This window comes from Methylotenera sp. (assembly GCF_029945535.1).
In the GTDB taxonomy this organism is placed as follows: domain Bacteria; phylum Pseudomonadota; class Gammaproteobacteria; order Burkholderiales; family Methylophilaceae; genus Methylotenera.
In genome coordinates this window covers 421,646-479,316 of the sequence record NZ_JAQSCU010000010.1, presented here as the reverse complement: position 1 = coordinate 479,316, position 57,671 = coordinate 421,646, and the positions used below count along the sequence as shown (strand labels likewise).

The following is a 57,671-nucleotide window of genomic DNA, read 5'->3' as shown; positions in this document are numbered from 1 at the left end:
CGATACGCTACACTTTGATGAAGCATGGCTGCCACACGCAACTTTCCATGACTTCTATGGTGACTACCACGCGATTGGCGAAGGTCGTCCACGTTGTAAAGAAAGCATGGTGTTCTCAACGCAATCTACACATAAATTGCTTGCTGGCTTAAGCCAAGCGAGTCAGATTTTGGTACAAGATGCCGAAAATAATAAGCTAGACCGTGATATTTTCAATGAAGCTTATTTGATGCACACTTCTACCAGTCCGCAATACTCTATTGTGGCGAGTATTGACGTGGCGGCAGCCATGATGGAAGCGCCTGGCGGTACCGCATTAGTTGAAGAAAGCTTAATGGAAGCGCTTGATTTCCGTCGTGCGATGCGTAAGGTCGACGAAGAATGGGGTACTGACTGGTGGTTTAAAGTTTGGGGCCCCGACGATTTATCAGAAGAAGGCTTGGAAGAACGTGATGCTTGGATGCTTAAAGCTAATGATGCTTGGCATGACTTTGGCAACCTTGCACCAGGCTTTAATATGCTGGATCCAATCAAAGCCACTATCATCACTCCGGGCTTGGACATTAAAGGTAACTTCTCAGATAAATTCGGTATTCCTGCCGCCATTGTTACCAAGTACTTAGCTGAGCATGGCGTCATTGTTGAAAAAACTGGTCTCTACTCATTCTTCATCATGTTTACCATTGGCATCACCAAAGGCCGTTGGAACACGATGGTAGCGTCTTTACAGCAGTTTAAAGATGATTACGACAAGAACCAGCCACTATGGAAAGTGTTACCTGAATTCGTACAAAAACAGCCACGCTACGAAAAAATAGGCTTACGTGATTTATGCGAGCAAATTCATGCTGTGTACAGAGCTAACGATGTAGCGCGCTTAACCACTGAAATGTACTTGTCTGACATGGTACCTGCGATGAAGCCAACTGATGCATTTGCAAAAATGGCGCATCGCAAAATGGATCGCGTGCCAATTGATGATTTAGAAGGTCGCATAACTGCCGTATTGTTAACGCCCTATCCACCAGGCATTCCATTACTCATTCCGGGCGAGCGCTTTAACAAGGTGATTGTAAATTACCTCAAATTCGCACGTGAATTTAATGAAAAATTCCCAGGCTTTGAAGCTGACAATCACGGCTTAGTAAAAGTAGTGGTAGATGGTAAAGCGACTTATTTTGTAGATTGTGTAGAACAATAAATCTATAAATATAGTTGGTAAATGCAGCGTTAATTAAGGCACAGTAAATTAATACTGTGCCTTAATTATTTTCGCATATAAGTAATATAACTAAACGGCAAACCTTGCGCCGATGTATGAGTTTCACGGGTGATTTCTTGCCATAAATTTAAATCAAATTCGGGGAAAAACGCATCCCCGTCAACAGTTAAATCCACATCAGTAATATAGAGCTTATCCGCCAATTTTAGGCCATCTTGATACAACTCAGCGCCACCAATCAAAAATACCTCACCATCGTTTTGGCATAAGGCTACTGCGGCCTCTAAGGAATGAGCGATTAACGCACCTTCTAGTTGGTAATCTTTATTACGTGTCACAATCACCGTAGTACGCCCTGGCAATAGACGCCCTAGCGACTCGTAAGTCTTACGCCCCATAATGATGTGATGCCCTGTCGTTAAGGCGCGAAAGCGCTTTAAATCCTCTGGCAAATGCCATGGCAAGGTGTTGTTGATACCGATGACTTGGTTGTTGGCGATAGCCACGATAATGGAAAGTTGTGTCATGTCTCTATTATACTAGATGTTTTAAAGGAAACCTTTTAGACTAGAAGCATGCGATTTCAATACCCGAGCTCTTTTTTAAAGCTGTTATTAATAGGATTTGCATTTGCAATTGTGCCATTGCTGTGGGTGTTTGCGAACGCCAATATTGCTTTTGATCACCTAGCAAAACAAAGTCAAATTACAATTTCAAACGCTGTGGTCACCACGCGCTCTGGACGTGTATTGCAAGAACAGTTAAGCCTCATGGAGCGTAGCAGTAAGCAATACTTTGTGCTTCAAGACAATGTGTTGTTCAACAATTACAATCAAGCTCATGCTAAATTTAACGAGGCTATTTCTCAACTAGAAGCTTTGGCTAATAACCCATCACAGCATAAAAATCTGCAACTATTGAGCGAAAAAACATCTCAATTACATGAGACTATTCTTAACAGCAAACTTATAAATGGTCCAGATTTAGGTTTTTTAAACAGCTTTAGTCAAATCACGCAATTGGTAGAAACCATCGTGCAAGAAAACAACCTAGCCATAGATGCGGCATCCAGCCAACTGACGCTCACCGTACAACATACCCAGAGAAAGTTATTTCTGCAAAGCTTGGTACTTATCCCGCTAGCTTTACTAGTGGCTGGCGCCATTACCTACCTACTCGCAAAACCCATAAGGCGCATGGATGCCGCCATTAGGCATTTAGGTAAAGGTGAGTATGATCAACCCATTGCCATTGACGGACCCGGTGACCTGCGCATTTTGGGGCAGCGCTTAGATTGGTTGAGAACTGAACTGAAAGAAGTGAACGAACAAAAACAACAGTTTTTAAGGCACGTATCGCACGAACTTAAAACACCTCTTACAGCAATAAGAGAAGCGACAGAACTATTATACGACGGCATCGGCGGTGTGCTTTCTGCACAGCAATCTGAGATTACCTTGATTCTGCGCGAAAACAGTATCCGCTTGCAGAAAATGATAGAAAATCTGCTTAATTACACGCGCATGGAATCTATTGAAGCCAAATTAACATTAGAAAAATTAGATTTATCTGTAGTTATTAATAGAGTGATTCATGCACATGCACTTAGCATTAGAAATAAAGAGTTGAATGTAAAAACCATCTATCAAGTTGAAACTGTGGTTGCAGATGAGGAGAAGTTAACAATAATTTTGGACAATCTTATTTCAAACGCGGTAAAGTACACACCGCAAAAAGGCTTAATTTTAGTACATACAAAAATTGAAAATGAAAACTTGTTGATTAATGTCAAAGATAATGGCCCCGGTCTATCTGAGCTAGACCAAGCACAGTTGTTCGACCATTTTTACCGAGGTAATACCCTGCATAAAAGCTTGATCGGCAGTAGCGGCTTAGGGCTCACCATCGCAAAAGATTTAGTCAATGCGCATCAAGGTATCATCAAACTCGCCGAGTCAAATCAAGGTGCGCATTTTATTGTTAGCATCCCTCAATTGGAGATTAAATGAGTATCAAGGTAATCATTAGTTTAAGTATTTTAGTACTATCGCTAGGCGCATGCGCAAGTAAAAGTATGACGAACAAACCTGCAGAGAAGGAATCAAACACGATTAAAACGTTAGATATTAAGAAAGCAGAAGCGCCAGCATCCAAACAAGATCGCGTGAATAGTTTATTGCTTTTTATTGACCGCTTTTCTAACGACACTTTGGATGCACAAAAAAAATCATTTAACGAAACGAATCGTGCGCTTACAGAAAATAAATTCGACCTTACAGAACGTATCAAACTGGCTATTATGCTTTCATTGCCGAGTAGCCGCATACGCGACACAGCAAAAGCTCAAAACCTGCTGCAAGATTTACTGCAAGAAAACAGCCTAAATCCTACAGAGTCGGCATTAACAAGCTTGTTTTATGAGTACGTATTAGATGATATTAAACAGTCCCAAAAAAATAGAGATGACTTGAAGAAGCTCGATTTAAGTCAGCAGAAGTTAGAAGCTTTACAACAAAAGTATGACGCTTTAGATAAAAAGCTGAATGATTTAAAGAATATCGAAAAAACTATTAGTGATCGTGATAGCAAAGTGATTAGCAAACCCATTACTAAACCTTAGACATGACAAGTCCATGCAAACACCAAACATTCTAATCGTTGACGATGACAAAGATATACTCAAGCTCATTAGCATGCGCTTGAATGCGGCTGGCTATGCTACAGTCACCGCAAACAATGGCGCTGAAGCCATGTCTGCCATCATGCTGCAGCGGCCTGATTTGGTGATTAGCGACTTGCGTATGCCCGCGATGGATGGCATGGCTTTGCTAGACGCCATTCAACAATCGCACCCTAGCCTACCGGTGATTATGTTAACGGCGCATGGTTCTATACCAGATGCCGTTAATGCGACACAGCGCGGTGTGTTCAGCTTTTTAACCAAACCTTTCGATAGCCAAGCACTGCTACAGCAAGTCGCCTCTGCGCTGCGTTTGAATGGCACGCAAACTCATATAGCCTCCAATGAGGATGATAGCTGGCGTGCGGATATTCTAACGCGCAGTTCAACAATGGAGAGTTTGCTAGGCCAAGCCAAGCTCGTTGCTAATACAGATGCTAGCGTATTTATTCAAGGTGAAAGCGGTTCAGGAAAAGAATTATTGGCACGTGCCATTCATCGCTACAGCGCACGAAGCGCTAAACCCTTTGTGGCCATTAATTGTGGCGCCATTCCTGAGAATCTACTTGAATCAGAATTATTTGGTCATAGCAAAGGCGCCTTTACTGGTGCTATCAATAACCATGTTGGACTATTCCAGAGCGCCGAAGGCGGCACACTGTTTTTAGATGAAATTGGCGATATGCCTCAAGCCTTGCAGGTTAAAGTCTTGCGCGCATTGCAAGAACGCGTGATACGTCCTGTAGGTAGTACGACCAACATACAGATAGATCTGCGTTTAATTTCAGCCACACACCGAAACTTAGTCAATGAGATGAAGGAAGGTCGGTTTCGTGAAGATTTATTTTATCGTATCAATGTTGTCAGCCTAGAAATCCCCTCCTTGGCTAATCGTCGCGAAGATGTAAGCCTTTTAGCGAACCATTTTCTGCAAGTGTTTAGTCAGAAATATAAAAAGAAATTACATAGCTTTGCTCCTGATGCGCTAGAAATACTCATTACAGCGCCATGGCCAGGCAATGTGCGTCAGCTACAAAATATTGTAGAGCAAACCGTGGTACTAGCGACCACCCAAGTCATTCCAGTGAATTTGGTACAAAAAGCATTACAAGAAGGCAGCAACTCAGTGGTCCCACTGGATGTTGCTCGCCAGCAATTTGAGTTTAATTATCTAATTAATATACTTAAAACAACAGAAGGCAATGTTACTCAAGCCGCAAGACTTGCTCAACGTAATCGCACTGAATTTTATAGACTATTAGACCGTCACAATATTCAAGCCAGTACATTCAAAAACTCCAGCGAAGACGAATCCTCCGATTAAGCAATCTGTCGTTTAAAAGCGACAAAAAAATCCAAGTTATTTCAATCACTTATCTAAATCATCACTTATGTGTCGTGCATAGGCGACATATTATTTTCTATAGAAACTCACAAAAAATCATAACATATTGATTTTATTGATAAATAAAAGTTGGCACGATAATCGCTAATGTAATAGGGCAATCCCTTTTAAATTAGCATTAGGAGCAACATCAATGAAATTAAATCCAAACTCTATCATCCGCCCTATTTCTGCAAGCGTCATGGCATTGTTATTAATGGCAGGACTTAATAATTTAGCGATGGCTGATAACGCAGCCGCATTTAAAGATTCTATTAAAACCGACAGTAAAGTAGCAGAAGCAAAGGTTGCTGCTACGAATGAAGCCGATTTATCAGCAAAAGCACCTGCAGATGAGGACTTTAAAAAACTAGATGCAAATAAAGATGGAAAAGTATCTTTGAAAGAAGCAGTAAAAGATAAAGCACTGGCTAGTCAGTTCGATGCAGCCGACCTCAATCATGATGGCATGGTATCAACAGATGAGTATTCCAGCTACAAGTTAGCTTCAGCAGCAAAAGTTACAGATACTGCACCTGCAACGACTACAAATTAAGGTTGCCTAATGTTAATTGTTAGTTAGCCGTGAGTGGCTAACTAACTCAGTAAATTAGTTCTTGAAAGAGTATTTCAGTCTTGAGTAAGCGTTTGAGCCCTTGTGACTCCCTCCCCTAGAGTCACAAGTTTTAATGGTTGCCCTTTCATTAGGGCAACCTTTTTTTGTTTAAACCTGATGAATGTTGATTAGCTTAAAGCGCAATTAGCTAAACTGCCACTAAGCCTTTAATAGCTGGGTGTGGATCATAATTTTCAAGCGTAAAATCTTCAAACTTGAAATCAAAAATGTTGTGCACTTCTGGATTGATATGCATCTGCGGCAGCGCACGAATACCACGTGAGAGCTGCTCGTGCACTTGCTCCATGTGATTGTTATAAATGTGTGCATCACCTAAGGTGTGCACAAAATCGCCCAACTTTAAGTCACACACTTGCGCCACCATCATCGTAAGCAAAGCATAGGAGGCAATATTAAAAGGCACCCCAAGGAATATGTCCGCGCTGCGTTGATAAAGCTGGCAGCTCAATTTACCGTCTGCTACGTAGAATTGAAAGAATGCATGACAAGGAGGCAGCTTCATCTGATCAACATCTGCGACATTCCAGGCAGAAACTATCAAGCGACGTGAGTCTGGATTATTTTTAATGGCGTTCACGACCTGTGTAATTTGGTCGATGTGTGTACCGTCAGGCTTAGGCCAATTGCGCCATTGGTAACCATAAACAGGACCTAAATTACCATTTTCATCCGCCCACTCATCCCAAATGCGTACGCCATTTTCTTTCAGGTAGGCAATGTTAGTGCTGCCTTGTAAAAACCAAAGTAGCTCATGAATGATAGATTTAAGATGTACTTTTTTAGTGGTAAGAAGTGGAAAGCCTTCTTGCAAATTAAAGCGCATTTGATAACCAAACACTGAAAGCGTACCAGTGCCTGTACGGTCTGTTTTTTGATTGCCGTGGGCTAAGACGTGATTAAGTAATTCGGTATATTGTTTCAAAGTAGCGCCTTTTTCTTTGTTTTCTGCACCAACAAAAATCGGTATCAAGTAACGTTTATAGACAAAAGTCACTGGACTCCGTGTCAGGCACGGAATAACGAGCTAGGTATTTTTAACGATAAAATCTTTAATCGCAGCATCACTTGCATCCATCACAATAAACTTCTGCGGTAAACTTTCTATGCCTTGCAAGCTTGCTGGGCGTTCAGGCGCTTTGCCTAAAGCTTCTACAATAGAATCTTCAAACTTAGCTGGCAAAGCTGTTTCCAGCACTACCATAGGCACATTTGTATCACGAAGCTCTAATGCCACTTTAATACCATCAGCCGTATGCGTATCAACAATTACTTGGTATTTATTAGCAGTTTCGCGTATCGTTTTCATACGATCTGCATGTGAACTGCTACCAGACTGAAAACCATAATCAGCTATTTTGGCAAAATATCCATCTGCATTTAAATTAAAGCTATTACCTGCATCTACTTTGCCCCAAAGTGCGCGCGTTTTTGCACCATCACGCCCGACTAAGTCATAGACAAAACGCTCAAAGTTAGAAGCCTTGCTGATATCCATTGAAGGGCTAGAGGTGTGGTAAGTGTTCGTTGAGCCACGTGGGCTATATACACCAGTTTTAAAAAACTCATCCAGCACATCGTTTTCATTGGTGGCAACCACCAATTTATCAATTGGCAAGCCCATCATGCGGGCAATATGTCCTGCACAAACATTACCGAAATTACCACTTGGTACAGCAAAGCTGACTTTTTGTGCATTGTTACTTGTTACGGCAAAGTAACCTTTAAAGTAATAAACCACTTGCGCAATGATGCGACCCCAGTTAATTGAATTCACCGCCCCGATTTTATGTTGTGCTTTAAACTCTGCATCATTTGAAACGGCTTTTACCATGTCTTGGCAATCATCAAACACACCATTCACGGCAATGTTGTAGATATTATCGTCTTGTAAACTAAACATTTGTGCAGCTTGAAAACGGCTCATCTTCTTATGCGGTGAAAGCATGAATACGCGTATACCTTTTTTACCACGCATCGCATATTCAGCCGCCGAGCCAGTGTCGCCGGAAGTTGCCCCTAAAATATTAGTGGTTTTGCCTTCTTTGGTAAGCACATACTCGAACAGATTACCCAGCAGCTGCATTGCCATGTCTTTGAATGCTAGCGTAGGGCCGTTTGAAAGGCTCAATAGATACAAGTTATCTTCAAGCTTCACTGTTGGTGTAATATCTGCCGCATTCTGCCCTGCGCGAGTGTACGCATAGACATCTGCACTATAAGTTTTATCAATAATCGCTTTTAAATCAGCGGCTGGAATGTCATCAACCAAGCGACTTAAAATAGCGAAGGCTAAGTCTGCGTAACTCAAGTCACGCATGACTGTTAAATCAGCATCCGTAAATTGTGGATAGGTTTCCGGGAGATACAAACCGCCATCTGGCGCTAAACCACCTAATAAAATTTCGCTAAAACTTAAAGCAGGCGATTGCCCGCGTGTAGAGATATATTTCATGATTTACTGACCTAAATTTACTTGCCTAATTCTTCCATGCGCAATTTAACTACTTTGCCCACAATTGCTGGTAAAGCTTCAATTTCAGCGATGCCTGCATCCATGTTTTTTTCTACGGTGATGTGCGTCAAAATCACAATGTCTGCTTCAGTTTCATTATCATCTGGTTCTTTTTGCAACATTGCGTCAATTGAAATATTACGATCTGCCAATATTTTAGTCACACCAGCTAATACGCCAGGTTTGTCAGAAACGCGTAAGCGCAAGTAATAAGCACTATTGACCTCACTGATTGGCAGAATTGGTAAGTCATTAAGCTGACCAGCTTGAAAGCCTAAATATGGCACGCGTTGCTCAACACTTGCGCTGCTCAAACGTGCAACATCCATTAAATCTGCTACTACTGAACTCGCCGTTGGCTCTGCACCAGCACCAGCACCGTAATAAAGCGTTGGACCTACTGCATCACCCTTCACAACTACGGCATTCATAGCGCCATTAACGTTAGCCACCAAACGTTTTTCTGGGATTAAAGTCGGGTGCACACGTAACTCAACACCAGCTTCAGTACACTTGGTGATCCCAAGCAACTTTACTCTGTAACCTAATTCTTCAGCGTACTTAATATCGGTTTGTTGAAGCTTCGTAATGCCTTCTGTATAAGCTTGATCAAATTTCATTGGCATGCCAAACGCAATGGCAGACATGATTGTTAGCTTATGCGCAGCATCAATACCTTCAACATCGAAAGTTGGATCAGCTTCTGCGTAACCTAAGCGTTGCGCTTCGCCTAACACATCAGCAAACGCCAAGCCTTTTTCACGCATTTCAGTCAGAATGAAATTAGTTGTGCCGTTAATAATGCCCGCTACCCATTCAATCTTGTTCGCGCCTAAACCTTCACGCAAGGCCTTGATAATAGGAATACCGCCAGCGACAGCCGCTTCATAAGCCACTATCACGCCTTTAGCTTGCGCAGCAGTAAAAATCTCATTACCGTGCGTTGCTAACAGCGCTTTATTAGCCGTCACAACATGTTTGCCATTTTCAATGGCTTTAAGCACCAACTCTTTACTGAGTGTATAGCCACCAATTAACTCAACTACAACATCTACGTCAGGATTGTTCACCACTGCAAAAGCGTCGTTGGTGACATCTACTTTGCCATCTGTAATGGCTTTAGCATGGTCAATATTTCTATCTGCCACTTGTACAACGTTAATCGCCACGCCAGTTCGACGCGTAATCTCTGTCGCGTTACGTGTTAAGACCGCATATGTGCCACCACCAACGGTGCCGATACCTAGTAAACCTACATTAAGTTGCTTCAAACTTTAGCTCCATGCTTTTTTCTATAATTTTCTAAAAATCTTGCGATACGGTGAATGGCTTCAGTTAAGTCATCTACATTCGGTAAAAATACTACACGGAAATGATCTGGAGTATGCCAATTAAAACCTGTACCTTGTACAAGCAACACTTTTTCTTCTAGCAGTAAATCTAAGATAAACTGCTGATCATCTTCAATTGGATAGATTTCTGGATCTAACCTTGGGAACAAATACATCGCAGCAGCAGGCTTAGTGCAAGTCACACCTGGAATTGCCGTCAGCAAATCATAGGCTACGTCACGCTGCTTGCATAAGCGACCCTCTGCCGCGACTAAATCCTCAATACTTTGGTAGCCACCTAACGCTGTTTGAATCGCTAATTGACCAGGCACATTTGCGCACAAGCGCATAGAGGCCAACATATTCAAGCCCTCAATATAGCCGCTTGCATATTTTTTCTCGCCACTCAGTATCATCCATCCAGCACGATAGCCGCAAGTGCGGTAGTTTTTTGAAAGGCCATTGAATGTCACGAATAGAACATCATCAGCTAGCGATGCAATCGATGTATGCGTGTTGCCATCATATAAAACTTTATCGTAAATCTCATCAGCAAAAATCACCAAGCCGTGGTGGCGCGCAATCTCAATAATGCCTTCTAAAATCTCACGAGGATACAACGCACCGGTTGGATTATTTGGGTTAATCACTACAATACCGCGAGTATTTGCAGTGATTTTAGCCTCAATATCCTTCAAATCAGGCATCCAACCGGTAGCTTCATCACATAAGTAATGGCGAGCTGTACCACCAGCCAAGGTCACTGCCGCAGTCCATAGTGGGTAATCTGGCATTGGTACTAACACTTGGTCACCATTATTAAGCAGACCTTGCATGGCCATGACAATCAGCTCAGACACGCCGTTACCAATGATGATGTCATCTACGGTCACATCTTTAATATGCTTACTTTGCGTATAATGCATAATGGCTTTACGCGGCTCAAATAAGCCTTTGCTGTCAGTATAGCCACCCGCTTTACTCATATTACGAATAACATCTTGCTGAATCTCTTCAGGCACTTCAAAACCAAATGCAGCTGGATTACCAATATTCAGCTTGATAATTCGCTGGCCTTCCTCTTCCATTTGACGGGCGCGTTGCAACACTGGGCCACGAATATCGTAGCAAACGTTACTGAGCTTATTTGATTTTTCTAGAATTTTCATACTATGGTTTCATGTGTGCGATTACGCGATTAATCATTTATATGCATCACGTAATTTTGACAAATTGACTAGTGATATAAAAATATAATTGCAAAGTATGTTAGTTTACCTTGCGGGGCCATTGCAGGCAATGCAACTAAGGAGTTTTAGTCATTTGTTAACGCTGCAAATAAAGACTTAATTAGGCGTAAGATTATTTGACTGTGACTATTCTGCCACCAAGGCGCTCTATCATGGTAGCCCTATCAGCCGCTGTAGCCAAACAAGCCACTTTGGTTAAGGCATCCGCACGCCAAGCGTAGTGCGCCATCACCGTCCAACTACCTAGAGCAGGTGACGTTGAGCTACCAACAATTTTCCCAGGGAACGTTTTATCGTAAACATCGGTGACAGTGGAAGTAGCAAGCGCAGCATTTTGTAAACCGCCTAAACTGACATACTCACCATTAATCTCTCGACGATGCACTGGCAACACTAAATCACCATAAACACGTAAATCTCCACCAGCATTCACCCAAGCGGCTTTAATGCCGAAGCGCTTGAGTTGGGCTATGGCGCAATCAACTGCATAGCCTTTAGCAATACCGTCTAATGTGATTTTTATTGAGTTGCTAAGTGTAATAGTATGAGCATTTATTTGAATGTCATTAGCAACACCGCTGGCTTTAGTCTCAGCTCCATCTTGATTTGGACTGTTATGATTTGGCAAGACACCATTTTCAACCATTGCGCCACCTAAGGTGCAATTGAATAGGCCCTTGCTAGCAAGGGTCATGGCTCGCGCGAGCTTCATTACGCGTAGGGTATGCTGATGTACCGCAACCGCTTTGCCTTCAGCCTGATTTAATCGGCTAAGATCACTTGCTTGCTCATGAAAACTGAGCAAATGATGTAGTTTCTCTACTACGCCAAATGCCGCTGCGACTGCATGTTCAGCACTTTTGTCAGACTGCTCACAACCAATCTCAACAAAAGTACCAAGTAAAGGCCGCATTCTTTTAAGGCTAGCCATTGAAGCCTAACAATTCAAATTCGACCATCTTAACTTAATTAAGGTAATGCTTATTCAACCAAATTTAAGACTTTTTGAATTGCGAGCACACGTTTTACGCCATCCATCACGTTGCGGCTAGACAAGGTACCGCCACTGATGTTCGGCACGTCTTCATCCAACTTAAAAGGATCAGCCAGCGTTTTACCTACAAGATGCTGACGCCAAATAGCATTACGCACACCACCGCCATAAGTTTCACGGTAAGTCATAATCTCTACGCCTAAAACGTGGCCATCCGGACTCAAACCGACACCATAGGTAATAAATTCATGCTTACCAATGACTTCATCCACCACAAACCATCCTAGCGTTTTACCGTTTTTAACTGCGCGCCAAATTTGCTGGGTATCCCAACGCTGACGTAAACCTGATAAAGATTTAATTTTATCTTGCTGATCTGAAGTCAACTTTGCTGGACGTGCCTCGAAAGACTGCGCGTCAGCAAAAATGGCCTTCTGTGCTTGCTCTACCGTTAAATAATCAGCCGCATAAACAGGTGAAACGATTGCTGCCACAGGCAGCAACCACAAACTATGAATATTTTTCATATTTCTCTATGAGTTATTTTAAAAATTAGAAATCAAAACCAACTTTCAATCTAACCTCATTTTTGGTGCGCTCAATTAATTGTAGGTTATCATCAAGCTGTGCAGAACCTGGGTGACCATAACCTTTTAATTGATGGAACGCCGTTAATGTTACCCAAAACTTTTCACCACCATAATGAATATTTGGTCCAGCAAACACTGACCAACGCTCTTGACCAACTTCAGTTTCATATTCAGCTTCGTACTGTGCTTCAGCACCTACAGACCAATTAGGTGCAAAACGATAACTCAAGCCCGTACCCGCACTTAATTCAACTTCCATCTCATTGTGATCTGGCCAGTCATAACCTACAGGTAAAGAAGCCTGTCTTTCAGCACTTAGTGACGCGCGTCTAGCATAAACAGATTCAATACCAAGATTTCCTACTAACACTAACTGGCCTTCCATAAAGTACTTTTGCGCCAAAAGCTTAGCTTCTACCGAGTAAATATCTTTATCTAAGCCAGAATGTGGATCTAACCAGCTATAACCTAAGTCTAAATAACCAGCCAAACCAAAATCATCTTTAGCTGGGCTTAAAAACATATACTTAAACTCTGTACCGACACCTGAAAATTTTGGGCCATATTGCTCATCACCTGGAATATAAGCATCTACTACAATGTTTTTAGTGTTAATAGCCTGCGCTTTAACATATACAGCCGCCTCAAATTTATCTGTTACACCGTACTCTAACTCAGTTTTACTATCCCATGCATGATACGTACCGACACCTTTATCACCGCGATAGGTAATCTGTTGATCTAGCTCATATGCGCCTTTGGGCATCACTTCAACACCTTTTATATACCCAAAAAGATTTTCATCAGCACTTGCTACATTTGCATAAAAGCCCAACCCCAATAACGCGACAACTACGTAACGATGGCTTGTTTTCATTTCTATTCCTAGGATTAATAAAAATGCAGATGATACTCGTTATCATTCTCAATATCAACAAAGTGACACTATAGATTTGATGAAAAAACCAACATTACTGATGTAATTTTTATATTTTTCAATATAAAGTTTAAGATGAATATTAATTCGTTAAAATACGCATATGAAACTTCATCTTACAAATTCTGATGGCAACTACCTCATCACGGGCTATGGTCAAGGCTGGGTAGATATCAATCGACAACGCTATAGCAATAATTTGATTCTGCTGCCGAATCAATTGATAGAAAACTGGCATGTATTGAGTTTCGACAACATTCAAGCGAATGACTTCGAAAAAATAGTTGAATTAAAACCTGACGTTGTGCTTCTCGGCACAGGAGCTAGCCATAAGTTCATACATCCAAAACTAACTACTGCCCTCACGAGGGTGGGCATTAGCCTAGAGTCTATGAGTACAGATGCGGCGTGCAGAACTTACAACATTTTGATGAGTGAAGGTCGTAACGTATTGGCGGCTTTGATTTTATAGAGCCTATACCTTACAACTCACCTGACGGGACTCAGTGTAATTTGCAAACCTTTGTCTGTAATTTGCATATCTTTAGGGCTATATTGCGTTGAACCAACCATTAAATCTTCTGGCTTGACCGTATACAAAGACAATCCGTTTAACATTTCACCGCCCAGTTTTTGGGCGATTAAATTAAAAAAATCGTTATATTTACTGCCCAAGCCATCTAAGTTAAGACTTTCCACTTTTGGGTCATCTAACACAATTGAGCTTGTCGCCGCATCAAAGCGTAACTTTCCAGAAATATCCATTTTTCCAGCGAGCACTTTATTACTTAAAACACTGGTCAAACTAGTATCTAAGCTGGTCACCATGCGTCCAGTTTTGCTGTCAAACCTCACGGTGGAATTGCTTAAATTAACATCAAAAATCTTCAGTAGCGAGATTGGAATTGATAAGCGTTCATTGAGCTTTTTCTGTAATTGCACCTCTGATATATTAACAGTGCGGTCGCCCATCATGGCGCAACCGCTCAGAAATATAGTAATCAAGGATGTAACCAACAACAAGAACAGCTTAAATTTCATTACTTACCTTTTGAACTGATTAGTATTGATTGAACAACGCAGACTAAAGGTTTTTTGTTGACAAGAGTAATGTTGCGTTCGTACCGCCAAAACCAAAGCTATTAGATAATGCGGTTTCAATTTTGACGTTATCAATACGATTACGCACAATATTCAAACCTTCGGCACCTGGGTCTAAATTATCGATATTCGCGGAGGCGGCAATAAAGTTGTTTTCCATCATCAACAAAGTATAAATCGCTTCATTTACACCCGCTGCACCAAGCGCATGACCGGAAAGTGATTTGGTTGAAGCAATCGCAACTGGATTATTTGCACCAAACACCTCACGAATAGCCTCAAGCTCTTTAGTGTCACCGACAGGCGTACTTGTACCATGCGTATTGATGTAATCCACTTTCGCAATCATATTGCCGTCATGGCCTTGCAATGCCAATTTCATACAACGCACAGCGCCTTCACCACTTGGTGCCACCATATCGTAGCCATCTGAAGTTGCGCCGTAACCAACAACTTCCGCATAGATTTTTGCGCCGCGTGCTTTAGCGTGTTCGTACTCTTCGAGCACGACAATACCGCCACCGCCAGAAATGACGAAACCATCACGGTCGGCGTCATAGGTACGAGAGGCTTTATCTGGCGTTTCGTTATATTTACTACTTAACGCGCCCATGCCATCGAACATAAACGATAAGGTCCAATGCTCTTCTTCAGCACCTCCAGCAAAAATAACATCTTGCTTACCTAGCTGAATTTGCTCAACACCTGCACCAATACAATGTGCACTGGTTGAACAAGCCGAGCTAATGCCATAGTTAATACCTTTGATTTTTGCACCAGTAGCTAAACAAGCAGACACGCCACTTGCCATGGCCTTAGTGACCATGTAAGGGCCTACGCGACGCACGCCTTTCTCACGTAAGGTATCAATACCTTCCATAATACTCTCATGCGAAGCTCCGCCTGCACCGACAATCAAGCCAGTACGGACATTAGAAACCATGTCATCAGCCAACTGAGAGTCGGCAATCGCTTCTTGCATAGCTAGCCAAGCATAAGCATGACCTTTAGCCATAAAGCGCATCAATTTACGGTCAATGAGCTCTTCAACTTTAAGGTTTTTAATTGATCCAGCCACATGAGAGCGCAAACCGCGCTCAGCATATTCAGGTTGATAAGTAATACCTGATTTACCAGCTTGTAAACTAGCCAGCACCTCAGCTTTGTTATTACCCAGACTGGATACAATTCCCATTCCAGTAATCACTACACGACGCATTTCGTGCTCCCTCAAATTATTTTTTTATTGTATTAAGATAATGCTTAAAAATTGTCTGTTCGCGTGAATAAACCTACACGCAAATCATTTGCCGCATATATTTCACGACCATCTAAACTCATAGTGGCGTCGGCCACACCCATCACTAATTTACGCATAATCACGCGTTTCAAATCAATAGTATAAGTTGCCATTTTAGCTGTTGGCAACACTTGCCCAGTAAATTTAACTTCACCAGCGCCAAGCGCACGACCACGACCAGGACCGCCTGCCCAACCTAAATAAAATCCAACCAGCTGCCACATTGCATCTAAGCCTAAGCAGCCTGGCATCACAGGGTCACCAGTAAAGTGACATTGAAAAAACCATAAGTCCGGGCTGATATCCAACTCAGCAATAACTTGGCCATTACCATATTTACCGCCATCTTCAGTAATAGAAACAATGCGATCAAACATTAACATTGGTGGCAATGGTAATTGCGCATTACCCTCACCAAACATTTCACCCCTGCCACACTTAAGTAACTCTTCCTTTGTAAAGCTGCTTTGTTTTTGCATGTTTTTTATTCTAAAAATAATTATCTAAGCCGCTATTTTCGCCGTAAATCCAATTTAACGAAAGCCTTATTCACGCTTTATCCGTATTTTTTGTCGCATGTCAAATTATAACATCAACAAAATATGGTGGTTATTTACAACCAACTCAACCAAATGTTGGTTATATACAGCCAAACATAATTCATCATCATTTATAACTCTTTGAATAAATGACAGTTTATTTTAGGTATGTGTATTGCTTAAGTAACTTGTAGCGAAGATCTCCAAATTATCGCCTCTTAACCCGCAACATACTTAAAAGCTGTGTTGCGGGATTTTTTATGGTGTTGAATTACTTTTTGGTTAACAAAGGTGGCAATGCCATTTGTATGGGGAAATTAAGCGGGGAATTCAGCCCAAGCTTAGTCAGTCGCTTCCATGATAATTGCCTAAATTCAATAAATTGTACTTAGGTGTATACAGATCTGTTTACACCTTTAAATAAAACAATTACACTAGCTACAATCTGTTACAAATTCTAACAAATCAATTACTACTAATCACTTACTTAGGGCACATTAAATGAGCGATATACAACTAGCCGATTGGCGCAATCACGCACTAACCTTAGAGTCTGAAGTCAACAAAGTGATTGTGGGTCAGCACATTCCCGTTCGTTTGATTACTACTTCAATTTTTGCACGTGGACATGTATTGCTTGAAGGTGACGTAGGCGTTGGTAAAACCACGCTGCTCCGTGCGTTCACACGTGGTATTGGTGGTGGCTATCAACGTATCGAAGGTACGATTGACTTGATGCCTAACGATTTGGTCTATCACACCTACCTTGGTGAAGATGGTAAGCCTCATGTAAGCCCTGGTCCTATTTTGATGTCTGGTGAGAATTTATCAGTATTCTTCTTTAACGAGATTAACCGTGCACGCCCACAGGTCCACTCTTTATTGCTACGTGTAATGGCAGAGCGCACACTGACCGCATTTAACAAAGAGCATCACTTCCCGCACATGTTGGTATTTGCTGACCGCAACCAAGTTGAAAAAGAAGAGACTTTTGATATTCCATCAGCTGCACGTGACCGTTTTATGATGGAAATTCCAATCGTTGTGCCAAATGACGACAGCATTATGGAATCACTCGTATTCGATACACGCTTCCACGATGCGGATGCGCTAGTTTCAAACGTGCCTGAAAATATCTTGCAGTTTGACCAGTTGAATAAGTTTGCCAGTATCTTACAAAACAGTATCTCTGCAAGCCCTACTCTACGCAGCTACGTACTTAATTTGTGGCGTGCAACCAAAACGCCAACGGATTTTGGTGTAAAAGTTTCTGGTGTAGATATGAACCGTTTGGTGTTATCTGGTGCAAGTCCGCGCGGTATGGCAATGGTATTGCGAGCCGCCCGTGTAAATGCTTGGTTGAATGAGCGTACCGCTGTATTACCAGAAGATATTCATGATGTGTTTCACGCAACTGTTGCGCACCGCTTGGTATTCAGCCCAGTGTATGAAATGCGCCGTACTGAGATTGCTCGTGATATGTTGAGCGGTATCATTCACGCGATTGCAGCGCCTTAACTTAAATATTACGAATGATAGCTAGCTGATGATCGCAATAACTCATAGCTTTTGTAGGTTAGATTTAAGTCCATCGTGTCGGATTAAAACCCGACTTACGGCTAATTAAGTAGGTGTAATTCAAATGTCACAAGTGCATATAAAAGAATTCAGCTACCACATCGCATGGCGCTCTCACTCGCGCAGACCTGGTAGACACAAAAGCAACCAGCGCGGTATGGGTATGGAGTTTCGCGGACATACCACGCTGCTAGCTTACCCTGACCCGCGCCGTATAGACATACGCCAAACCATACGCGACCCGCTTGAGCAGGTACATGTACGTATTTTTAACCAAAAAAGCGTTACGCCAGTATTTGTGTTGTGCGATATGTCTGGCTCTATGCAGTATGCCAGCACTATGCAAGATGGCAGCACACAGAAAAAAATTGAGACTGCGGCAGATATTGCACAATCCGTGGCGCAGTCTGCCACACGTAATCGCGATCTAGTCGGTTTTATCGGTTTTGATGATGTGGTGCGCGAAGATTGGTTATGCACACTCTCAGCAAGACCACATACCACTGTTGAAATGGCTGAGAATCTAAGAACCTACGAAGCAGAAGAAGTTGGCAGTCGTGGCGTAACGGAAATCGTCAGATTGCTACCACGCGAGCGCTCGCTAATTTTTATGGTGTCAGATTTTCACATGCCGATTGCCGATTTAGAAGAGTCGTTGGTGCTTATGCAACGTCACCATATTGTGCCTATTGTATTGTGGGACTCATCTGAATATAGCGATTTGCCAGAGTTTGGCATCACTAATGTCACAGACCCTGAAACAGGCGTCAAACGCACACTATTCTTACGCAAATCCTATCGTGATCGCATTTTAAAAAGCTTTATGGACAGGAAAACAGCCATTGAGAATTTGTTTTTACGCTACGACATGCAGCCGTTTTTTGTAGAAAACAGCTTCGATGCTGATCAGTTGTCCGAATACTTCCACCAATATGTGGCAGCTTAATTTATGAGTACATTTATGCGAACAAGTATACAAACAAAATTTTTATTAGCGACTAGCGTTCTTATATCACTCATAAGTCAGCCCGCTTTGGCTGATGTTGTGCTGCCAGAAATTAATGCCAAATATGTCACGATTAAAGAAGACAATCCTACACGCGATGCGGGCTATGTTGTCGGCGATATATTGGAAAGAACCATCACGCTCACAGTTAAAAAACCTTATGAGCTGGTCAAAGAATCGATTCCTATTGTTGGCTACGAACATCGCTGGAAAGGTCAAATTTCAGGCATTGAGCTTTCTAAAGTCAGTTCAGAAGAAATTAAACACAGCGATAGCGTAACGCACGTCATACATTTAACTTACCAAGTGTTTACTACTGGCAAGTTAGCGAAACCAGCCGCACTAAGAGCTGAAATTATTAAAATGAGGAACACCGAGAAAAAAGAAACATTGCAATACCGTGTGCCATCTTTTAATTTCCGCGTTTCGCCGCTTTCTGTATTTGGTTCTGTGAAACTAAAAGAAGAGCTAAGCCCATTTACGCCGCCCTTCCTTATCGACTCAAGTAAGCAAAAACTGACGTTAAAGCTGCTCATTGGTTTACTAGGCTTGTCATTGCTAGGACTACTGTATATATTCGGCATGCATGCTTGGTTACCGAGAATGGGCGCACCTTTTGCAAAAGCGTATCGTGATATTCGCAAGATGCCTGAAACTGCCTCAGGCTTGCAACAAGCTGCAGCGAGGATTCATGAATCACTTAACAAAACAGCTGGCACCAGCTTGTTTGGTAATAATATCGATAGTTTTATTCAAGACAAACCCGCTTTTTCACCAGTGAAACAAGATATTGAAAAGTTTTTTGCTTTGTCACGAAAAGTGTTTTTTGAGCCAGAGTCTGCACAAAACTTGAATGAACACTCAAAAGCTTGGTTAATGAAGTTTTGCCGTCACCTACGTGATTGTGAACGTGGCCTGCGACCAGAAGCGAGCGCATGATGGGGTTTATGCATCCTTTAGTGTTATGGCTGCTGCCACTTGCACTTCTGCCAATTTTATTAGAACGTTCAAATAGCCGTACCTACTCATGGGTAGATATGCTGCCAAGTGATCCACTTTCGAATTTAATTGGTTTACTACTTAAAATTCTAGCTACCGTCAGTTTAATTAGCATCATTATTGGTTTGGCTGGCCCACATAGCTTAGAACAAAAAGTAGAGCGTATCGGCATAGGTGCGCAAATCGGTATGGTGATTGATAGAAGTGCCAGTATGGATGATCCGTTTTCTGGTGGTACGGCTGAAGGTCGTGTTGGCGAGACTAAATCTGTAGCTGCTGCCAGGCTGATGAGCGAGTTCGTAAAATCCCGCCAAAACGACATGATAGGTGTGATTACCTTTAGTAACTCTGCAATGTATGTGCTGCCACTTACTGAAAGTCGCGAAGCTATTCAGGCCGCCATTAAAGCCACTGCAGGCAACTCACTGTTCCAAACGAATATTGGTGGCGGACTAACCAGTGCCGTGAGCTTGTTTGAAAATGTTCCAGATTCAGGCTCACGCGCCATCATTTTGCTTTCGGATGGCGGGGGTCGCATGGGCGGTGATGCGCAACAAAAACTGCGTGAATGGCTACAAAGATACAACATCACGCTGTATTGGATTGTATTAAGACAGCCCGGTGGCATTAGTATATTTAATGAATACATACAAAAGGAAGAAGGTCCTTTGCCTTCAGAAATTGAACTGTATGAATACTTTAAAACACTGCGTAGTCCATTTAGTGCTTATGAAGCGGAAGACCCTAAATCACTCGCTAATGCGATAGCTGATATTAATGAAAAAGAAAGAAAACCGATTAAGTATATGGAAAAAATTCCTGGTCACGACTTTACTCAACTCTGCTACATCATTGCAGCGCTGATGATTGCCTTGTTGCTTAGCGTTAAATACCTAGAGTTTAGAACATGGAAAGTAAATATATGAGCCTTAGCTTAAAATCAATCACGGTCAAGCATCTTACAATTACACTCGTTTTAATTGCCATAGCTTCAGCAGTAGGCATTGCCGCAGAGCTTAATCGCATACGTCAGATTAATGCTTTTAATCATGCGGTCAGCACCGGTAAAAACCCACAGACAGACAGACAGAGTTATGAGGCTAAATTTGCAACCGCTTATTGGCTTGCAAATAATGAGCGTCATAAAGAAGCTACGCTGCTATTTTCTCAGCTAACAGAAAAAGGCACGCCTAGCCAGCGAGCTGCGGTACATCACAATATAGGCAATATGTTTTTCTTAAAGAGCTTACAAGTTAGCGGCGGTAATGACCCTAAAGTGAGAGATGAAGTTGAGTATCTCTTAACTCAAGCCCATAGCTCATACAAACAGGCACTTAAGTTAGATAATAGCAACTGGGGTACACGCCGCAATTTAGACCGTGTGATTACTTTGTTACCTGAAACGCCTACACCAGGCGTGGGTGAATCAGACTCCCCTGGCCTGATTATGGGCAATATTCCTGTAGGCCTTCCTTAGAGATATATTGAATGAAAAAGCTTATCGCTTACTTTAAAACACATCGCGACTCTGCACTTTTAGGCGGCGCATTGCTCATGCTAATACTGGCAATGTGTCATATTACTGTGCCAGTTAAACATAATATCTACACCTACTTATTAGTTGCTGATATTACACAAAGTATGAATACCATCGACACGACTATAGATGGTAAACCTGCCTCACGTATGGCACATACACAAAAAATGTTGCATGAGGTTGTTTCTTCGCTGCCATGCGGTACAAAAGTCAGCGTGGGCTTATTTGCTGGTGTGAGCGTTGCTGCACTATACAACCCAATTGAGGTATGTGAAAACTTTGCAGCAATTCAAGACACCATCGACCATCTTGATTGGAGAACCGCTTGGTCAGGCAACAGCCGCATTCGTGAAGGTATGTTCAGCATCACTAGAGCCATTCGTAGCTTCCCAGAAACAGCTCAAGTCGTATTTTTTACCGATGGCGAAGAAGCGCCTAAACTGCATGCCTTCAACACTAAAGATCTGACTAACTTTCAAGGGGCTGACGGCTGGTTGCTAGTTGGTGTTGGCTCTGAAAAAGGTGCGTCAATTCCAAAGCTCAGTGATAAAAATCAACTGATTGGTTACTGGTCAAATGAAAGCTTTGCCTTGCAACCTGGTATTGCACAAATTTCTGAATCTAATCTGGGCGTCAGAGATGACAATGTGGCGGGTGGTGAGCAGGATCGCTTTATTTCAAAACTCAACTCAGAATATATGAAAAGTATCGCTAAAGAAGTCGGCTCTACTTATGTGGATGGTGGCAATGTACACACCATATTAGACGCTATGAAAAATCAAAAACCTGCACGTCGTGATGTTGCGCCATTTGATTTAAGTTGGGTAATGGCTTCTTTAGCTGGCTTATTACTATTAGCCGCCTACTTTAGCAAACACCCAATTAAGCAAATTGGCGAAGTGCTAAGGCTTTACAGAAAAAATGCGATTAGAAGACAACAGACTAAAAACGAACTAGCAATCGCGCACGATAACCACATCAATTAATAAAATAAAATTCTGTTAATCAGATAAATCAACATGATGATTGACAGAATTTTTATGCCAACGCAAATACACTCTTAGCTGACGAAATGACTCGGCATCGATATTATCCTGCAACAGCAAAATATAGCGATTTTGCCAAACCTTGAACCATCTATATTCTTCTGGAACAATATGTAAAACCGTTAAGTAAGCACTGACAAAGCTATCTGGCATGATATGCACCACAAAATTCTCGTCATTTTTTTGTTTTAAATGACACTCACCCGCCATATTTACCCGCAATAACTTCCAAGACCTCGGCAGGCTTAACAGCCCATCAAGCATGACAAAATAACTAGTCGACACCAGCATTAGCAACAGTAAGGTAACGCTTAAACTAAACGGAATTGGTGTCAATATAAGCATAAAACTAAAAAATAACCCTGCTAATATGAGTAATGCTGCTAACTTACTCGAGGGCTTGAATATAAGGGTGATAGGCTTCAAGATATAATATACTTAGTTCAATTTACAAAATTCATTAAATAAAAGAGTACCACATGGCAAACAATGACTGGCAAGAATATCAATTCATTCAAGGCGCAGTGTTTAATAACGAAACAATTACTTCATTCGGTAATATAGAAAATGAGCTGCAATGCACGCAGAATCAAAATGTTATTTGTGATTTATCACATCTAGGCTTGTTAGAAGTCAGCGGTGATGATGCTGTTACTTTCTTACAAGGCCAAGTCACCAATGATGTACGATTAATCGTTGACAATCATGCCCATTACACAGGTTACTGCAGCCCTAAAGGACGCTTACTCGCGCTATTTTTTGCTTTTTCACATAATCAAAAGCTACATTTAGAATTCAACCAAAAGCTGCTCGAACCTATCGCCAAGCGTCTGAAAATGCACGTGATGCGCGCAAAAGTAACAATCAATGATGTATCAGACAGTACAGTCAAAATCGGCTTGAGCGGCAATAACATTGCAGATTTACTTGCCCCGTTTTTTGCTACAGTTCCCAAGCTTGCCTATGAAAGTGCTAGTACTGAAAATGGCACCATCATTTGCATGCCTAATGCAGGCATACCGCGCTACCAAATTATTGGCAATACAGAACAAGCAAAAGCTATATGGCAAGCCTTGAAGAAGGACTGCAAACCAGTTGGCAAAGCTTGCTGGGAGTGGCTGGAAATTCAAGCTGGCATTCCAGATGTTTATCCGAGTACCCAAGAAGAATTCGTACCGCAGATGCTGAATCTAGATGCACTAAGCGCCATTAACTACAAAAAAGGCTGCTACACAGGGCAAGAAATTGTGGCACGTACGCATTATTTAGGTAAAGTAAAACGTCGCACCCAGCTAGCACATATTGCTAGTGATGGCGGCCCCGCCATAGGTGATGATGTCATGGATACTAATCAACAAGCCATTGGTAAGATTGTGCGCTGCGCGCCAGCCCTTGAAGCAGGGTTTGTTGTGTTAGTGGAGTGTAGATTAGAGAATTTAACGCTTGGCGATATTTATTGGAACAACATCGCTTTGAGCATCAAGCAACTACCATACTCATTAGATTCAGCCGATTAGGCAATGCTGGCAGCTGATTCAAGCTGCCAGCTTTATCAACTAGCCAGCACTACCTGATTACGGCCTGCACCTTTTGCTTGGTATAAGGCTTTATCTGCACGACCGATTAGATGCTCAAGTTCTTCACCATAGGATCTTAAAGCTACACCTAAGCTGGCTGTCACGTTAATGCTTAGCTTATTATGCATGTCACCCTTAAGTTCAATTGCGCTGCGAATACTCTCAGCCAGCGACAATAAATTTCCTGTACCGCAATCACGTACTACAATCAAAAACTCCTCGCCACCCCAGCGACTAATAAAGTCTGCGGCACGCACTGTGGATTTTAATGTAGTTGCCACGTTTTTAAGTACCTGATCACCAGCAATGTGTCCATACTGATCATTGATACTTTTAAAATGATCTAAATCGAGCAAAATAATACCTACATCGGTTTTATTACGTTCGCTTTCCTGCAATATGACGCTCATACCAATATCAAACGCTTTTCGATTAGGTAAACTAGTCAGCTTATCAATCGCGGCGGCGCTTTCCACCTCTAAGTGATAGCGCTTAAGCGCCACATTGGTGAGCGCAACCACCAAACCCGTCACCGCCAAACACAATAATAAATTGCGATACAATGAGTTGGTAATATTTTCCGTCGCTTCAGTTTCGTTCTTCTCGACAAACAAATACCAATTTAGCTCCGGAATGTAACGCACGTTCACCAAATGGTGCGTATCTTTTAGGTCGTAAGCATAGCTGTGTGTGGCTTGATCGCGTGCATTAAAGTTAATCTGCGCTATCCCCAGGGTATCTTTTACATTGCTACCCAACGGCCTTTCTACATCGCTGGCAAGCACGATTTTTCCCGTATCACTCACGAAGTAAACTTTCCGCTTAAAACGCACTTCGTAGTTTTCTAAAAGTTTACGTGCACTATCGTAATTAATACCTACGCCTATCATGCCTAAATATCGCTTACTACTGTCCAGCACACGGTAATTGACAAAAATTGTAAGCTGATTTCCTAATCTAGCATCCTCATCCACGTTCAACTCATAAGGCTCGCTTATTGTTCTAGCGTGAAAATACCAAGCGTCTGCTGGCACAGCTTCTTGCACTTTTTTGGTTTCTGCACTTGCCGAATAGTAATTACGCGTTGCCTCAGAGACGAAAAAACTAGTGAATGCATGGCTATTCTGCTTCACTTCTTGCAGATATTTTTTAACTATTTGATCATCTTTTTCACCTTGTAGCAGCCAATCTATCAAAAAAGTGTTGGTTGCCATCATGGCAGAAATGTTAATACTCTTAATGAGGTCTTTTTGTATTTCCGAGTAAATGCTGTCGGTTGTCAGTGGTAGCTCATTGACAGTGATGGCTTCATGGATAGATTGCTTAGAAACCTGATACATCAAAAATGAGACTAATGAGAAGCCAGAAAGTAATATCAGCGTGATGAGAAGAATAAGTTTGTGTCTGTTTTGCATTAGGTCACATCACTTATCATTAAAGATTAGTTATGGTAAGGCTTTGGCACTGGTGGTGCGTTGCATTACGGTATCTTTGCTAGGTGTTGCTTTTTGACTTGGAACTTGTCCAAGATTGGATGTTTGACTAGGCGGTTGAGCTGATTGAGCGGAAGCTGAACTATCAAGCACTTGATAAAAAACCTCATCTTGCTTAATCATACCTAGCTCGCTTCTAGCGCGCTCTTCAATGGCTGAACGGCCACTTTTTAAGTCACGCACTTCAGCATCTAATGTTTCATTACGTGCTTTTAAAGCACTATTTTTTTCTTGCTGAGTGGCAAGCTGACGACTTAAATCCCATACCCGCAACCAACTCCCTTTACCTAGCCACAGCGGATACTGCAGCAAGGCAATGAGGATAACGAATATGAGCGTTAAGGCTTTCACTTATTACTTTAAAATTACAATGGCATTCAAGCAGAGATTACTTGAATAATTGGTAAAAAGCACCGATACCCGCATAGCTAGATGCATCGCCCAACTCTTCTTCAATGCGCAACAATTGATTGTATTTAGCGATACGTTCAGAGCGGCACAATGAACCTGTTTTAATTTGCAGTGCATTGGTTGCCACTGAAATATCAGCAATTGTAGTATCTTCTGTCTCACCTGAACGATGTGACACAACGGCAGTGTAACCAGCTCGTTTAGCCATCTCGATCGTTTGGAAAGTCTCAGTCAAAGTACCAATTTGGTTTACTTTAATCAACACTGAGTTAGCAACACCACGCTGTATGCCTTCACGCAAGATTTTAGTATTAGTCACAAACAAATCATCGCCCACCAATTGCGTAGTTTTACCTAAACGGTCAGTTAATATTTTCCAACCATCCCAGTCAAACTCACCCATACCATCTTCAATACTGATGATTGGGTATTTATCAACCCAAGTCGCTAAATAATCAGTAAATTGTGCTGAAGTTAGTGATAAACCTTCTGACTCTAAATGATATTTACCATCTTTATAGAACTCAGTACTTGCGCAATCTAGACCTAAATACACATCTTTACCTGGCTCGTAACCTGCAGCCGAAATCGCTTCTAGAATCAATTGGATAGCAGCTTCGTTAGATGGTAGATTTGGTGCAAAACCACCTTCATCACCGACAGTTGTTGCTAAACCTTTTTTATGTAGCGTTTTTTTCAATTGATGGAATACTTCAGCACCGCAACGCATCGCTTCACGGAATGAAGGCAAGCCAGCTGGAATAATCATAAACTCTTGCATATCCACACTGTTATCAGCATGCGCACCACCATTGATGATGTTCATCATTGGTGTAGGCAATTGCATCGCACCAGAGCCGCCTAAGTAGCGATACAAAGGTAAACCGCTTTCTTCAGCCGCAGCACGCGCACAAGCCATAGAAACTGCGAGTATAGAGTTAGCGCCTAAACGGTCTTTGTTTTCCGTGCCATCAAGCTCAATCAACGTTTTATCGATAAAGCTTTGCTCCTCAGCATCCAATCCAATAATAGCTTCTGTGATTTCGGTATTTACGTTCTCAACTGCTTGAAGAACGCCTTTACCTAAATAGCGGCTTTTGTCACCATCACGTAACTCCATCGCTTCTTTAGCGCCTGTAGAAGCGCCTGACGGCACTGCAGCACGGCCAATGACACCGCTTTCTAACAATACATCACACTCTACAGTTGGGTTACCACGAGAATCTAAAATTTCGCGGGCGATAATATCTACAATTGCGCTCATGACTACTCCTAAATATACAAATTAGTTTTTAACTTAGTGATTCTAAATAGAGAATCTGTAATGATTTATACGTGTTATCTACTGTGTTACTTATAAAACTTACTTAACGCCTTTGTGAGCTAATGCTGCATTCACATAAGCGGTAAATAGCGGATGGCCTGACCGTGGGTTAGAAGTAAATTCTGGGTGAAATTGCACTGCCACAAACCAAGGGTGAGTAGCTTTTGGTAGTTCTATCATCTCACACAATTCTTCAGTCGGTGTTCTGGCAGAAATCACCAAACCAGCTGTTTTTAGTTGCTCTACGTAATTGTTATTCACTTCATAACGATGGCGATGGCGCTCATTCACTTGCGCACCATAAATGCCTGCAGCCATGGTATTTGGTACGATTGGGCAAGCTTGTGCGCCTAAACGCATAGTGCCACCAAGGTCTGAATTTTCATCACGTTTTTCAATTTTGCCGCTGGCATCTTTCCACTCGTCAATCAAGCCAATCAACTTGTATGGCGCTTCTGCATTAAACTCAGTGCTATTAGCACCTTTTAAACCAGCCACGTTACGGGCGAATTCAATAACAGCTAATTGCATACCTAAACAAATGCCAAGGTATGGCAGTTTATTTTCGCGAGCATATTGAATTGCAGCGATCTTACCTTCTGTACCGCGCACACCAAAACCGCCCGGAATCAAAATCGCATCCATCGTTTTTAATATATCCGTGCCCGATTTCTCTATTTCTTCACTATCAATATAGTTGATTTTAACTTTAGATTCGGTATGAATACCCGCATGAATCAAAGCTTCTGTGAGCGATTTATAGCTCTCAGTTAAATCGACATATTTACCTACAAAGGCAATATTGACCGTATTTTTTGGATTCTCTATGCGTGTGACAATATTTTTCCACACAGTCAAATCAGCTGCTTTAGCCAAAATGTTTAGCTTGTGGCAAACTATTTCATCCATCATTTGCTCATGCAAAAGCCCTGGAATTTTATAAATAGAATCTGAGTCAATCGCGCTGATTACCGCTTCAAAAGCCACATTGGTAAATAAGGCAATTTTACGTTTTTCATCTTCTGGAATTTCGCGTTCAGCACGGCACAACAGAATATCCGGCTGTATACCGATTTGACGCAACTCTTTTACTGAGTGTTGTGTAGGCTTAGTTTTAAGCTCACCTGCGGTTGGAATCCACGGCAATAAAGTCAAATGCACGTAACATGCATTGTTACGGCCCTCTTCAAAACCCATTTGACGAATAGCTTCTAAGAACGGCAATGATTCAATATCGCCCACTGTGCCACCGACTTCAATAATCGCAACATCAGCACCTTCAGCGCCACGTTTGATGTGATTTTTAATCTCATCAGTGATGTGCGGAATCACCTGTACGGTTTTTCCGAGGTATTCGCCACGTCGCTCTTTTTTAATCACTGTTTCGTAGATTTGGCCGGTGGTAAAACTGTTACGTTTAGCCATGCGCTGTGAAATAAAACGCTCGTAATGGCCTAAGTCCAGATCGGTTTCAGCGCCATCATCAGTGACGAACACCTCACCGTGCTGAAATGGCGACATTGTGCCAGGGTCAACGTTAATATATGGATCAAGTTTGAGCATGGTCACTTTAATGCCACGCGATTCAAGGATAGCGCCAAGGCTAGCGGCAGCGATGCCTTTACCAAGAGAAGAAACTACACCGCCGGTTACGAATACATATTTGGTCATGGAAAGGCACTTATTATTTGTTTCAGACGGGATAAGATTTTACCGCAAAACAGATGCCTCACAAAACGTTATCCAAAATAAAAATGCATTAATTTACTTGTAATTTTATATATTTTATTTTTTAACTACTTTCCACCAGACCGAGTCACATTTGAAGCCTCAGCCGAATTATCAGACCAAGCCCCATAAGTCTTGAATTTCTCAAGTACATCCAACATTTCTTGCCGACTTAAAATGTGCGGCTCGCCGACTTGCAAGGCGAGTAAATATTGCTCACATAAAGTTTCTACTTCTTGAGTAATGTCGAGCGCCTTTTCTAAAGTTTCGCCCACTGCAATCATGCCATGATTCGCTAGCAAACAGGCTTTGCGATCTTTTAGTGCTTCAATAGCATTATCTGAAAGCTGCTGACTGCCGAACAATGCATAAGGCGCACAACGTATACTATCGCCGCCAGCAAGCGCAATCATGTAGTGAAATGATGGCATATCTTTGCGAAAAGTGCTGAATGTACTGGCATAGATACTGTGCGTATGAATCACAGCATTCACCTGCGGCTTCTGGTACAAAATATCTTGATGAAATCGCCACTCACTTGATGGCGGGTGAACGCCAGTCGCATTACCTGAAAAATCCATCCACACCATGTCTGATGACGACATCTTATCGACTGCCAAACCTGAAGGCGTGATCAAAAAACCTGCTTGTCCATCGGCACTATCTGCACGCACACTGACATTGCCAGCAGTACCGCGGTTCAAGCCCAAGGTTACCAGTTGCTGGCTAATGTGTAAGAGCTGTTCACGTTTGTTTTGCATAGTTTGTATTATGCTTTATTTATTTCAGAATATTTCTTAGCAGGCTAGGCGCAAATACGCCGTGCTCCGTAATAATACCAGTCACCAAGCGCGCTGGCGTAACATCAAACGCAGGATTAGCCACTTTAGTGTTTGCTGGTAAAATATTCACCTCTGCCACTTCACCAGAGGCTAGCATACCCGTCATCCAAGCCACTTCACGACCATCGCGCACTTCTATTTCTATCTCTTGCACGCCATTTAGCATAGTCCAATCAATCGTTGGCGATGGCACCGCAGCATAAAATGGCACATGATTATCAAATGCCGCAAGTGCTTTTAAATAAGTCCCTATTTTATTGCAGACATCGCCCGCACTTGTCACCCGATCAGCGCCGACGATCACCATATCGACTTGACCATGCTGCATTAAATGACCGCCTGCATTATCACTAATCACCGTGTGCGGAACGCCATGCTGCGCTAATTCCCAAGCCGTTAAGCTTGCACCTTGGTTGCGTGGGCGCGTTTCATCAACCCACACATGCACATTAAGCCCCGCATCGTGAGCCGCGTAGATAGGCGCAAGTGCAGTGCCGAAATCCACAGTGGCTAGCCAACCAGCGTTGCAATGCGTAAGGATATTCAATTGACGACTATGCTGTTTATTTAAGTTATGGCTATGCAGACTCTGGATTAATTTCAAGCCGTGCTGACCAATAGCCTGATTAAGCAAAACGTCCTCATCGCAAATTTTTGCGGCCTCCGTCCAAGCTGCATCCAAACGCAGCTCTGTAGCCATTGGTAATAGAAATTGCGTAATACGCTCTACTGCCCAGCGCAAATTCACTGCTGTTGGCCGGCTTTGTATTAGCTGCTTAGCGGAAAGCTGTAAATACTCGTCACTGTAATCATTCTGCATCGCTAACGCCATACCATAGGCGGCAGCCGCACCGATTAACGGCGCACCGCGAACCTGCATAGTTTTAATCGCAACAATCATTTGCGGCATGTTGATAATTTCAACAATCTTAAACGCATGAGGTAATTTTGTTTGGTCAATAATTGATACAGATCGGCTACCAGCAGCCATACCATCATTAGGCCAAATTGTGCGAAATTTTTGATTATTTATTATCATAAATTATGAATTCAAAAGTTGACTTTTAAAAAGTTCCCTGAAAGAAAAAATACTCTCCACATTATCTGTGGATAACTTTGTGAATAACTGTGACTTGAAAATGTAACATACCAATTTATAAGGCTTTTTTCAAATCGCTTAAATTTTAACCTATTATTAATCCCATACAAATCAAACACTTAAATTAATCACATTGTTTTATAAGGGTTTTTACAAATACTTAAAGTAGCACATTAGGTGGTGTGTATAAGTCAGCTAGTTTTGGCAAAACTTTTAGGGCGTTGGCGCTAGTTATATCAAGCACTTGCGCCATATTTACCTGCCTTAAATCAGCTAAAACCTGTGCGATTTTACTGAGTTCTAGCGGGGTATTTCTCCCCTCTGCGCCTACCCATGCAGGAGGGATATCTGGAGAGTCCGTTTCTAAAACGATAGACTCTAATGGCAACTTGCTTGCAAGCTCTCGAATCTTTAAAGCGCGGCTATAAGTCATCGCCCCGCCAAAACCTAATTTAAAACCAAGTGCAATAAACTGCTCAGCTTGTTGAAAGCTACCATTAAACGCATGCGCAATACCACCGTTGATTTGGTATCGGCGTAAATACTTTAAAATATCGTCAATCGCATTTCTAACATGCAAAATCACAGGTAAATTTTGTTGTTTGGCGATTTTAAGCTGCTCGGTAAAAAAGTGGATTTGCTTTTCAATGTGATCTGGGTTGTTTTTAGCATTAGTCACAAAGTAATCGAGACCAATTTCACCTATCGCCACTGGGTTATTTTCTACGATGTAAGTCTTTAGTGTTTCAATATCTTCTAAAGTAGCATCATTCACATACATAGGATGAATACCAAGCGCATAGACGCAATGTTTGTGTTTTTGACATACCTGAATAACAGTATCAAAATTATCTCGTGCCACAGCGGGGATAACGATGCTTGAAACGCCTTGTTGCAAAGCCTGCAAGGCAATATCGTTTCGGTCAGCATTAAATTCGGCTGCATCAAGATGACAATGAGTATCTATAAGCATGCTGGTTGAAATAAGCCTCTAAAGTTTGCTTTTGACTGGTTTTGTACGCACACGAATATCTTGGCCGATCTGACGCACATCAAAAATCTGTAAGTCAGTAGCTTGCTGCATTTCGATTAGCACTGGAATTGCAAACATGCCCTTGGCATCAGCGCCCATCAGTTTAGGTGCATAGTAAAAAATAAACTCATCCACCAAACCAGCATGCAGAAACGCACCATTCAACCCCTGCCCTGCCTCTAGCAACACGTCATTGACACCACGTGAAGCTAGATTGGCAAGCAAAGCCTGCAAATCTACACGCCCACGTCCATCAGGTAAATGTAATAACTGCGCGCCAGTTGCAGTTAATGCCGCAGCTTTATCATTTGCATCTTGCGCATAAGCTATTAGTAAAGGGCTGATTGAAAGCAATTCGGAATTAAGCATTTTACAATCTGTAGGCGTTTGCAGGCTGCTATCCACAATCACTCGTAACGGCTGGCGACTTGTATTTTCCAAGCGCACATTCATGCTTGGGTTGTCTGTAAGCACAGTACCAATTCCAGTCACGATTGCACATGACTGCGCGCGCCAATGTTGCACATCCAGCCTTGCTGGCTCGCCAGTAATCCACAGACTTTTACCATTATTAAGTGCCGTGCGACCATCCAAACTCGCTGCGACTTTACAACGCACATAAGGTAAGGCAGAAGTCATCCGCGAAATAAAACCAAGGTTTAATGACTTAGATTCAGCCTCCATTAAGCCTACTTCAACCTCTATGCCATGTGCTTGGAGACGTTTTATACCATTACCCGCTACTAGAGGATTTGGATCTTGCATCGCTACGATTACGCGTTTCACACTGGCATTAATCAAGGCGTCGACACAAGGCGGTGTACGGCCATGGTGATTACATGGCTCTAAAGTGACATACGCATCAGCACCTACAGCATTCGTGCCAGCTTCACGCAAAGCAAATACTTCTGCATGTGGCTCACCTGCTTTAAGATGGGCACCTTGACCTATGATTTGATGGTTTTTAACAATGACACAGCCAACACGCGGATTGGGTTGAGTGGTATACAAGCCCTGCTCTGCTAGGCGCAGTGCGAGGCTCATGTAAGTGTGATCGGCTATTGAGAACAAGATCTTTTGATTAACCAAATAGCGATGTAGTTAATTTAGTGTGATGAAATACGGCTATTAATTAAACGATTATTTTCATCAAAGAAAAGCAGTAAGCCATGATAAACGTGCATGCACTTGCCTAGATCATACTCTACTGCATTGCCGTCTTCGTAGCTTGGGCGACCAAGCAACACGCCCACGGCGTCTTTGCTGGTACCTTTTGATAATATATGCTGCTGCAAGTCATAAGCCATATCACCGCGCTTACAATCTGTTTCTATTGTAGCCGCGCTTTGCATCCATTTCACTTGGTCGAATTTTTCATCGCCAAAAACGATGCTATCTTTCATCATCCACCAACCGAAAAACACAATCGTTAACAACACAGTAAATGCGGTAAAAAGAATGGTAGCCCAGTTAATAAATTTCATGTTTTACATCCTAATCATTAGCATTATGCAAATCAAATGGCTTACAAATCGCGAATGGCATCGTTAAAGTCATCAACATCAGAAAAGCTACGATACACAGATGCAAAGCGAATATAGGCGACTTTATCCATCAACTTAAGCTCATGCATCACGCTTTCACCTAAATCTCTGGCTGGAATTTCACGTTCACCTAAACTTAGTAATTTTTGTGAGATTCTATCTAATGCGCGGTCTACGTATTCCGTAGGCACTGGGCGTTTGTGCAATGCGCGTGTGAAGGATAGGCGCAATTTTTCGCGATTAAATTCCTCACGCGTACCATTGGTTTTCACCACTTGCGGCATGTGCAGCTCTGCCGTTTCATAAGTAGTAAAACGCTTATCGCAAGCACCACATTTGCGGCGACGGCGTATAGAGTCGCCTTCGTCATTGACGCGCGAATCGATTACCTGTGTATCTGCATCACCGCAAAAAGGACATTTCATATTGGTTTAATTTCCATTATTGGCAGGTAATTGCCTAGTGCCAACCAACCAAATTATTTTTGCTCCCGCAAAAGTAATAGCCAAGCTTACAAAGAGCCAAAAAACACCGCTAATCCAGAATATCACTGGATTTAGTGAGTAACTAACATTACCTTTAGGGTATGCAAAAAGCACATTAGACTTATTGATAAGGCCATAAACGTCATAAGTTAAAAGTCCAAAACCCAAAATAAAGAAAAACAGGCCACCAATAAATACCTTCTTATTAGAAAAGTTAGACTGTTTTACTTTATTTAACCGCATTCAATATGGCCAATATTTAAGCTGCGTAAACAGGGAAACGAGCAGTTAAAGCATGTACTTTAGCTTTAGTCGCCGCAATCACTGCTTCATCCGCCGGATTATCCAACACGTCCGCAATCAAGTTCGCCACTTGACGCGCTTCATCTTCTTTAAAACCGCGTGTAGTAATCGCTGGTGCGCCGATACGAATACCAGAAGTCACAAATGGGCTTTCTGGGTCGTTAGGAATCGCATTTTTGTTCACAGTGATATGTGCTAAACCAAGTGCAGCATCTGCAGCTTTGCCTGTTAAGCCTTTTGTACGCAAATCTACCAAGAACATATGTGATTCTGTGCGGCCTGAAATAATACGTAAACCACGCGCAGCTAAGGCCTCAGCCATTGCTTGAGCATTTTTAATTACTTGCGCTTGATAAGTTTTGAATTCCGGCTGAGAGGCTTCTAAGAATGCTGTCGCTTTAGCCGCAATCACGTGCATTAATGGACCACCTTGCAAAGCTGGGAATACGCTTGAATTCAATGATTTTTCAAACTCAGCTTTAGCCAAAATAATCCCGCCGCGTGGGCCACGTAAAGTTTTGTGTGTTGTTGAAGTCACAAAATCTGCATGTGGCACTGGGTTTGGATATACGCCAGCAGCAATCAAACCTGAATAATGCGCCATATCTACCATAAAATAAGCGCCCACTTTTTTAGCGATTTCAGCCATGCGTGTCCAGTCAAAACGCAACGCGTAAGCAGATGCGCCACCGATTAACAATTTTGGTTTGCATTCAATTGCAATGCGCTCCATTTCATCGTAATCAATTTCCTCTTTATCATTTAAGCCGTAAGGCACAATGTTAAAAAGTTTGCCTGATAAGTTAGCCGGTGAACCATGGGTTAAGTGACCGCCATGGCCAAGGTTCATACCCATCACGGTATCGCCTGGTTTTAGAATAGAGAAATAAACCGCTTGGTTAGCTTGTGAGCCTGAATGTGGCTGCACGTTGGCATATTCTGCGCCGTACAGAGCTTTCAAGCGGTCAATAGCCAATTGTTCAACTTGGTCTACATACTCGCAACCACCATAAAAACGTTTGCCTGGGTAACCTTCTGCGTACTTGTTAGTTAACTGTGAACCTTGCGCCTGCATCACTGCTGGGCTGGTGTAGTTTTCAGAAGCAATCAACTCGATATGCTCATGTTGGCGAACAACTTCGCTATTAATCATGGCATCTAAGGCTGGATCAGCTTTGTTTAGGGTATTTGTATAGTTAAATGGTGCTTGCGACATGGTTTTAGTTTTCCAAATGCTAGATTATTTTAATGAAAAAAATGTTTGCGCATTTTAACACGCGCAAGCAATAAGATTAAAGGCAAAAGATTTAGTTGCTTACTTGTAGCAAGCTATAATATAAATAAGCTATAAATTAACTTAATCATCTTTGGAATAACGCACATGAAATGGACCGACAGCTTAAGAATCGCCGAGTCGCTTTACGATACACATCCAGATATTGATCCGAAAACAGTACGTTTTACCGATTTAATGGAATGGGTAATGGCGCTTGATGGCTTTAATGACTTACCAGAGCATTGCGGTGAAAAAATATTAGAAGCCATACAACTGGCTTGGATTGACGAAGCTGAATAATTTTCAGCTTAATTCATATGCTCGAGGCCTTAATATTCTTGTTTGTAAAACACTTTATCTGCGACTTTCCATTGCAAGCTAACCCGTGGATGTATCGCAATAAAGGCACTTACGGTCATGCTGGCGGCTTAGCGCATGCAGCATTGCATGGTGCTGGTACATTCATCATCTTTGCCTTTTGGCTAGGCGCAGGTGCGTGGGTATACGCACTAGCAGATGCCGCAATTCATTACCATATTGATTGGGCAAAAATGAATGCGGGTAAACGCTACGACCTTAAGCCTGATAATAGCGAGTGGTTTTGGATTTTATTGGGTTTCGATCAACTTCTGCACCATCTTACTTACTTTGCATTAGTCGCGATTGCATTTAAGCCTATTGCAACGGCTTAATTAGCCCCAATAAGAATAGTATGTCTAAAAATACTATTCTTATAGCCGCCATTTGGATAGCGCTAGCAAGCACTATCTATTACTTGTCGGATAACATTCAAAATCCTAATAAAATTAACCGCTTAGGTGAGAATAGCACGGTCGTATTAAAGCGTGGTCTAGATGGCCATTATCGAGCGGAAGCACTTATCAACGGTGAAAAAGTCAATGTGCTGGTTGATACTGGCGCCACTGGTGTTGCAATTTCACAGAATATTGCAGACAAACTTAAATTGAGCAGCATAGACGCCATCCGCACCAATACGGCTAATGGCGATAGCGTTGGCTATATGGTGCGTTTGCATTCCGTCAAACTAGGCGGCGTGGACGCCAAGGATGTATCAGCAATGATTGCACCTGGGCTTGATGGCGACGTGCTACTCGGCATGTCGTTTCTAAACCGTATGGATGTTAGGCTTTATAAAGGCGAGATGACGATTAAGCAGGTAGATTAACTTTTTAGGAGCGACGCATCGCCGCTCCTAGAGTAAAATTAGGTAATCACTGTAGGCGTATCGCGACCAGTTCGTTCTTTCAACTCAGAAATCTTCAACGCGATTTGTATCATTTCAGCCAATGCCACTTGTGCATCTAAATGATGATTTTTCACATCGGGGTCAAAAGCTTCTAAATAAATACGTATCGTCGCGCCTTCTGTGCCTGTACCAGACAATCTAAACACTATACGCGAGCCATCTTCAAACAATATACGAATACCTTGATTGTTACTGATAGAGCCATCGATGGAATCATGATAGCTAAAATCATCACAGGTTTTCACTTTGTATCCGCCAAATGACTGGCCAGGCAAGCTAGTAAATTGCGATTTAACATGTGCGATGACGCTATTGGCAGCATCGGTTGGGATGGCCTCGTAGTCATGACGTGAATACACATTGCGACCAAATTCTGCCCAATGCGACATCAGAATTTGCTCAACTGACATGCCTTTTTTCGCCAATACATTCAGCCAAAACAATACTGCCCATAAACCATCTTTTTCGCGTACATGACTAGAGCTGGTGCCAAAGCTTTCTTCACCACATAAAGTGACTTTGCCTGCATCCATCAGATTGCCAAAGAATTTCCAGCCTGTTGGTGTTTCATAACAAGGGATATTTAGTTTAGCTGCCACGCGGTCAACTGCGCCGCTAGTAGGCATTGAGCGCGCCACGCCAGCAATGCCGTTAGCATATGCTGGCACTAGGGTTGCATTTGCAGCAAGAACAGCGAGACTATCAGAAGGTGTAACAAAGAAGTTTTTACCTAGAATCATATTGCGGTCGCCATCGCCATCTGAGGCCGCACCAAAGTCTGGTGAGCTTTCACCTGCAAACATGATTTTCACTAAATCTTCAGCGTAGGTTAAATTTGGGTCTGGGTGACCACCACCAAAGTCTTCTGAAGGAATGCAATTCATTAAGCTAGACTCTGAAGCACCTAAACGATTAGCAAAAATCTCTTGCGCATAAGGACCAGTCACAGCGTGCATGGCGTCAAACTGCATTTTAAAGCCACTTGAAAGTAACTTTTTGATAGCTGAAAAATCAAATAGCTCTTGCATCAGATCTGCGTAGTCTTGAACCGCATCAATGACTTCTACAGTAAATTTTCCATCGTTGAATATCGATTGACCTAATGTATCGACGTCAACTTCAGGCAAATCAGCGATTTTATATTCTATGATTTTTTTACTTAAATCATAGATAGAATCAGTGATTTTTTCAGGTGCAGGGCCGCCATTGCTGATGTTATATTTAATGCCAAAGTCACCATTGATACCACCTTGGTTATGACTGGCTGACAAGACGATGCCACCAAATGTTTTGTATTTACGAATAATGTGTGAGCAAGCTGGCGTAGATAAAATACCCGCTTGACCAACAAGCACTCGAGCAAAGCCATTAGCTGCTGCCATTCGAACAATAATCTGAATTGCTTGACGATTAAAATAACGACCATCGCCACCGAGCGCTAATGTGGCATTATTTGGCACATTAAGCGTATCAAAAATACTTTGTACAAAATTCTCTAAATAACCAGTTTGCTGAAAGACTTTTACTTTTTTGCGTAAGCCTGAAGTACCAGGTTTTTGATCGTTAAAAGCAGTGGTTTTAATGGTTTGGATTTGCATATGAGAAGCCTAGAATACTTTAGTAAAAGTTAATACGGTAAAAATTAACTCAGTAAAAATTGACGCTGATTTGAATTCTATTATAGCGAGTACGTTGCTTCTTTGGAGTAGCGTACCCACTAATTCACAGAATTAGCTTGCTGAAATCAAGCTTTAGCCAATGCTCTATCAATAATATCAAGCGCCTCATCAAATATTTCGTCTTGAATTGTCAATGGATACAGAAAGCGAATGGCATTACCATAAACGCCGCAAGTCAGCAGTATCAAGCCTTCAGCTAACGCCGCTTGCTGCACACGTTTTACTGCATCCATAGACGGCTCATTGGTAATTGGATCAAAAAACTCAGCGGCAATCATAGAGCCCAAGCCGCGTACATCTTTAATTGCAGGCACTTTAGCTTGCGCGGCTTTAAGACGTGCAGTGAGTTTCGAGCCCAACACATTCGCACGCTCAACTAACTTTTCTTCTTCAATAATATCCAGTACTGCGTGAGAGGCTGCAATGGCTAATGGGTTGCCTGCGTAAGTTCCACCTAAACCACCCGGTGCAGGACCATCCATCACTTCAGCTTTACCGCAAACCGCAGATAAAGTAGTACCACCGGCTAAGCTTTTTGCCATCGTAATGATGTCTGGTATCACGTCATAATGTTCTGCCGCAAATAACTTACCAGTACGACCAAAACCAGTTTGCACTTCATCATAAATCAGCAAAATGCCATGCTCATCGCACTCTTTGCGTAACGCTTGCATTAAAGCTGGTGGCGCGGCATAAAAGCCACCCTCACCTTGCACGGGCTCAATCACAATTGCGGCAACGCGCTTAGGATCAATATCAGCCTTGAATAGCAAGTGCAACGCATTGATAGAATCTTCAACGCTGACACCATGCAAATCAATTGGAAATGGTATGTGATATATCTCAGCGGGGAATGGCCCAAAACCGATTTTATAAGGTGAAACCTTGCCTGTCATCGCGCTGGTCATAATCGTGCGGCCATGAAATGCGCCAGCAAAGGCAACAATGCCTGGGCGTCCAGTACTTGCACGTGCAATTTTAATAGCGTTTTCTAGGGCTTCTGCACCACTTGAGAAAAAACAGGTTTTCTTAGCGTGTTTGCCTGGTGTTAACGCATTAATACGCTCAGCCAATGTGACATAGCTTTCATACGGCAGCACTTGGTAGCAAGTATGGGTAAACTGTTTTAGTTGCGCTTCAATAGCAGCCACTATCTTTGGGTGTCTGTGCCCAGTATTTAATACAGCAATACCACCTGCAAAGTCGATATAACGCTTACCTTCAACATCCCATACCTCAGAGTTAAGCGCACGCTCAATAAAGAAGTTGGCCATCACGCCTATGCCGCGTGGCGTGGCGACCAAACGTCTGTTGTGTAGATCTTGATTGGTGATTGTTGTGTTGCTCATGTTCTCGTCCTTACATCTAGTTTTTTGTAACTGTAGGTTTTTATAACTATAGTTTTATCGTATTAAATTAATCGTATCCAAGTCGTTTTAAGCTCAGTATATTTTTCCAATGCATGTAGAGATTTATCACGACCATTACCAGATTGTTTATAACCACCAAAAGGCACAGTAATATCGTCTTCGTCATAACTATTCACATGCACCGTACCTGCGCGCAGGGCGCGTGACACCATGTGCGCGCGCGTCAGGTCTTGTGTCCAAACAGCTGCAGCAAGACCATATTCTGTGTCATTGGCGATAGCAATCGCCTCTTCTTCTGTATCAAAAACAATGATTGAAAGCACTGGGCCAAAAATCTCTTCAGCGGCGATTTTCATGTCATTAGTCACATCATCAAACACGGTCGGGCTAATGTAAAAACCACCCGTTTCACTTAATACACGTTCACCGCCAGCGCGAAGCTTGGCACCTTGGGCTTTACCACTTTCTATGTATTTCAGTACATTTTCCATTTGTCCACAATCCACGATCGCACCCATGGTGGTATTGGCATCTAACGGATCACCTGGTTGATAATCAGGCAAATTATTCAGTAGCTTTTTAACAAACTCATCTTTAATTGAACGCTCAATCAGCAAACGCGAAGGCGCATTACAGCTTTCGCCCTGATTGTAAAAAATAGAACCTATGGAAGCCGCAGCAGCTTTATCCAAATCCTTGCAATCTGCAAATACGATATTGGGTGATTTACCACCTAGTTCGCACCATGCACGCTTGAGGTTGCTTTGCCCTGCCATGATTTGGATTTTCTTACCCACGCCTGTTGAGCCTGTAAAGGCGATGCAGTCAACATCCATATGCATCGCTAACGGCGTTCCTGCCTCTGGGCCAAAGCCTGGTACTACATTCAGCACTCCTTTGGGTATACCAGCTTCTATCGCCAAATCACCAAGTCTTAGCGCCGTAAGTGGCGACTTTTCAGAAGGCTTAAGCACGATGCTATTGCCTGAAGCCAAGGCGGGTGCAATCTTCCAGCAAGCCATTAAAATCGGGTAATTCCATGGCACGATTGCGCCAACTACGCCAATTGGCTCGCGCGTAATCATGGCTAGTGTATGGTCTGCCGTTGGTGCAATTTCATCGTAGACTTTGTCAATCGCCTCACCAAACCAGCGCAAACTATTTGCAGCGGAATTAACATCTACACTCAAGCTTGCAGAAATAGGTTTGCCCATGTCCAGCGTTTCTAATAAGGCCAACTCCGCTTTGTGTGCTAATACCAAGTCAGCAAAGCGTATCATCGTTTGCTTGCGTTCGCGAGGAGATAAGCCAGCCCAACGTCTATCTTTAAAAGCAGCACGTGCTGCAACAACGGCACGATCTACATCTGTCGCTTTACTGCTGGCAACATCGGCTAATTTGCGACCGTCAATCGGTGAGAAACATTCAAAGGTACTGCCATCAAGTGCATCCACACGTTCGCCATCAATGAAAGCACGTCCGTCAATTCTTAAATCTTTCGCTCTTTCATGCCAATCAATTTTAATCTCTGTCATGTTATAGCCCCGCCATACATACATATTTCAGTTCTAGATATTCATCAATGCCGTGATGCGAACCTTCGCGACCCAGACCTGATTGCTTAATGCCCCCAAAAGGTGCAACTTCATTGGAAATCATGCCAGTGTTTACGCCTACCATGCCATATTCAAGCGCCTCTGCTACGCGCCAGATTCGGCCAATATCTCGGCTGTAGAAATAAGAGGCTAAACCAAACTCAGTGCGATTTGCTAATTCAATGACTTCTGCATCTGTCTTAAAGCGGAATAATGGCGCCACAGGACCAAAGGTTTCTTCGCTAAAAATTAGAGCATCATCGCTTACATTTGCTAGCACGGTAGGCTCAAAGAATGTACCGCCTAAAGTATGGCGCTTGCCACCTTGTATCACCGTTGCGCCTTTGGCAACGGCATCTGCCACATGGCTTTCGACTTTCTCAATAGCTGCATCATCAATCAATGGGCCTTGGGTTACGTCCTCTTCAGTACCCGCACCCACTTTGAGCTGAGCCACTTTGACTGCAAGTTTTTTGGCGAACGCATCGTACACGCCCTCTTGCACAAACAAGCGGTTTGAACAAACACAAGTCTGCCCAGCATTGCGGTATTTACTAATCATGGCACCTTCAACTGCCGCATCTAAATCAGCATCGTTAAACACGATGAATGGCGCATTACCACCCAATTCAAGAGATAGCTTTTTAATGGTATCAGCGCATTGACGCATTAAGATACGTCCGACTTCCGTTGACCCTGTGAACGAAAGCTTGGCGACTACTGGGCTTTCACAAAAGGCTGCGCCGATTTGGCGTGCATCGCCTGTAATCACTTGCAACACGCCGCTAGGCACGCCAGCCTCTTCAGCCAATACGGCTAAAGCAATGGCGCATAAAGGTGTCTGTTCAGCAGGTTTAATTATCATGCTGCAACCAGCAGCAAGCGCAGGTCCCGCTTTACGGGTAATCATTGCAATGGGGAAATTCCATGGCGTAATGGCGGCTGTTACACCAATTGGTTGTTTTAGTACCAATAAACGACGGTCGCCCATAGGCGCAGGGATTGTCTCACCATAGACACGTTTAGCTTCTTCGGCAAACCATTCAATAAAGCTTGCGCCGTAATTCACCTCTCCGCGCGCTTCGGCTAGCGGCTTACCTTGCTCAGCAGTTAGTAATTGCGCCAAATCTTCTTTGTGCAGAATAATCAAATCAAACCAGCGCTTGAGTATGGCAGCACGTGCGGCCGCTGTGAGCGTTTTCCATGACTTTTGAGCAGCTTCAGCAGCCACAATCGCGCGCTCAGCTTCGGCGCGACCCATAAGCGGCACTTTAGCCACCTCTAAGCCTGTAGCAGGATTAGTGACACTTATCGTTTCACCTGAATCTGCACTCTCCCATTGCCCAGCGAGCAAGGTAAGATTATTTTTGAGTAATACGGAATGCTTTAATTGAATTGACATGATTTTCTGCTTAGCTTGGCTTGGTTTGATTTTTTGTTTGGTTTCGTTTGGTAGGAGCGGTCTGTGACCGCGAAAACGATGGCAATAATTGCACCATAGTTTCGGGGTTACAAGCCCCTCCTAGAGGTTTTATTTATTGCTATCACTGTAGGCTTCCGCCTCTTCACGTTTACGTTTGCGCTCTTGGTGCGAGGTATAAAAGCTTGAGGCAATCACCGCAATAGTGACCACGACAATCGTCACAGTTGCAACGGCGTTAATGGTTGGGTTCAAGCCTAATCTGGCGCGTGAGAAAATCACCATCGGCATAGTTGAATAGCCAGGGCCAGACAAGAATGAAGACAACACCACATCATCAAACGACAGTGTAAATGTCAGTAAAAATGCAGAAACTAACGCAGGTACTAACAAAGGGAAAGTGACTAAAGTAAACACCTGCAAAGGCTTACAACCTAAGTCCATTGCTGCTTCATCTAATTTACTGTCCATTTCACGTAAACGTGAGGTGACTACTACCGCGGCATAAGCCGTGCCTAATAATGCATGACCTAGCAAAATGGTGAACAATCCACGTTCTGGAAAACCCAGCCAATTTTGCACAGAAACAATCATTAATAACAAGGACAAACCCACAATCACATCTGGCATGACCAAAGGCATGCTGGACATAGAAGTCAGCAGTGTACGTCCTTGAAAACGCTTATAACGATTTAAAGAAAACGCGGTAAACGTACCGAAAAACACTGACATTAACGCAGACAAGCCTGCAATTTCTAGCGATAGCAGCACTGCTGAAATCAAGTCAGAATCTTGTGCAAGCGCCTCATACCAGCGAAAGCTCGCGTGCGACCAAACGGTCACAAGTTTTGAATCATTAAATGAAAATACGACCAGCGTGATGATGGGTAAATATAAGAACAAATAGACCGCAATCATCCAACCTTTAGCAAATACTTTATTAGATGCCTGGCTCATTATTTACCCTCCATTTGCTCAGCTTGCGCTTTATTGTAAATACCCATTGGCACTAATATTAGCAATATCATCACTACCGCCACGGCTGATGCCATTGGCCAGTCATTATTACTAAAGAACTCATCCCATAGCACGCGACCTATCATTAAGGTGCTTGAGCCGCCTAGTAATTCAGGAATCACATATTCACCCACTGCCGGAATAAATACCAACATTGAACCTGCAATAATGCCCGCTTTTGAAAGCGGTACGGTAATCAGCCAAAACGCTTTAAATGGGCTGGTGCCAAGGTCAGACGCGGCTTCTAGATAGCGCATATCCATCTTAGATAAATTAGCGTATAGCGGCAAAATCATAAACGGTAAGTACGAATACACCATACCTAACAACAAGGAAAATGAGTTGTTCATCATCTCAATTGGAGTGTCAATAATATGCATGCTGATAAGTATGTTATTGATGACGCCGTTACTCACCAATAAAGTTTTCCAAGCATAGATACGGAGTAAAAATGATGTCCAAAACGGCAACATAATCAGCATCAACAAGGTCGGTTGCATATGTTTAGGTGAGCGCGCCATGTAGTAGGCAAATGGATAGCCAATGGCTAAACATAACAAAGTGGTAATCAGGGCATATTTAATGGAGGATATATATGTTTTGATGTAAAGCGAGTCAGTAGCAAGAAACTGATAACTGGCAAAATTTAAAGTCAGCCTAGGCCAACCATGGCTCCAATCTATCATGTTTGAAATGCTAGTTGACTCCATTTCAGACAGGCTAATTTTAAGCACAATGAGTAGTGGGATAGCCGCAAGCAATAAAAACCAGAAATACGGAACACCAATAACCGCAAGGCGCCCAGCTGAAAGACTGGTAAAGAAACTCGATGTTTTAGCCATAGCAATTTTCCTTAATAAACTCTTAATGAAATTAAAGTTTTTGGCATCTCTATTTATTCAAGTTTCTAAGTTAGACAAGGCGCGAATAAAAAATTATGACGCAGTATATATTTGATATATAAGGAATAATTTTTTTTGAGCAACACTGCATAACGACGAAAATTTAATTAATAGAGGTGCCATTTAGTTAACCTTTTATTGCGTTAACACTACCATTGCTAAATTATTCCAGCTTGCATAAGCACGATCGCCCCAAGTTAAACCACAACTTAAGTCACGCGTATTGTTAAGCTCTTGCGCCTTGATTACTTTGCCACTATCAAGTTTAAGGTGATAAGTGGTGTGGGCACCAAAGTAAACAATCTCGATGACTTCACCAGCACACCAGTTGTAGTCGCCATTCGGTTTATCTTTAGACAACATAATTTTTTCAGGCCGTAAAGCCACACCTACATCCATACCTGGATGCCCGCTAACACCATGCCCGACATAATGCACGCACTCTGGGCAACGCACAGTCACATGGTCAGGTTCATCTTCTTCAATCTTACCTTCGAATATATTCACATTACCAATGAAGTCAGCTACTTTGCGACTGTTTGGCATTTCATACACGGCATCAGGCGCGCCCACTTGCAAGAAGTAACCTTCGCTCATCACGGCAATACGTGATGCCATAGTCATGGCTTCCTCTTGATCATGCGTCACTAGCACACAAGTTACGCCAACTTCTTCAATAATATTCACCAGTTCAAGCTGCGTGGTTTCTCGTAACTTTTTATCTAAAGCACCAAGAGGTTCATCTAATAACAATAATTGAGGACGTTTTGCCAAGCTACGCACTAATGCTACACGCTGTTGCTGACCACCTGAGAGTTGATGCGGTTTACGTTTTGCATATTTATTCAGTTGCGCCAAACTCAGCATTTTTTCAACGCGGTCGGCAATTTCATCTTTAGGCATACCATCACGTTTCAAACCAAAAGCTACATTCTCCCAAACGCTTAAATGCGGAAATAAGGCATACGATTGAAACATCATGTTAATTGGACGTTGAAACGGTGGCAGATTAGTAATATCTTGATTTGCTAGAAAAATCTTGCCTTTTGTGGGAGTTTCAAAGCCAGCCATCATGCGCAGTAGCGTAGACTTTCCGCACCCTGAACCGCCAAGTAGCGCGAAGATTTCACCTTTCATCACTGTGAGCGAAACATCATCGACGGCTTTGACCGTACCATCGTAAATTTTGGTGACATTTTCAACACGCAGTAACACTTCTTGCGCAGCTTTGTTCGTTTCTTTAGGTGCGGTTGCCATAAAAACCCTTATCTAAGAGATATTGAAAAACTTGATAGATTAATGATTGTCGGTGCGCATTAAACTACGCACCTATTAATCAATCACCAATTAACCACACTAAACACCAGATTTAAACTTAGTATACAAACGTGTCATGTTGCGTTTAGTTTTTGCATCTTCAACACCTGGTGGCACTAACTTAGCAATATCTTCATCAGATAAGAAAATCGATTTGTTGTTTTTAATGTCTTCATCAACAAACTCAGTTGCGGCTTTGTTAGGGTTAGCATAGGTCACTGTGTTCGTAATTGCTGCAGTCACTTTTGGCTGCATGATGTAGTTCATCCAGAGGTGTGCATTGTTAGGATGTTTTGCATCAGCAGGAATCGCCATTGTGTCCATAAACATTAAGCCACCTGTTTTTGGCACTAGCGCTTCGATATGTTGCTCAGCTTTATTTTCAATTGAGCGTTTATGCGCTAAGTTAAAATCACCTGCCCAACCGTAAGCTACGCAGGTATTTCCACTAGCTAAATCATCTATCTGACCACCAGAGTTAAATTTCTTAATGTCTGGGCGCACTTTCATCAACATATCAAAAGCGGCTTGGTAATCTTCTGGCGTACCCGTGTAAACTGGTTTACCTAAGTAATGCAAGGCGGCTTGAAACACATCGGCTGGTGTATCTAAAAATGTGATGCCACATGATTTTAGTTTGCTGGTGTAAGTTGGGTTAAACACTAAATCCCAAGCGTTGTCTGGCATAGGCGTATCGCCAAGGGCAGCTTTAACCTTATCTACGTTAATACCAACTGTGTTATAGCTCCACATCCAGTCAATTAAATAAGTGTTACCTGGGTCTAACTCTGCCATCTGTTTCAAGATGCCTGGATCTAGGTTTTTCCAATTAGGTAATTTAGATTTATCTAACTTTTGAAATAAACCGCCATCTATTTGCAGTTTTGCCCAGTTTGAACCTGGCACCACGATATCGTAACCGGTATTTTTAGCAATCAGTTTTGCATGCAGAATTTCGTTACTGTCAAACACATCATAACGTACTTTAATGCCTGTTTCTTTCTCGAAGTTGGCTATCGTATCTGGTGCAATATAGTCTGACCAGTTGTAAATATTGAGGATTTTTTCTTCTGGCTCGCTAGCCGCTGCAACTGCTGGTTTGGCTGCTTCAGTAGTAGCGGTATTGTTGTCCGATTTGCTACAAGAAACCGTAGCTAGACCGGTAATTATCGCCATACCTAGCAAGTATTTACTATAAGATAAATTCATATTCATTAACCCCTTTAAATTAGTGAGTGACTGAGAAAGTTTTGCTAAAAATTGGTACCATCTTTTGCGCTATATAACCCCTTATGCTGACCAAATAGATTCAAAGTAATCTTACAATATGTATTCAATTACAACCACATTTAAAACCATATTTAATTGTGGCTTAATTACATCATTCCCTGCTTTTTCAAATCAGCCAATGTCGCATCTAGACATTTCAGAATCAACGCGACCATTTCATCAATTTGCGCTTTAGTAATCACTAGCGGTGGCGCAATAATCATGCGGTCACCTACCGCTCGCATAATCAAGCCATTGGCAAAACAATGGCCTCGGCAAATCATGCCTACACCGACCTCTTCATCAAAATGTACGTGGTTTGCTTTGTCTTTCATCAGCACGAAGCCTGCGACTAATCCTAATGTTTCCGCACCACCAACCAATGGGTGTTTGGCTAGCTCGGCATATTTCTGCGCTAAATATGGGCCTGTTTCATTAAGCACTTTGTCGGGTAAACCTTCGCGCTCCATAATTTCAATATTGGCTAATGCCACAGCGCAGGCGGTTGGGTGTCCTGAATAAGTATAGCCATGATTGAATTCACCACCTTGTTCAATCAATACTTTAGCTACACGTTTGCCCACAACAACGCCTCCTAAAGGAATGTAGCCAGAAGTCACGCCTTTAGCAAACGTCATTAAGTCGGGTTTGCAACCTAATAGTTGCGAGCCAAACCATTTACCAAGACGGCCAAAGCCGCAAATCACTTCGTCGCAAATCAGCAAAATGCCGTATTTATCGCAGATACGTTGAATCTCTGGCCAGTAAGTTTTAGGTGGAATAATCACACCGCCAGCGCCTTGCACAGGTTCCCCTATAAATGCAGCGACTTTATCTGCGCCAACTTCCAGAATCTTTTTCTCTAACCAACCCGCCGCTTCAATGCCAAAGGCATCACTATCCTGATTTGGCGCCATGCCGTAATGGTATGGCTGCTCTATGTGTTCTATGCCTGAAATCATGCCGCCTTGCGCATGCATACCTTCCATGCCACCTAAAGATGAACCCACTAGCGTTGAGCCGTGATAGGCGTTATTACGGCTGATAATCACCGTGCGTTCTGGCTGACCAAGCGTTGCCCAATAATGGCGCACCATACGTACGTTGGTATCATTCGACTCAGAACCAGAGCTACTAAAAAATACATGGCTATAATCATCACCTGCCAGCTTGATGATTTTTTCTGCCAGCTTCACTGCCGGAACGTTGGTCGTTTGAAAAAAACTATTGTAGTAAGGCAGTTCTAGCATCTGTTTAGCGGCTGCATCTACCAGCTCTTTACGCCCATAGCCGACATTCACACACCATAAACCAGACATCGCATCTAAGATTTTTTCACCAGTGGAATCCCAAATATAGATGCCACCTGCCTTAGCAATAATACGTGAGCCTTTATCCGACAAGCTTTTATGATCGGTAAAAGGATGCATGTAATGCGCTGAATCTATTGCTTGGATTTCTTTAGTATTGATCATGACTTTCTCAATTCAGATATTTAGATTTTTCAATCACAGCACATGTAGGCCGGGTTTTAACCCGACTTACTTTTTAACTACTAAATGCTTTTAAACATGCATTAAAAGATGCTCACGCTCCCATGGGCTAATCACGCGCATAAACTCGTCATGCTCGGCATCCTTCACTGCCAAATACACATCGACAAAATCTTTGCCTAACACCTCATGTAAAGCTTGTGAGTTTTCTAGCTCGCGAATCGCTTCAGACAAACCGCGTGGCAATTGATAGTCAGAGGCGTAAGCACTGCCTGTAGTAACCTCAGTTGGTTTAAGTTTTTCTTTGATGCCCAAGTAACCACAAGCCAAGGTAACAGCCATGGCTAGGTAAGGGTTCGCATCGGCGCCCACCACACGGTTTTCTATGCGGCGACCTGCTGGCTCAGAAATCGGCACACGAATGCCCACCGTGCGGTTATCGTAGCCCCATTCAATGTTAATCGGCGCGGCACCATTTCGTACGATTCGGCGATATGAATTTACATAAGGCGCTAGCAGTACCATGGCGGCAGGTAAGTATTTTTGCAAACCTGCAATGTAATGGAAAAATATTGGTGAAGCGGTGCCATCAGCGTTACTAAAGATATTTTTTTGAGTTTGAGTATCAATCACGCTTTGGTGAATATGCATCGCCGAACCCGGCTCATGTTGCATAGGCTTAGCCATAAAAGTAGCGTACATGCCGTGACGCATTGCCGCTTCACGCAATAAACGTTTAAAGAAGAATGATTTATCCGCCAGAATCATTGGCTCATCATGCAAAAAGTTAATCTCCATTTGCCCTGCACCAAACTCATGAATCAGCGTATCAAGCTCCAAACCCATCAAAGCTGAATAGTCGTAAATATCTTCGAATAATGGATCGAACTCATTCACCGCATCAATACTGTATAACTGGCGGCTGGTTTCTTTACGACCACTACGACCTACTGGTGGGCTTAATGCAATATCAGGATCCGGATTACGCTCTAGCAAATAAAACTCCAGCTCTGGCGCCACAATTGGCGTCCAGCCTAAGTCTTTGTATAAATTAGTCACGCGGCGAAGTACGTTTCTAGGCGCAAAATCAATTGATTTACCGTTATGGTCTACGCAATCCATAATCACCTGTGCCGTCGGGTCTACCGCCCAAGGCACCAATCTAAGGGTGGTTGGGTCTGGAATAAGCACCATGTCCTTATCGGTCACACCAAACACGCGGTCATAGCCTTCATTACCATCAGGCGATTCGCCCGTCACCGTCATACCAAACACCGCTTCTGGCAGGCGCATAGCACGGTCTGTTGAAAATTTCTCACGAGGTAAAATCTTACCGCGTGCTACACCTGTTAAATCTGGCACCAAACATTCAATCTCGGTAATGTTGTTTTCCGTCAACCACTTATCCATATCAACGTGGTTCATTGCTACATGTTCTGACATTTTTATTCTCCTGTACTGCTTTATTAACTACTTATTGATGTATTTTTATTCATGTATTTTTCTTTTTGCATCTTTTAAGCGTTAATCTGGTGGCTCGTGCCTTCTCAGTCTGAATCTGCAGGCATCACCAAATGCCTTGAAAATAGCCAAATACTGTGGATTTTCCATGACTCTCCACTCTGGGTGCCATTGCACAGCTAAAGTAAAGGCTTTGGCTTTTTCTACACGTATGGCTTCCACTAAACCGTCTGGCGCGAAGGCTTCTGCTACTAAGCCATCGCCAAGTCTATCTATACCTTGGCCATGTAAGGAGTTCACCATCATCTGTTGCGCACCAACGATTTTAGCTAGCTTGCCATCAGGCACTAAGTCAATCAAATGTGCCTGTGCATATTGAATATCGATGGGAACATCCTTAGTTTCTCTATGATCATTCAAGCCAGATATTTCATGTACCGCCTGATGCAAACTGCCGCCAAACGCTACATTCACCTCTTGAAAACCGCGGCAAATAGCCAATAAAGGCACTTCGGCTTTAATGGCTGCTTGCACGAGTTTTAAGGTAAGCGCATCACGCGCGGGGTCTAATGGTAATGCGGGATTGTGTACTTCTTGGTCGAAGTGTGAAGGATGCACATTGGAAACCGAGCCTGTTAGCAATATGCCATCGGCAATGGCTAGCAAAGCGTCAATCTCTAATAAATCACCAATGGCAGGCACCACTAAAGGCAATGCACCAGCGGCTTCTGCAACCGCCACTAAATACTTATGACCCACCACATGAAATGGATGCTCGCCTAGCGGCTTAACATCCGCAGGGATTAAAACTATAGGTTTACGTTTTGTTGTCATCATTTGCAGATTTGCATTGCCTCATTGCTAAGTATACTATTCCTAAAATTGGTAATGCAACAAGAGCCATTTAGATTATTTAGATAGAACCACTTTATCACACTTAGCACGACTACACACACTTGGAATACTCAACTTCATGAAACAACTTGTGCTTTCAGAATGGCTATTAACGCAGCTTAACCACTCAGACTTTCCAGTGCGGATGCCTAACCACAGGCGCATCTACGAAGTGATTCGCCGCGCTATTACCACGCAAATTTTATCAGCCGGAGAGCGTTTACCTTCCACAAGGAGTTTGGCAGAAGATTTAACCGTATCACGTAACACCATACTAGCGGCTTTTGAACAACTATTGGATGAAGGTTATGTTGCATCGCAAACGGGTAGCGGCACCTACGTTACTTACAATAAGCACGATGGATTTTCAAAAAGCATTGCTAATAACAGTATTGTAGAAGAACAATTAGCTGAATCTAGTACTGAACCCAACGCAGAAAATACCTATGTAAAACTTGAAGATTCCATTGGGTTATCTAAACGTGGATTAGCGGCATGTGGCGCTATAAAAGAACATCAATCGCAAGCAAAAGTTAATAACACTAGAATTCATAACGAGGTACAGCCTTTCACACCTGGTGAAGATGATTACGCAGGCTTTCCTTATGCGCTATGGCGTCGATTACTCAATCGGCAATGGCGCACGCCAAATCCCGCCTTGCTAGACTCCAGCCATGACGGCGGCTATTTACCATTACGAAAAGCTATTGCCGATTATTTAAGAGTATCGCGTGCGGTTAACCTCACATTTGACCAAGTGCTGATTACCTCAGGAACGCAACAATCCATTGATTTATGTGCACGCTTACTCACAGACCACGGCGATTGTGCATGGGTAGAAAACCCGGGTTATTGGGCTGCTCGACGTGTATTAGAAGTGAATGGCTTGCAACTACACCCTGTCAACGTAGACAAAGAAGGCATGGCACCGAGCACTAAAGATTATCGCACTACGCCGCGCCTGATTTACACCACACCATCGCACCAATACCCCAAAGGCATGGTCATGAGCTATGGCCGCCGCCGCTTGTTATTGGATTATGCGCAAAACTGCAAAGGATGGATTATTGAAGACGATTACGACAGCGAGTTTCGCTTTGAAGGTCGCCCAATCTCATCATTACAAGGCATGGATCAAAACGGTCGCGTGCTTTATTTAGGCACGTTTTCAAAAGTGATGTACCCAGGTATTCGTTTAGGCTATTTAGTGGTGCCTCCCAATTTAGTAGAAAGCTTTAAAAGTGGCTTATATGAACTACAACGGCCCGGACAAGTAGTCATTCAAGCCGCACTGGCAGACTTCATTGAAGAAGGTCATTTCGCCAGCCACATCAGAAGATTGCGACAAATATATGGTGAACGCAGACGGTTACTACAAGCAGCATTAGCCCCAATCGCCACGGTAGGCGCAAGGCTGTCCACGGTAGATTCTGGCCTGCATTTAGTAGTTGAATTTGACTCAATATGCGACGACGTGCAAGTGGCCGAACTAGCCTCAGCTCAAGGTTTACGCGTTTACCCGCTATCGCACTATTGCATGGGTGAAACCACCGAAAAAGGTTTGATTATTGGCTATGCGTATTCCGCTACAGAGCACATTACGGAATATGGAAGTAAATTGGCAGAGGTGATACAGACAGCATTGAGACAATGATAATATTTAGAAGCTTAAACGTATTTGGTGTTTTAAATTGCATCCGTACTTGCTATTAACTATTATACGAACACGCGCATCAGTATAATAACTTTTGGAGGTCTTGTGGCAACTAGCTATTTTCATTTATGTCCCATCATGCTTACCTCTGGCTCAATTATAGAGCCTGGTAATTTTGGTAGGGTGATAGAAACATATCGCCCTAACAGCATTGGCCCTCTTGCGGTAAGAGAGCTGACTTTTGAAGTTGCGAGATTGAAAAATTTCCCAGATAAGCCTAGTCGATTTAACTCTATTTTCCTTTTCCCAACTTTGCAACACGCCCAAGCGCAGCTGTTCAGGTTCGACATCAGCTCCTTAATATATGAGGTGGAGTTAACAAACCCTAGTCAGAATCTCTTTCACGGCAATATGGGCTTAGTTCATGAAGGATTCCCAAACGAACATATCCCCGCCATTCCGCATCTCTACAATCTTGCCGCTCAATATTGGACTGGTCTTGATAACATACAGGCAGAATCAGAATTTTTATCCTCCTCTTCAATAAGAATTTTGCGGCATCACGAGCATAGAGTTGAAGCCTCCGAGCTCACCGACCTCCAAAATAATGGTAATTCAACAGCATCCATTTCGACATCTTCGAGCAGTTAAGCACTCAAAGTCGAGTTCGAACAAACTGCTTCATATGTTTGGCTTACTTAATATGCTATCTAGTTCGGCTACAATCTTACTTACTTTATTGGCAGCTCATAGGGCTTCCAAGACGAACTGTGCCACTGATGTTTTTATGACCCCAACCCAAAGCCCAATCTGGATGCGCTAAAGCACATAAATTGACTTAAGGTTACTCATGCCTTAACGCCTCAATCGGATCCATTTGCGCCGCGCGTCTTGCTGGAAAATAACCAAACAACACGCCTATACCCGCAGAAAATAGAAATGACATCGCGTTAGTTGTCACATCAAAAATAAACGGCACACTCATGACGATAGAAAGCCCGTAAGAGGCAATGGCGGCAATAATTATGCCTATCAGCCCGCCTAAAGCCGACAGCACTACTGCTTCAATCAAAAATTGTAACAAGACTTCTCGCTCCAGCGCGCCAATTGCAAGGCGCAGACCAATCTCTCGAGTGCGTTCTGTGACGCTTACTAGCATGATATTCATGATGCCAATTCCGCCTACTAGCAAGCTTACCGCAGCCACCGCACCGAGTAATGTAGTCATCACTTTGGTAGTGCTTGAGAGTGTTTCGGCGAGCTGTTGTGTGTCAAAAATGTTGAAATTATCGTCATCATTCTCGGCAAGTTTGCGACGTTCGCGGAGCAAATCACGCAGGCTGGCTTTTAATGGGCCGCTATCTCTGCCGTCCTCCATTGAAACCAGAAGCGTACTGACTTTCAAACTACCCGTCACACGGCGCTGAAGGGTATGTAGCGGCACAAGCACTACATCGTCTTGGTCGCCCATACCACCTTGACCTTTAGCGTTCAGAATACCAACGACAGTGCATGAAAACTGCTTTATACGCAATTGTTCTCCAAGGCCAGTTTGCCCTACTTTTCCCGCATATAGTTCTCGGCGAACCGTTTCACCAATCACGCAAACCGCTGCGCCAGCCGTTTGTTCATCTGGATCAAAAATTCGGCCGCTTGCTAATTTCCAGTTGCCCGTAAGAAACCATGCGTTAGTACTGCCGTAAACAGTGCTAGACCAATTTCGCCCATTGGCAATCACCGTAACACTACTGCGGCCTTGTGGCGCAACCGCAGCAACGCCACCAATTTCTGACTGTATGGCGACAGCATCTGCCTCTGTGAATTGCGGTACGCCGCCTCCACCTCCACCGCCACCGGGTTGACGCTGACCCGGATTGACCATTAACAAATTAGTGCCTAGGCTAGAAATTTGCGTTTTGATGGCTTGGGTGGCGCCGTTACCTAATGTCACCATCGTAATCACGGCGGCAACGCCAATCACAATGCCAAGTATGGTCAAGAAAGACCGTAATAAGTTGCGCCTGACTGAGCGCAACGCCAACATGAATACACTTAATAACATTAAATAACCTCAGTCAAATTAGTATCTGACATGTTTAAATCAGCTGAGCTGGGCATCGTAGGATGCTCATTCATTTCATCTTTTGCAATTTTTCCATCGACAAATGTCACTATTCGATGCGCGTATGCAGCCATGTCTAATTCATGCGTCACCATTAACACCGTAATGCCATGGTCTCTATTGAGTGCTACTAAAAGCGCCATAATTTCATGGCTGCGTTGCGTGTCTAAGTTTCCAGTGGGTTCATCGGCGAGCAACACCGCAGGCTCAGTCACAATGGCGCGTGCAATGGCAACACGTTGCTGTTGACCGCCTGAAAGTTCTGCAGGCGTATGATGCTCCCAACCCGCCAAACCTACTGAGGCTAACGCTTTGCTAGCCGCTGCTTGACGTTTTTCAGCATTATCACCGCGATAAAGTAATGGCAGCTCTACATTTTCTTGCGCGGTAGTACGTGCGAGTAAGTTAAAGCCTTGAAACACAAAACCAAGAAAACGTCTGCGCAGCCGCGCGTGCTGGTCTCGAGTTAAGTCTTCTACATGGGCACCTTTGAAAAGATACTGGCCATATTTAGGGCTATCTAAGCAGCCAAGAATATTCATAGCGGTGGATTTTCCCGAACCACTTGGCCCCATAATGGCGACAAACTCACCTGCGTAGATACTTAAATCTATACCTTTTAAAGCAAGAAATTCGGTTGAGCCTGACCCATAGGTTTTCTTAACATCTATTAATTGTATAAGTGGCTGCCGTACTATGGATTGCTGGGTTAATGACTCACTCACTGTGCCACCACTTTCTGATCAGTAATGACTTGCATGCCAACTTGTAGGTCGCCACCGATAATCTCCGTCATATGACCGTCGCTAATGCCAGGTTTTACAGCAACGGCAATAGCCGCGCCACCATCTTTAGGCAACACCCACACTTGCTTAGCTAACGCCACATTGGCTCTGTCGGCAGCAGATTTACGATTTTTGCTACTGCGCGGCATGCTTGGCATTAAGCTCGTAGCAAGTCCTTTTTTATTGGCTGATTGTGACTTATCAGAGTCGGCAGATGTAGGCGTAAAACGCAGTGCGGTGTTAGGCACTAATAACGCATCTTTCACTTGTTTAGCTTTGATAGTGGCTGTCGCTGTCATACCCGGGCGTAGACTAAGGTCTGTATTATCCACATCTAAATAAGTCAGGTAAGTCACTACGTTATCAGTAATGGTAGAACCAAAACCTACCCGCGTAATACGTGCTGGAAACTTACGTGTTGGATAAGCACTCACGGTAAAAGTAGCATCCTGATCTAACTTAACAGAACCAACATCGGCTTCATCCACATACACCCAAAGGCGTAATTTAGTTAAATCTTCCGCCATCGTAAACAAAGTCACTGCTTGTAACGAAGCCGCTACAGCATTACCTGGATCCACTGCACGAGTAAGTATCACACCATCAGACGGCGCAACAATAGAGGCTTTGGATAAATTAATTTGGTCGGTTGATAGCGCAGCGCGTGCATCATTCACACCAGCTTTTGCGCTTAAGTCATCAGCCACAGCTCTGTCATACGCAGCACGACCCGTATCTAGCTCAGATTTAGATGGTACTTTACCGCCTGATAGTCGAGACACTTCTTCCAATCTTTGTAAGGCAGATGATGTTTCTTTTATTGTCGCTTCGGTCTGCGCAACCTTTGCAATGGCTGATGCCAAAGTCGCTTTTGAACGCAACACCTGGTCACTCAATTTTGAAGTATCAAGCTCCACCAACACCTGACCTTTTTTAACTACATCGTTTACGTCAACATTGACCTTGCGCACCGTGCCTGAAAGTTCACTACCAATATTGATAGAACGTGTCGGCTGAATAGTGCCGTTGGCAGTGACGGTTAAGGTCAAGTTACCGCGCGTCACTTCTTGCGTTGTATAACTTGGTAACGCTTCTGCCGCACGCTTAGCTTGCCAATATAAAAACCCTGCGACTATCATAATGAGTATCGCCAACCCTACCCATAAGCTTGAGCGGCGATACCATGCGACTTTTGCTGGCTCATCTAACAAAGTCGCAATATCAATAGCTGCTGTAGAAGTACTAGCTGAAGGTGTTTTAGTTGAAGAATTATTAGTGTTCATAGGAGGTAGATTCATTTCGTTTTTTCAGTAAGTGATGTTGTTATTTCAGCTTCGCCTGCTTGCCAGCCGCCACCTAAAGCCTTATAGAGGCGCACATGATCTGAACTGACATCGGCATTTGCACTTGCAACACTGTCTTGCGTACTTAATAAAGAGCGTTGCGTTTCAAGCACTGTTTGGAAATCTGATAAGCCACTGTCATAACGTTGACGTGCCATCAGTGCCGCATTACTAGCGGATTCAGAGGCAAGTTTTAATCGAGATACGCGCTGAATATCACCACGCAGCGCAACTAAGGCATCTTCAACTTCCTGCAATGCAGTAAGCACTGTGGCTTTATAACTTAGCCGTGTTTGCTCCAACACCGCTTCTTGAGCGCGCACTT

Annotated in this window: 57 protein-coding genes (2 of these 57 running past the window's edge); 18 read left to right on the top strand and 39 right to left on the bottom strand. The window is 43.0% G+C overall.

The features are described 5' to 3' along the window. Nucleotides 1–1,201, top strand: partial view of an arginine/lysine/ornithine decarboxylase gene (locus PSU72_RS05335; RefSeq protein WP_013147809.1) — the 3' portion only. 1,040 nt of this gene lie to the left of the window's left edge; only the last 1,201 of its 2,241 coding nucleotides appear in the window; the start codon falls outside the window, past its left edge; its stop codon occupies nt 1,199–1,201. Between the two features lie 65 nt (nt 1,202–1,266). Here the strand turns inward: PSU72_RS05335 and PSU72_RS05330 are convergent, their stop codons facing one another. Further along, a complete protein-coding gene (locus PSU72_RS05330) occupies nt 1,267–1,749 on the bottom strand; it encodes a dihydrofolate reductase (RefSeq protein WP_300431290.1) in 483 nt (160 codons plus the stop codon). A 48-nt stretch (nt 1,750–1,797) separates the two neighbouring features. Between PSU72_RS05330 and PSU72_RS05325 the strand changes: the two genes are divergently transcribed. The 4 genes from PSU72_RS05325 to PSU72_RS05310 all read left to right on the top strand — a co-directional run bounded on the left by PSU72_RS05325 (nt 1,798) and on the right by PSU72_RS05310 (nt 5,842). Next, entirely contained in the window at nt 1,798–3,231 is a 1,434-nt protein-coding gene (locus PSU72_RS05325; RefSeq protein ID WP_300431289.1) for an ATP-binding protein, read from the top strand. Then, the gene (locus PSU72_RS05320) at nt 3,228–3,842 is read left to right on the top strand and encodes a hypothetical protein (protein ID WP_300431288.1); all 615 of its coding nucleotides are present in this window, start codon (nt 3,228–3,230) and stop codon (nt 3,840–3,842) included. Before PSU72_RS05325 ends, PSU72_RS05320 begins: the two co-directional genes overlap by 4 nt. A 13-nt stretch (nt 3,843–3,855) precedes the next feature. Continuing rightward, nucleotides 3,856–5,226 (top strand): sigma 54-interacting transcriptional regulator, encoded by a 1,371-nt coding sequence (locus tag PSU72_RS05315; RefSeq protein ID WP_300431287.1) that lies wholly within the window; start codon nt 3,856–3,858, stop codon nt 5,224–5,226. 214 nt (nt 5,227–5,440) lie between these two features. Then, nucleotides 5,441–5,842, top strand: coding sequence for an EF-hand domain-containing protein (locus PSU72_RS05310; RefSeq protein WP_300431286.1), 402 nt, complete (start codon nt 5,441–5,443; stop codon nt 5,840–5,842). 208 nt (nt 5,843–6,050) lie between these two features. Here the strand turns inward: PSU72_RS05310 and PSU72_RS05305 are convergent, their stop codons facing one another. The 7 genes from PSU72_RS05305 to PSU72_RS05275 form a co-directional block, all read right to left on the bottom strand. Beyond that, complete coding sequence (locus PSU72_RS05305; protein WP_300431607.1) at nt 6,051–6,845, bottom strand: thymidylate synthase; 795 nt, start codon at nt 6,843–6,845, stop codon at nt 6,051–6,053. Nucleotides 6,846–6,947: 102 nt separating this feature from the next. Continuing rightward, nucleotides 6,948–8,375: a threonine synthase gene (gene thrC / locus PSU72_RS05300; protein WP_300431285.1), complete on the bottom strand. Its 1,428-nt coding sequence runs from the start codon at nt 8,373–8,375 to the stop codon at nt 6,948–6,950. 17 nt (nt 8,376–8,392) lie between these two features. After that, nucleotides 8,393–9,706 carry a homoserine dehydrogenase gene (locus PSU72_RS05295; protein WP_300431284.1) on the bottom strand — a complete coding sequence of 438 codons (1,314 nt, stop codon included), beginning with the start codon at nt 9,704–9,706 and terminating at the stop codon, nt 8,393–8,395. Beyond that, the gene (locus tag PSU72_RS05290; protein ID WP_300431283.1) at nt 9,703–10,935 is read right to left on the bottom strand and encodes a pyridoxal phosphate-dependent aminotransferase; all 1,233 of its coding nucleotides are present in this window, start codon (nt 10,933–10,935) and stop codon (nt 9,703–9,705) included. Before PSU72_RS05290 ends, PSU72_RS05295 begins: the two co-directional genes overlap by 4 nt. Before the next feature lie 193 nt (nt 10,936–11,128). Continuing rightward, on the bottom strand, nt 11,129–11,947 hold the full coding sequence (locus tag PSU72_RS05285; RefSeq protein ID WP_300431282.1) for an FAD:protein FMN transferase: 819 nt from the start codon (nt 11,945–11,947) through the stop codon (nt 11,129–11,131). 50 nt (nt 11,948–11,997) lie between these two features. Beyond that, nucleotides 11,998–12,537 carry an FMN-binding protein gene (locus tag PSU72_RS05280; protein WP_300431281.1) on the bottom strand — a complete coding sequence of 180 codons (540 nt, stop codon included), beginning with the start codon at nt 12,535–12,537 and terminating at the stop codon, nt 11,998–12,000. A gap of 25 nt (nt 12,538–12,562) precedes the next feature. Next, nucleotides 12,563–13,477, bottom strand: coding sequence for a DUF6662 family protein (locus tag PSU72_RS05275; protein ID WP_300431280.1), 915 nt, complete (start codon nt 13,475–13,477; stop codon nt 12,563–12,565). Between the two features lie 163 nt (nt 13,478–13,640). Here PSU72_RS05275 and PSU72_RS05270 point away from each other — a divergent pair, with 163 nt between their 5' ends. Next, nucleotides 13,641–14,009, top strand: a complete 369-nt coding sequence (locus PSU72_RS05270; protein ID WP_300431279.1) for an Mth938-like domain-containing protein — start codon at nt 13,641–13,643, stop codon at nt 14,007–14,009. A 17-nt stretch (nt 14,010–14,026) separates the two neighbouring features. On the opposite strand, the gene PSU72_RS05265 is transcribed toward PSU72_RS05270, so the two are convergent. Genes PSU72_RS05265 through fabA form a run of 3 tightly spaced genes read right to left on the bottom strand, consistent with a single transcriptional unit; the run spans nt 14,027 to nt 16,417 of the window. Further along, nucleotides 14,027–14,578, bottom strand: coding sequence for a DUF1439 domain-containing protein (locus PSU72_RS05265; protein ID WP_300431278.1), 552 nt, complete (start codon nt 14,576–14,578; stop codon nt 14,027–14,029). A gap of 43 nt (nt 14,579–14,621) precedes the next feature. Continuing rightward, nucleotides 14,622–15,857: a beta-ketoacyl-ACP synthase I gene (gene fabB / locus PSU72_RS05260; protein WP_300431277.1), complete on the bottom strand. Its 1,236-nt coding sequence runs from the start codon at nt 15,855–15,857 to the stop codon at nt 14,622–14,624. A gap of 44 nt (nt 15,858–15,901) precedes the next feature. Then, on the bottom strand, nt 15,902–16,417 hold the full coding sequence (gene fabA / locus PSU72_RS05255; protein WP_300431276.1) for a 3-hydroxyacyl-[acyl-carrier-protein] dehydratase FabA: 516 nt from the start codon (nt 16,415–16,417) through the stop codon (nt 15,902–15,904). A gap of 561 nt (nt 16,418–16,978) precedes the next feature. On the opposite strand from fabA, the gene PSU72_RS05250 reads away from it, so the two are divergent. The 6 genes from PSU72_RS05250 to PSU72_RS05225 all read left to right on the top strand — a co-directional run bounded on the left by PSU72_RS05250 (nt 16,979) and on the right by PSU72_RS05225 (nt 22,583). Then, nucleotides 16,979–17,995, top strand: a complete 1,017-nt coding sequence (locus PSU72_RS05250) for a MoxR family ATPase (RefSeq protein WP_013147793.1) — start codon at nt 16,979–16,981, stop codon at nt 17,993–17,995. Nucleotides 17,996–18,119: 124 nt separating this feature from the next. After that, nucleotides 18,120–19,001, top strand: a complete 882-nt coding sequence (locus tag PSU72_RS05245) for a DUF58 domain-containing protein (protein ID WP_300431275.1) — start codon at nt 18,120–18,122, stop codon at nt 18,999–19,001. Between the two features lie 15 nt (nt 19,002–19,016). Further along, entirely contained in the window at nt 19,017–20,000 is a 984-nt protein-coding gene (locus PSU72_RS05240) for a hypothetical protein (RefSeq protein ID WP_300431274.1), read from the top strand. After that, complete coding sequence (locus PSU72_RS05235; RefSeq protein WP_300431606.1) at nt 20,000–20,986, top strand: vWA domain-containing protein; 987 nt, start codon at nt 20,000–20,002, stop codon at nt 20,984–20,986. Before PSU72_RS05240 ends, PSU72_RS05235 begins: the two co-directional genes overlap by 1 nt. Further along, the gene (locus tag PSU72_RS05230) at nt 20,983–21,537 is read left to right on the top strand and encodes a hypothetical protein (RefSeq protein WP_300431273.1); all 555 of its coding nucleotides are present in this window, start codon (nt 20,983–20,985) and stop codon (nt 21,535–21,537) included. The genes PSU72_RS05235 and PSU72_RS05230 overlap by 4 nt, the downstream gene beginning before the upstream one ends. Nucleotides 21,538–21,548: 11 nt before the next feature. Continuing rightward, nucleotides 21,549–22,583 carry a VWA domain-containing protein gene (locus PSU72_RS05225; RefSeq protein ID WP_300431272.1) on the top strand — a complete coding sequence of 345 codons (1,035 nt, stop codon included), beginning with the start codon at nt 21,549–21,551 and terminating at the stop codon, nt 22,581–22,583. 15 nt (nt 22,584–22,598) lie between these two features. Here PSU72_RS05225 and PSU72_RS05220 read toward each other — a convergent pair whose 3' ends face one another. Further along, nucleotides 22,599–23,069, bottom strand: a complete 471-nt coding sequence (locus PSU72_RS05220; RefSeq protein ID WP_367186079.1) for a protein YgfX — start codon at nt 23,067–23,069, stop codon at nt 22,599–22,601. A 53-nt stretch (nt 23,070–23,122) separates the two neighbouring features. Here PSU72_RS05220 and PSU72_RS05215 point away from each other — a divergent pair, with 53 nt between their 5' ends. Next, nucleotides 23,123–24,160, top strand: coding sequence for a folate-binding protein (locus PSU72_RS05215; protein ID WP_300431270.1), 1,038 nt, complete (start codon nt 23,123–23,125; stop codon nt 24,158–24,160). 35 nt (nt 24,161–24,195) lie between these two features. On the opposite strand, the gene PSU72_RS05210 is transcribed toward PSU72_RS05215, so the two are convergent. The 12 genes from PSU72_RS05210 to glyA form a co-directional block, all read right to left on the bottom strand. Beyond that, the gene (locus tag PSU72_RS05210; RefSeq protein WP_300431269.1) at nt 24,196–25,635 is read right to left on the bottom strand and encodes a sensor domain-containing diguanylate cyclase; all 1,440 of its coding nucleotides are present in this window, start codon (nt 25,633–25,635) and stop codon (nt 24,196–24,198) included. A gap of 30 nt (nt 25,636–25,665) precedes the next feature. Continuing rightward, on the bottom strand, nt 25,666–26,064 hold the full coding sequence (ftsB, locus tag PSU72_RS05205; protein WP_300431268.1) for a cell division protein FtsB: 399 nt from the start codon (nt 26,062–26,064) through the stop codon (nt 25,666–25,668). A 37-nt stretch (nt 26,065–26,101) separates the two neighbouring features. After that, nucleotides 26,102–27,388: a phosphopyruvate hydratase gene (eno, locus tag PSU72_RS05200; RefSeq protein WP_300431267.1), complete on the bottom strand. Its 1,287-nt coding sequence runs from the start codon at nt 27,386–27,388 to the stop codon at nt 26,102–26,104. 99 nt (nt 27,389–27,487) lie between these two features. Then, entirely contained in the window at nt 27,488–29,119 is a 1,632-nt protein-coding gene (locus PSU72_RS05195) for a CTP synthase (protein ID WP_300431266.1), read from the bottom strand. A 125-nt stretch (nt 29,120–29,244) separates the two neighbouring features. Continuing rightward, nucleotides 29,245–29,937: a class II aldolase/adducin family protein gene (locus PSU72_RS05190; RefSeq protein ID WP_300431265.1), complete on the bottom strand. Its 693-nt coding sequence runs from the start codon at nt 29,935–29,937 to the stop codon at nt 29,245–29,247. Between the two features lie 19 nt (nt 29,938–29,956). Then, nucleotides 29,957–31,057 carry an S-methyl-5-thioribose-1-phosphate isomerase gene (gene mtnA / locus PSU72_RS05185; protein WP_300431264.1) on the bottom strand — a complete coding sequence of 367 codons (1,101 nt, stop codon included), beginning with the start codon at nt 31,055–31,057 and terminating at the stop codon, nt 29,957–29,959. Between the two features lie 220 nt (nt 31,058–31,277). Further along, a complete protein-coding gene (locus tag PSU72_RS05180) occupies nt 31,278–32,090 on the bottom strand; it encodes a TatD family hydrolase (protein WP_300431263.1) in 813 nt (270 codons plus the stop codon). Between the two features lie 18 nt (nt 32,091–32,108). Then, the gene (gene ribD / locus PSU72_RS05175) at nt 32,109–33,194 is read right to left on the bottom strand and encodes a bifunctional diaminohydroxyphosphoribosylaminopyrimidine deaminase/5-amino-6-(5-phosphoribosylamino)uracil reductase RibD (RefSeq protein WP_300431262.1); all 1,086 of its coding nucleotides are present in this window, start codon (nt 33,192–33,194) and stop codon (nt 32,109–32,111) included. 62 nt (nt 33,195–33,256) lie between these two features. After that, nucleotides 33,257–33,634, bottom strand: a complete 378-nt coding sequence (locus PSU72_RS05170; RefSeq protein WP_300431261.1) for a hypothetical protein — start codon at nt 33,632–33,634, stop codon at nt 33,257–33,259. Nucleotides 33,635–33,675: 41 nt separating this feature from the next. Continuing rightward, nucleotides 33,676–34,119, bottom strand: a complete 444-nt coding sequence (gene nrdR, locus PSU72_RS05165) for a transcriptional regulator NrdR (protein WP_013147777.1) — start codon at nt 34,117–34,119, stop codon at nt 33,676–33,678. Nucleotides 34,120–34,125: 6 nt separating this feature from the next. Beyond that, nucleotides 34,126–34,422 (bottom strand): hypothetical protein, encoded by a 297-nt coding sequence (locus tag PSU72_RS05160; RefSeq protein WP_300431260.1) that lies wholly within the window; start codon nt 34,420–34,422, stop codon nt 34,126–34,128. 16 nt (nt 34,423–34,438) lie between these two features. Further along, nucleotides 34,439–35,698: a serine hydroxymethyltransferase gene (glyA, locus tag PSU72_RS05155; RefSeq protein WP_300431259.1), complete on the bottom strand. Its 1,260-nt coding sequence runs from the start codon at nt 35,696–35,698 to the stop codon at nt 34,439–34,441. Between the two features lie 165 nt (nt 35,699–35,863). Here glyA and iscX point away from each other — a divergent pair, with 165 nt between their 5' ends. Genes iscX through PSU72_RS05140 form a run of 3 tightly spaced genes read left to right on the top strand, consistent with a single transcriptional unit; the run spans nt 35,864 to nt 36,944 of the window. Continuing rightward, nucleotides 35,864–36,058 (top strand): Fe-S cluster assembly protein IscX, encoded by a 195-nt coding sequence (gene iscX / locus PSU72_RS05150; protein WP_013147775.1) that lies wholly within the window; start codon nt 35,864–35,866, stop codon nt 36,056–36,058. 17 nt (nt 36,059–36,075) lie between these two features. Further along, the gene (locus PSU72_RS05145; RefSeq protein WP_300431258.1) at nt 36,076–36,450 is read left to right on the top strand and encodes a DUF3307 domain-containing protein; all 375 of its coding nucleotides are present in this window, start codon (nt 36,076–36,078) and stop codon (nt 36,448–36,450) included. A gap of 20 nt (nt 36,451–36,470) precedes the next feature. Next, a complete protein-coding gene (locus PSU72_RS05140) occupies nt 36,471–36,944 on the top strand; it encodes a retropepsin-like aspartic protease (protein ID WP_300431257.1) in 474 nt (157 codons plus the stop codon). A gap of 38 nt (nt 36,945–36,982) precedes the next feature. On the opposite strand, the gene PSU72_RS05135 is transcribed toward PSU72_RS05140, so the two are convergent. The 11 genes from PSU72_RS05135 to PSU72_RS05085 form a co-directional block, all read right to left on the bottom strand. Further along, entirely contained in the window at nt 36,983–38,623 is a 1,641-nt protein-coding gene (locus PSU72_RS05135) for an alpha-D-glucose phosphate-specific phosphoglucomutase (RefSeq protein ID WP_300431256.1), read from the bottom strand. 146 nt (nt 38,624–38,769) lie between these two features. Beyond that, the gene (gene gabT / locus PSU72_RS05130) at nt 38,770–40,053 is read right to left on the bottom strand and encodes a 4-aminobutyrate--2-oxoglutarate transaminase (protein WP_300431255.1); all 1,284 of its coding nucleotides are present in this window, start codon (nt 40,051–40,053) and stop codon (nt 38,770–38,772) included. Nucleotides 40,054–40,115: 62 nt separating this feature from the next. Next, complete coding sequence (locus tag PSU72_RS05125) at nt 40,116–41,609, bottom strand: aldehyde dehydrogenase (protein ID WP_300431254.1); 1,494 nt, start codon at nt 41,607–41,609, stop codon at nt 40,116–40,118. 1 nt (nt 41,610) lies between these two features. Then, nucleotides 41,611–43,071 carry an NAD-dependent succinate-semialdehyde dehydrogenase gene (locus PSU72_RS05120; RefSeq protein ID WP_300431253.1) on the bottom strand — a complete coding sequence of 487 codons (1,461 nt, stop codon included), beginning with the start codon at nt 43,069–43,071 and terminating at the stop codon, nt 41,611–41,613. A 129-nt stretch (nt 43,072–43,200) separates the two neighbouring features. Next, nucleotides 43,201–44,046 (bottom strand): ABC transporter permease subunit, encoded by an 846-nt coding sequence (locus PSU72_RS05115; protein WP_300431252.1) that lies wholly within the window; start codon nt 44,044–44,046, stop codon nt 43,201–43,203. Then, on the bottom strand, nt 44,046–44,948 hold the full coding sequence (locus PSU72_RS05110; RefSeq protein WP_300431250.1) for an ABC transporter permease: 903 nt from the start codon (nt 44,946–44,948) through the stop codon (nt 44,046–44,048). Before PSU72_RS05110 ends, PSU72_RS05115 begins: the two co-directional genes overlap by 1 nt. A 195-nt stretch (nt 44,949–45,143) precedes the next feature. Continuing rightward, the gene (locus PSU72_RS05105) at nt 45,144–46,265 is read right to left on the bottom strand and encodes a polyamine ABC transporter ATP-binding protein (protein WP_300431249.1); all 1,122 of its coding nucleotides are present in this window, start codon (nt 46,263–46,265) and stop codon (nt 45,144–45,146) included. A gap of 99 nt (nt 46,266–46,364) precedes the next feature. Then, nucleotides 46,365–47,534 carry a polyamine ABC transporter substrate-binding protein gene (locus PSU72_RS05100; protein ID WP_300431248.1) on the bottom strand — a complete coding sequence of 390 codons (1,170 nt, stop codon included), beginning with the start codon at nt 47,532–47,534 and terminating at the stop codon, nt 46,365–46,367. 167 nt (nt 47,535–47,701) lie between these two features. Then, nucleotides 47,702–49,069, bottom strand: a complete 1,368-nt coding sequence (locus tag PSU72_RS05095; RefSeq protein WP_300431247.1) for an aspartate aminotransferase family protein — start codon at nt 49,067–49,069, stop codon at nt 47,702–47,704. Nucleotides 49,070–49,159: 90 nt separating this feature from the next. Beyond that, nucleotides 49,160–50,530 carry a glutamine synthetase family protein gene (locus PSU72_RS05090; protein WP_300431246.1) on the bottom strand — a complete coding sequence of 457 codons (1,371 nt, stop codon included), beginning with the start codon at nt 50,528–50,530 and terminating at the stop codon, nt 49,160–49,162. Between the two features lie 81 nt (nt 50,531–50,611). Beyond that, on the bottom strand, nt 50,612–51,385 hold the full coding sequence (locus tag PSU72_RS05085; protein ID WP_300431245.1) for a gamma-glutamyl-gamma-aminobutyrate hydrolase family protein: 774 nt from the start codon (nt 51,383–51,385) through the stop codon (nt 50,612–50,614). A gap of 136 nt (nt 51,386–51,521) precedes the next feature. Here PSU72_RS05085 and PSU72_RS05080 point away from each other — a divergent pair, with 136 nt between their 5' ends. Next, nucleotides 51,522–53,096, top strand: coding sequence for a PLP-dependent aminotransferase family protein (locus PSU72_RS05080; RefSeq protein ID WP_300431244.1), 1,575 nt, complete (start codon nt 51,522–51,524; stop codon nt 53,094–53,096). A gap of 105 nt (nt 53,097–53,201) precedes the next feature. Beyond that, complete coding sequence (locus PSU72_RS05075) at nt 53,202–53,747, top strand: hypothetical protein (RefSeq protein WP_300431243.1); 546 nt, start codon at nt 53,202–53,204, stop codon at nt 53,745–53,747. Between the two features lie 193 nt (nt 53,748–53,940). On the opposite strand, the gene PSU72_RS05070 is transcribed toward PSU72_RS05075, so the two are convergent. The 4 genes in view from PSU72_RS05070 to PSU72_RS05055 are tightly spaced (at most 11 nt apart) and all read right to left on the bottom strand, a layout consistent with a single transcriptional unit that may run on beyond the window. Beyond that, nucleotides 53,941–55,158, bottom strand: a complete 1,218-nt coding sequence (locus tag PSU72_RS05070; protein ID WP_300431242.1) for an ABC transporter permease — start codon at nt 55,156–55,158, stop codon at nt 53,941–53,943. Then, the gene (locus PSU72_RS05065; protein ID WP_013147758.1) at nt 55,158–55,943 is read right to left on the bottom strand and encodes an ABC transporter ATP-binding protein; all 786 of its coding nucleotides are present in this window, start codon (nt 55,941–55,943) and stop codon (nt 55,158–55,160) included. The genes PSU72_RS05070 and PSU72_RS05065 overlap by 1 nt, the downstream gene beginning before the upstream one ends. Then, on the bottom strand, nt 55,940–57,286 hold the full coding sequence (locus PSU72_RS05060; protein WP_300431241.1) for an efflux RND transporter periplasmic adaptor subunit: 1,347 nt from the start codon (nt 57,284–57,286) through the stop codon (nt 55,940–55,942). Before PSU72_RS05060 ends, PSU72_RS05065 begins: the two co-directional genes overlap by 4 nt. 11 nt (nt 57,287–57,297) lie before the next feature. Further along, nucleotides 57,298–57,671, bottom strand: partial view of an efflux transporter outer membrane subunit gene (locus PSU72_RS05055; RefSeq protein WP_300431240.1) — the 3' end only. 1,093 nt of this gene lie beyond the right edge of the window; the window shows 374 of its 1,467 coding nt (coding positions 1,094–1,467); its start codon lies off the right edge, out of view; its stop codon occupies nt 57,298–57,300.

Coding starts and splice junctions, on each gene's coding strand:
- PSU72_RS05330 (WP_300431290.1), bottom strand. CDS start 1,749: ATGACACAACTTTCCATTATCGTGGCTATCGCCAACAACCAAGTCATC.
- PSU72_RS05325 (WP_300431289.1), top strand. CDS start 1,798: ATGCGATTTCAATACCCGAGCTCTTTTTTAAAGCTGTTATTAATAGGA.
- PSU72_RS05320 (WP_300431288.1), top strand. CDS start 3,228: ATGAGTATCAAGGTAATCATTAGTTTAAGTATTTTAGTACTATCGCTA.
- PSU72_RS05315 (WP_300431287.1), top strand. CDS start 3,856: ATGCAAACACCAAACATTCTAATCGTTGACGATGACAAAGATATACTC.
- PSU72_RS05310 (WP_300431286.1), top strand. CDS start 5,441: ATGAAATTAAATCCAAACTCTATCATCCGCCCTATTTCTGCAAGCGTC.
- thrC (WP_300431285.1), bottom strand. CDS start 8,375: ATGAAATATATCTCTACACGCGGGCAATCGCCTGCTTTAAGTTTTAGC.
- PSU72_RS05290 (WP_300431283.1), bottom strand. CDS start 10,935: ATGAAAATTCTAGAAAAATCAAATAAGCTCAGTAACGTTTGCTACGAT.
- PSU72_RS05285 (WP_300431282.1), bottom strand. CDS start 11,947: ATGGCTAGCCTTAAAAGAATGCGGCCTTTACTTGGTACTTTTGTTGAG.
- PSU72_RS05280 (WP_300431281.1), bottom strand. CDS start 12,537: ATGAAAAATATTCATAGTTTGTGGTTGCTGCCTGTGGCAGCAATCGTT.
- PSU72_RS05275 (WP_300431280.1), bottom strand. CDS start 13,477: ATGAAAACAAGCCATCGTTACGTAGTTGTCGCGTTATTGGGGTTGGGC.
- PSU72_RS05270 (WP_300431279.1), top strand. CDS start 13,641: ATGAAACTTCATCTTACAAATTCTGATGGCAACTACCTCATCACGGGC.
- PSU72_RS05265 (WP_300431278.1), bottom strand. CDS start 14,578: ATGAAATTTAAGCTGTTCTTGTTGTTGGTTACATCCTTGATTACTATA.
- fabB (WP_300431277.1), bottom strand. CDS start 15,857: ATGCGTCGTGTAGTGATTACTGGAATGGGAATTGTATCCAGTCTGGGT.
- fabA (WP_300431276.1), bottom strand. CDS start 16,417: ATGCAAAAACAAAGCAGCTTTACAAAGGAAGAGTTACTTAAGTGTGGC.
- PSU72_RS05250 (WP_013147793.1), top strand. CDS start 16,979: ATGAGCGATATACAACTAGCCGATTGGCGCAATCACGCACTAACCTTA.
- PSU72_RS05245 (WP_300431275.1), top strand. CDS start 18,120: ATGTCACAAGTGCATATAAAAGAATTCAGCTACCACATCGCATGGCGC.
- PSU72_RS05240 (WP_300431274.1), top strand. CDS start 19,017: ATGCGAACAAGTATACAAACAAAATTTTTATTAGCGACTAGCGTTCTT.
- PSU72_RS05235 (WP_300431606.1), top strand. CDS start 20,000: ATGGGGTTTATGCATCCTTTAGTGTTATGGCTGCTGCCACTTGCACTT.
- PSU72_RS05230 (WP_300431273.1), top strand. CDS start 20,983: ATGAGCCTTAGCTTAAAATCAATCACGGTCAAGCATCTTACAATTACA.
- PSU72_RS05225 (WP_300431272.1), top strand. CDS start 21,549: ATGAAAAAGCTTATCGCTTACTTTAAAACACATCGCGACTCTGCACTT.
- PSU72_RS05215 (WP_300431270.1), top strand. CDS start 23,123: ATGGCAAACAATGACTGGCAAGAATATCAATTCATTCAAGGCGCAGTG.
- PSU72_RS05210 (WP_300431269.1), bottom strand. CDS start 25,635: ATGCAAAACAGACACAAACTTATTCTTCTCATCACGCTGATATTACTT.
- eno (WP_300431267.1), bottom strand. CDS start 27,388: ATGAGCGCAATTGTAGATATTATCGCCCGCGAAATTTTAGATTCTCGT.
- PSU72_RS05195 (WP_300431266.1), bottom strand. CDS start 29,119: ATGACCAAATATGTATTCGTAACCGGCGGTGTAGTTTCTTCTCTTGGT.
- PSU72_RS05190 (WP_300431265.1), bottom strand. CDS start 29,937: ATGCAAAACAAACGTGAACAGCTCTTACACATTAGCCAGCAACTGGTA.
- mtnA (WP_300431264.1), bottom strand. CDS start 31,057: ATGATAATAAATAATCAAAAATTTCGCACAATTTGGCCTAATGATGGT.
- PSU72_RS05180 (WP_300431263.1), bottom strand. CDS start 32,090: ATGCTTATAGATACTCATTGTCATCTTGATGCAGCCGAATTTAATGCT.
- ribD (WP_300431262.1), bottom strand. CDS start 33,194: ATGAGCCTCGCACTGCGCCTAGCAGAGCAGGGCTTGTATACCACTCAA.
- PSU72_RS05170 (WP_300431261.1), bottom strand. CDS start 33,634: ATGAAATTTATTAACTGGGCTACCATTCTTTTTACCGCATTTACTGTG.
- nrdR (WP_013147777.1), bottom strand. CDS start 34,119: ATGAAATGTCCTTTTTGCGGTGATGCAGATACACAGGTAATCGATTCG.
- PSU72_RS05160 (WP_300431260.1), bottom strand. CDS start 34,422: ATGCGGTTAAATAAAGTAAAACAGTCTAACTTTTCTAATAAGAAGGTA.
- glyA (WP_300431259.1), bottom strand. CDS start 35,698: ATGTCGCAAGCACCATTTAACTATACAAATACCCTAAACAAAGCTGAT.
- iscX (WP_013147775.1), top strand. CDS start 35,864: ATGAAATGGACCGACAGCTTAAGAATCGCCGAGTCGCTTTACGATACA.
- PSU72_RS05145 (WP_300431258.1), top strand. CDS start 36,076: ATGCTCGAGGCCTTAATATTCTTGTTTGTAAAACACTTTATCTGCGAC.
- PSU72_RS05140 (WP_300431257.1), top strand. CDS start 36,471: ATGTCTAAAAATACTATTCTTATAGCCGCCATTTGGATAGCGCTAGCA.
- PSU72_RS05135 (WP_300431256.1), bottom strand. CDS start 38,623: ATGCAAATCCAAACCATTAAAACCACTGCTTTTAACGATCAAAAACCT.
- gabT (WP_300431255.1), bottom strand. CDS start 40,053: ATGAGCAACACAACAATCACCAATCAAGATCTACACAACAGACGTTTG.
- PSU72_RS05125 (WP_300431254.1), bottom strand. CDS start 41,609: ATGACAGAGATTAAAATTGATTGGCATGAAAGAGCGAAAGATTTAAGA.
- PSU72_RS05120 (WP_300431253.1), bottom strand. CDS start 43,071: ATGTCAATTCAATTAAAGCATTCCGTATTACTCAAAAATAATCTTACC.
- PSU72_RS05115 (WP_300431252.1), bottom strand. CDS start 44,046: ATGAGCCAGGCATCTAATAAAGTATTTGCTAAAGGTTGGATGATTGCG.
- PSU72_RS05110 (WP_300431250.1), bottom strand. CDS start 44,948: ATGGCTAAAACATCGAGTTTCTTTACCAGTCTTTCAGCTGGGCGCCTT.
- PSU72_RS05105 (WP_300431249.1), bottom strand. CDS start 46,265: ATGGCAACCGCACCTAAAGAAACGAACAAAGCTGCGCAAGAAGTGTTA.
- PSU72_RS05100 (WP_300431248.1), bottom strand. CDS start 47,534: ATGAATTTATCTTATAGTAAATACTTGCTAGGTATGGCGATAATTACC.
- PSU72_RS05095 (WP_300431247.1), bottom strand. CDS start 49,069: ATGATCAATACTAAAGAAATCCAAGCAATAGATTCAGCGCATTACATG.
- PSU72_RS05090 (WP_300431246.1), bottom strand. CDS start 50,530: ATGTCAGAACATGTAGCAATGAACCACGTTGATATGGATAAGTGGTTG.
- PSU72_RS05085 (WP_300431245.1), bottom strand. CDS start 51,385: ATGATGACAACAAAACGTAAACCTATAGTTTTAATCCCTGCGGATGTT.
- PSU72_RS05080 (WP_300431244.1), top strand. CDS start 51,522: ATGAAACAACTTGTGCTTTCAGAATGGCTATTAACGCAGCTTAACCAC.
- PSU72_RS05070 (WP_300431242.1), bottom strand. CDS start 55,158: ATGTTATTAAGTGTATTCATGTTGGCGTTGCGCTCAGTCAGGCGCAAC.
- PSU72_RS05060 (WP_300431241.1), bottom strand. CDS start 57,286: ATGAACACTAATAATTCTTCAACTAAAACACCTTCAGCTAGTACTTCT.